Source organism: Arthrospiribacter ruber, assembly GCF_019343195.1.
GTDB classification, from domain to species: Bacteria; Bacteroidota; Bacteroidia; order Cytophagales; family Cyclobacteriaceae; genus Arthrospiribacter; species Arthrospiribacter ruber.
The window spans coordinates 57,672-115,342 of the sequence record NZ_RPHB01000008.1; the positions used below are offsets into that span (position 1 = coordinate 57,672).

Annotated in this window: 47 protein-coding genes and 1 riboswitch (2 of these 48 cut by a window edge); of the genes, 31 read left to right on the forward strand and 16 right to left on the reverse strand. The window is 41.5% G+C overall.

Annotation, left to right across the window (positions count from 1 at the left end; genetic code table 11):
* Nucleotides 1–1,014, forward strand: the 3' portion of a protein-coding gene (locus EGN73_RS16505; RefSeq protein WP_246611630.1) for a DegT/DnrJ/EryC1/StrS family aminotransferase. It extends 78 nt beyond the left edge of the window; 1,014 of the gene's 1,092 nt are visible here — the last part of the coding sequence; the start codon falls outside the window, past its left edge; its stop codon occupies nt 1,012–1,014.
* On the opposite strand, the gene metF is transcribed toward EGN73_RS16505, so the two are convergent.
* The 3 genes from metF to EGN73_RS16520 are packed head-to-tail and all read right to left on the reverse strand — an operon-like array spanning nt 1,011 to nt 5,714.
* Nucleotides 1,011–1,964 (reverse strand): methylenetetrahydrofolate reductase [NAD(P)H], encoded by a 954-nt coding sequence (gene metF, locus EGN73_RS16510; protein WP_219292462.1) that lies wholly within the window; start codon nt 1,962–1,964, stop codon nt 1,011–1,013. The two genes, EGN73_RS16505 and metF, sit on opposite strands and share 4 nt — an antisense overlap.
* Nucleotides 1,965–1,966: 2 nt before the next feature.
* Nucleotides 1,967–4,678, reverse strand: coding sequence for a methionine synthase (gene metH, locus EGN73_RS16515; protein ID WP_219292464.1), 2,712 nt, complete (start codon nt 4,676–4,678; stop codon nt 1,967–1,969).
* On the reverse strand, nt 4,671–5,714 hold the full coding sequence (locus EGN73_RS16520; RefSeq protein WP_219292466.1) for a homocysteine S-methyltransferase family protein: 1,044 nt from the start codon (nt 5,712–5,714) through the stop codon (nt 4,671–4,673). The genes metH and EGN73_RS16520 overlap by 8 nt, the downstream gene beginning before the upstream one ends.
* 56 nt (nt 5,715–5,770) lie before the next feature.
* Nucleotides 5,771–5,870, reverse strand: a riboswitch (SAM riboswitch).
* A gap of 121 nt (nt 5,871–5,991) precedes the next feature.
* Here EGN73_RS16520 and EGN73_RS16525 point away from each other — a divergent pair.
* Nucleotides 5,992–6,546: a RidA family protein gene (locus EGN73_RS16525; RefSeq protein WP_219292468.1), complete on the forward strand. Its 555-nt coding sequence runs from the start codon at nt 5,992–5,994 to the stop codon at nt 6,544–6,546.
* On the opposite strand, the gene EGN73_RS16530 is transcribed toward EGN73_RS16525, so the two are convergent.
* Nucleotides 6,543–7,850, reverse strand: a complete 1,308-nt coding sequence (locus tag EGN73_RS16530) for a hypothetical protein (protein WP_219292470.1) — start codon at nt 7,848–7,850, stop codon at nt 6,543–6,545. The two genes, EGN73_RS16525 and EGN73_RS16530, sit on opposite strands and share 4 nt — an antisense overlap.
* A 66-nt stretch (nt 7,851–7,916) precedes the next feature.
* On the reverse strand, nt 7,917–12,245 hold the full coding sequence (locus EGN73_RS16535; protein WP_219292472.1) for a PAS domain S-box protein: 4,329 nt from the start codon (nt 12,243–12,245) through the stop codon (nt 7,917–7,919).
* Nucleotides 12,246–12,359: 114 nt separating this feature from the next.
* Between EGN73_RS16535 and EGN73_RS16540 the strand changes: the two genes are divergently transcribed.
* Nucleotides 12,360–14,525 carry a S9 family peptidase gene (locus tag EGN73_RS16540; protein WP_219292474.1) on the forward strand — a complete coding sequence of 722 codons (2,166 nt, stop codon included), beginning with the start codon at nt 12,360–12,362 and terminating at the stop codon, nt 14,523–14,525.
* 10 nt (nt 14,526–14,535) lie between these two features.
* Nucleotides 14,536–17,484, forward strand: a complete 2,949-nt coding sequence (locus tag EGN73_RS16545) for an alpha/beta hydrolase family protein (RefSeq protein WP_219292476.1) — start codon at nt 14,536–14,538, stop codon at nt 17,482–17,484.
* Nucleotides 17,485–17,836: 352 nt separating this feature from the next.
* Here EGN73_RS16545 and EGN73_RS16550 read toward each other — a convergent pair whose 3' ends face one another.
* The 4 genes from EGN73_RS16550 to EGN73_RS16565 all read right to left on the reverse strand — a co-directional run bounded on the left by EGN73_RS16550 (nt 17,837) and on the right by EGN73_RS16565 (nt 24,068).
* Complete coding sequence (locus tag EGN73_RS16550; protein WP_219292478.1) at nt 17,837–19,291, reverse strand: TolC family protein; 1,455 nt, start codon at nt 19,289–19,291, stop codon at nt 17,837–17,839.
* A complete protein-coding gene (locus EGN73_RS16555) occupies nt 19,288–22,440 on the reverse strand; it encodes an efflux RND transporter permease subunit (RefSeq protein ID WP_219292480.1) in 3,153 nt (1,050 codons plus the stop codon). The genes EGN73_RS16550 and EGN73_RS16555 overlap by 4 nt, the downstream gene beginning before the upstream one ends.
* Before the next feature lie 12 nt (nt 22,441–22,452).
* On the reverse strand, nt 22,453–23,628 hold the full coding sequence (locus tag EGN73_RS16560; protein ID WP_425515034.1) for an efflux RND transporter periplasmic adaptor subunit: 1,176 nt from the start codon (nt 23,626–23,628) through the stop codon (nt 22,453–22,455).
* A 74-nt stretch (nt 23,629–23,702) separates the two neighbouring features.
* Nucleotides 23,703–24,068: a hypothetical protein gene (locus EGN73_RS16565; protein WP_246611631.1), complete on the reverse strand. Its 366-nt coding sequence runs from the start codon at nt 24,066–24,068 to the stop codon at nt 23,703–23,705.
* 117 nt (nt 24,069–24,185) lie between these two features.
* On the opposite strand from EGN73_RS16565, the gene fmt reads away from it, so the two are divergent.
* From fmt to EGN73_RS16600, 7 genes are all read left to right on the forward strand, one after another.
* A complete protein-coding gene (gene fmt / locus EGN73_RS16570) occupies nt 24,186–25,121 on the forward strand; it encodes a methionyl-tRNA formyltransferase (protein ID WP_219292482.1) in 936 nt (311 codons plus the stop codon).
* A 205-nt stretch (nt 25,122–25,326) separates the two neighbouring features.
* Nucleotides 25,327–26,253: a DUF4412 domain-containing protein gene (locus tag EGN73_RS16575; RefSeq protein WP_219292484.1), complete on the forward strand. Its 927-nt coding sequence runs from the start codon at nt 25,327–25,329 to the stop codon at nt 26,251–26,253.
* A 350-nt stretch (nt 26,254–26,603) separates the two neighbouring features.
* Nucleotides 26,604–27,104, forward strand: coding sequence for a dihydrofolate reductase (locus tag EGN73_RS16580; RefSeq protein ID WP_219292486.1), 501 nt, complete (start codon nt 26,604–26,606; stop codon nt 27,102–27,104).
* The gene (locus EGN73_RS16585) at nt 27,101–27,886 is read left to right on the forward strand and encodes an SDR family oxidoreductase (RefSeq protein WP_219292488.1); all 786 of its coding nucleotides are present in this window, start codon (nt 27,101–27,103) and stop codon (nt 27,884–27,886) included. Before EGN73_RS16580 ends, EGN73_RS16585 begins: the two co-directional genes overlap by 4 nt.
* Before the next feature lie 659 nt (nt 27,887–28,545).
* Complete coding sequence (locus EGN73_RS16590) at nt 28,546–30,717, forward strand: penicillin acylase family protein (RefSeq protein ID WP_219292490.1); 2,172 nt, start codon at nt 28,546–28,548, stop codon at nt 30,715–30,717.
* Nucleotides 30,718–30,854: 137 nt separating this feature from the next.
* Nucleotides 30,855–32,066, forward strand: coding sequence for a hypothetical protein (locus tag EGN73_RS16595; RefSeq protein WP_219292492.1), 1,212 nt, complete (start codon nt 30,855–30,857; stop codon nt 32,064–32,066).
* Entirely contained in the window at nt 32,063–33,712 is a 1,650-nt protein-coding gene (locus EGN73_RS16600; RefSeq protein ID WP_246611632.1) for a hypothetical protein, read from the forward strand. The genes EGN73_RS16595 and EGN73_RS16600 overlap by 4 nt, the downstream gene beginning before the upstream one ends.
* Here the strand turns inward: EGN73_RS16600 and EGN73_RS16605 are convergent.
* Nucleotides 33,655–33,996, reverse strand: coding sequence for an FAD-binding domain-containing protein (locus tag EGN73_RS16605; RefSeq protein WP_219292494.1), 342 nt, complete (start codon nt 33,994–33,996; stop codon nt 33,655–33,657). The genes EGN73_RS16600 and EGN73_RS16605 overlap by 58 nt on opposite strands.
* Before the next feature lie 78 nt (nt 33,997–34,074).
* On the opposite strand from EGN73_RS16605, the gene EGN73_RS16610 reads away from it, so the two are divergent.
* On the forward strand, nt 34,075–34,362 hold the full coding sequence (locus tag EGN73_RS16610; protein ID WP_219292496.1) for a TIGR03643 family protein: 288 nt from the start codon (nt 34,075–34,077) through the stop codon (nt 34,360–34,362).
* A gap of 7 nt (nt 34,363–34,369) precedes the next feature.
* Here EGN73_RS16610 and EGN73_RS16615 read toward each other — a convergent pair whose 3' ends face one another.
* Nucleotides 34,370–34,807, reverse strand: coding sequence for a DUF2147 domain-containing protein (locus EGN73_RS16615; RefSeq protein WP_219292499.1), 438 nt, complete (start codon nt 34,805–34,807; stop codon nt 34,370–34,372).
* A gap of 113 nt (nt 34,808–34,920) precedes the next feature.
* On the opposite strand from EGN73_RS16615, the gene pdeM reads away from it, so the two are divergent.
* The 8 genes from pdeM (at nt 34,921) to EGN73_RS16655 (ending at nt 40,848) form a co-directional block, all read left to right on the forward strand.
* Complete coding sequence (gene pdeM, locus EGN73_RS16620) at nt 34,921–35,598, forward strand: ligase-associated DNA damage response endonuclease PdeM (protein ID WP_219292501.1); 678 nt, start codon at nt 34,921–34,923, stop codon at nt 35,596–35,598.
* A gap of 51 nt (nt 35,599–35,649) precedes the next feature.
* Nucleotides 35,650–36,540 (forward strand): cell division protein FtsX, encoded by an 891-nt coding sequence (locus EGN73_RS16625; protein WP_219292815.1) that lies wholly within the window; start codon nt 35,650–35,652, stop codon nt 36,538–36,540.
* Nucleotides 36,541–36,543: 3 nt separating this feature from the next.
* Nucleotides 36,544–36,753 carry a DUF3098 domain-containing protein gene (locus tag EGN73_RS16630; RefSeq protein WP_219292503.1) on the forward strand — a complete coding sequence of 70 codons (210 nt, stop codon included), beginning with the start codon at nt 36,544–36,546 and terminating at the stop codon, nt 36,751–36,753.
* Between the two features lie 6 nt (nt 36,754–36,759).
* Nucleotides 36,760–37,554: an undecaprenyl-diphosphate phosphatase gene (locus EGN73_RS16635; RefSeq protein ID WP_219292505.1), complete on the forward strand. Its 795-nt coding sequence runs from the start codon at nt 36,760–36,762 to the stop codon at nt 37,552–37,554.
* 1 nt (nt 37,555) lies between these two features.
* Nucleotides 37,556–38,239 carry a tRNA pseudouridine(55) synthase TruB gene (gene truB, locus EGN73_RS16640; protein WP_219292507.1) on the forward strand — a complete coding sequence of 228 codons (684 nt, stop codon included), beginning with the start codon at nt 37,556–37,558 and terminating at the stop codon, nt 38,237–38,239.
* Nucleotides 38,226–39,158: a bifunctional riboflavin kinase/FAD synthetase gene (locus tag EGN73_RS16645; RefSeq protein ID WP_219292509.1), complete on the forward strand. Its 933-nt coding sequence runs from the start codon at nt 38,226–38,228 to the stop codon at nt 39,156–39,158. The genes truB and EGN73_RS16645 overlap by 14 nt, the downstream gene beginning before the upstream one ends.
* Nucleotides 39,159–39,174: 16 nt before the next feature.
* Nucleotides 39,175–39,873 (forward strand): CoA transferase subunit A, encoded by a 699-nt coding sequence (locus EGN73_RS16650; protein WP_219292511.1) that lies wholly within the window; start codon nt 39,175–39,177, stop codon nt 39,871–39,873.
* A 315-nt stretch (nt 39,874–40,188) separates the two neighbouring features.
* Nucleotides 40,189–40,848 (forward strand): 3-oxoacid CoA-transferase subunit B, encoded by a 660-nt coding sequence (locus EGN73_RS16655; protein ID WP_219292513.1) that lies wholly within the window; start codon nt 40,189–40,191, stop codon nt 40,846–40,848.
* Nucleotides 40,849–40,916: 68 nt separating this feature from the next.
* Here the strand turns inward: EGN73_RS16655 and EGN73_RS16660 are convergent, their stop codons facing one another.
* Nucleotides 40,917–41,519, reverse strand: coding sequence for a DJ-1/PfpI family protein (locus EGN73_RS16660; RefSeq protein WP_219292515.1), 603 nt, complete (start codon nt 41,517–41,519; stop codon nt 40,917–40,919).
* Nucleotides 41,520–41,646: 127 nt separating this feature from the next.
* Here EGN73_RS16660 and zupT point away from each other — a divergent pair, with 127 nt between their 5' ends.
* A complete protein-coding gene (gene zupT, locus EGN73_RS16665) occupies nt 41,647–42,474 on the forward strand; it encodes a zinc transporter ZupT (RefSeq protein WP_219292517.1) in 828 nt (275 codons plus the stop codon).
* Here zupT and purL read toward each other — a convergent pair.
* On the reverse strand, nt 42,471–46,160 hold the full coding sequence (purL, locus tag EGN73_RS16670) for a phosphoribosylformylglycinamidine synthase (RefSeq protein WP_219292519.1): 3,690 nt from the start codon (nt 46,158–46,160) through the stop codon (nt 42,471–42,473). The genes zupT and purL overlap by 4 nt on opposite strands.
* A gap of 68 nt (nt 46,161–46,228) precedes the next feature.
* Nucleotides 46,229–47,446 (reverse strand): hypothetical protein, encoded by a 1,218-nt coding sequence (locus EGN73_RS16675; protein WP_219292521.1) that lies wholly within the window; start codon nt 47,444–47,446, stop codon nt 46,229–46,231.
* Nucleotides 47,447–47,661: 215 nt separating this feature from the next.
* On the opposite strand from EGN73_RS16675, the gene EGN73_RS16680 reads away from it, so the two are divergent.
* The 6 genes from EGN73_RS16680 to EGN73_RS16705 all read left to right on the forward strand — a co-directional run bounded on the left by EGN73_RS16680 (nt 47,662) and on the right by EGN73_RS16705 (nt 52,330).
* On the forward strand, nt 47,662–48,510 hold the full coding sequence (locus EGN73_RS16680; protein WP_219292523.1) for a universal stress protein: 849 nt from the start codon (nt 47,662–47,664) through the stop codon (nt 48,508–48,510).
* Between the two features lies 1 nt (nt 48,511).
* A complete protein-coding gene (locus tag EGN73_RS16685) occupies nt 48,512–48,871 on the forward strand; it encodes a translation initiation factor (protein ID WP_219292525.1) in 360 nt (119 codons plus the stop codon).
* 21 nt (nt 48,872–48,892) lie between these two features.
* A complete protein-coding gene (locus tag EGN73_RS16690) occupies nt 48,893–49,681 on the forward strand; it encodes an SGNH/GDSL hydrolase family protein (RefSeq protein ID WP_219292527.1) in 789 nt (262 codons plus the stop codon).
* A 150-nt stretch (nt 49,682–49,831) separates the two neighbouring features.
* Nucleotides 49,832–50,431, forward strand: coding sequence for a hypothetical protein (locus tag EGN73_RS16695; RefSeq protein WP_246611633.1), 600 nt, complete (start codon nt 49,832–49,834; stop codon nt 50,429–50,431).
* Between the two features lie 164 nt (nt 50,432–50,595).
* The gene (locus EGN73_RS16700; protein ID WP_219292529.1) at nt 50,596–50,988 is read left to right on the forward strand and encodes a VOC family protein; all 393 of its coding nucleotides are present in this window, start codon (nt 50,596–50,598) and stop codon (nt 50,986–50,988) included.
* Between the two features lie 142 nt (nt 50,989–51,130).
* Nucleotides 51,131–52,330, forward strand: coding sequence for a DEAD/DEAH box helicase (locus EGN73_RS16705; RefSeq protein ID WP_219292531.1), 1,200 nt, complete (start codon nt 51,131–51,133; stop codon nt 52,328–52,330).
* A gap of 39 nt (nt 52,331–52,369) precedes the next feature.
* Here the strand turns inward: EGN73_RS16705 and EGN73_RS16710 are convergent, their stop codons facing one another.
* Nucleotides 52,370–53,206: an alpha/beta hydrolase gene (locus EGN73_RS16710; protein ID WP_219292533.1), complete on the reverse strand. Its 837-nt coding sequence runs from the start codon at nt 53,204–53,206 to the stop codon at nt 52,370–52,372.
* 149 nt (nt 53,207–53,355) lie between these two features.
* The gene (locus tag EGN73_RS16715; RefSeq protein WP_219292535.1) at nt 53,356–54,195 is read right to left on the reverse strand and encodes a 1,4-dihydroxy-2-naphthoyl-CoA synthase; all 840 of its coding nucleotides are present in this window, start codon (nt 54,193–54,195) and stop codon (nt 53,356–53,358) included.
* Nucleotides 54,196–54,274: 79 nt separating this feature from the next.
* On the opposite strand from EGN73_RS16715, the gene EGN73_RS16720 reads away from it, so the two are divergent.
* The 4 genes from EGN73_RS16720 to EGN73_RS16735 all read left to right on the forward strand — a co-directional run.
* Nucleotides 54,275–55,348 (forward strand): AMP-binding protein, encoded by a 1,074-nt coding sequence (locus tag EGN73_RS16720; RefSeq protein WP_219292537.1) that lies wholly within the window; start codon nt 54,275–54,277, stop codon nt 55,346–55,348.
* Nucleotides 55,345–55,767 carry a DUF2141 domain-containing protein gene (locus EGN73_RS16725; protein ID WP_219292538.1) on the forward strand — a complete coding sequence of 141 codons (423 nt, stop codon included), beginning with the start codon at nt 55,345–55,347 and terminating at the stop codon, nt 55,765–55,767. Before EGN73_RS16720 ends, EGN73_RS16725 begins: the two co-directional genes overlap by 4 nt.
* A 26-nt stretch (nt 55,768–55,793) precedes the next feature.
* Nucleotides 55,794–56,978, forward strand: coding sequence for an ATP-grasp domain-containing protein (locus EGN73_RS16730; protein ID WP_219292540.1), 1,185 nt, complete (start codon nt 55,794–55,796; stop codon nt 56,976–56,978).
* Between the two features lie 108 nt (nt 56,979–57,086).
* Nucleotides 57,087–57,671, forward strand: partial view of a hypothetical protein gene (locus EGN73_RS16735; protein WP_219292542.1) — the 5' portion only. Its footprint extends 177 nt past the window's final position; only the first 585 of its 762 coding nucleotides appear in the window; its start codon is at nt 57,087–57,089; its stop codon lies beyond the right edge, outside the window.

Genomic DNA, 57,671 nt, shown 5'->3' on the forward strand with positions numbered 1-57,671 from the left:
CTCCACTCCGGGGTTTTTTCGGGAGGAAAAGAAGTAGAAAATTTTGAAAAAAAGATGGCCCAAAGGTTAGACTGTCCTGATTTCCTTGCCTGTTCCAATGGAACAGATGCATTGGAAATAGCCTTAAGACTTTTGCAGATCGGGCCTGGTGATAAGGTTGCAGTTCCTGCATTGACCTGGGTCTCTACAGCCGAAGTAGTCAAAATATTAGGCGCTGATATAGTTTTTGTCGATACGGACCCAGATGGTCTAATAGATTTAGAAAAACTTCAAAAGACCACTTCAGACCAATTAAAAGCTGTAATCCCAGTACATCTTTACGGAAAAATGGTAGATATGGAAAAGCTTTGTTCATGGGCCAATAAAAATTCTGTCAAGGTTATTGAAGACAATGCCCAAGGATTCGGTTCTACTCTGTACGGAAAAGCTGCAGGAACTTGGGGAAATGTCGGCTGTTTCAGTTTTTACCCTACCAAAAATCTTGGGGCCTTGGGTGAGGCAGGAGGTTTGGTTCTAAAAGATCAAAACCTGCTAGAGCAGGCAAAGAGAATGATCAATCATGGCCAAAGTTCAAGGGATGTGCATGATATCATTGGTAAAAATGCCAGAATCGACAGTTTACAGGCGGCATTTTTAAATATATTTCTAGACCATTTTGATCATTGGCAATATTTGCGAAAAAACTATGCCCAAATCTATTTGGATAAATTATCAGGTCTTAGCGACTTGGCCTTGCCCAGTAATTGCCATGAAAGAAGCCATAATCTTCACCTCTTCACGATTCAAACTCCGGAAAGAGACAAACTCAAACCTTTCCTAAAACAAAAAGGGATAGGAACCGCAGTTCACTATCCCAAAATTATTCCAGAAATGGATCCTTATAAAGATGATGGAGATTATCCCGTTGCCAAAAGTATCAGTCAGCAAACGCTTTCACTTCCCTTGAATCCATTTTTAGATGAAAAAGAGGTAGTCTTTGTCTCCGATACAATCCGCAGGTTTTTCAATTCTTAGAAAATCTCCTTAGCAATCTTATATGTGGTATCCGCTTTACTCATAGTATAATAATGTAAAACCGGAGCACCGTTTTCTATAAGTTCCTTACTTTGCTTTATGGCCCATTCTATCCCGACCTGCTTGACATCTGCATTGGATTTACACTTTACCAATTCATCCAAAAGATCATCAGGAAGGTCCAGAAAGAAAGTCCTTGGCAACATGGTAATCTGACCTAAAGTAGTGATGGGCTTCAATCCCGGAATAATTGGAACCTCAATTCCGATCGCACGGACTTTGTCCACAAAATCAAAATACTTTTGATTGTCAAAAAACATTTGTGTAACGATGTATTCTGCACCTGCATCCACTTTTTCCTTCAAAAACTTAAGATCAAATTTCATACTAGGTGCCTCAAAATGCTTTTCGGGATAGCCTGCAACACCTACACAGAAATCCGTATGGAAGCTTGTTTCGGTTTCTTCATGCAGGTATTTCCCATTATTCATTCCAACTATCTGATTGACCAATCCAGTGGTATACTCATGACCGTCCGGTTCAGGGACAAACTTTCCTTCATTCTTGGGGGCATCTCCCCTTAGTGCCAATACATTTTGTACACCTATGAAATTCAGGTCGATCAGAGCATTCTCTGTTTCTTCCTTGGTAAAGCCTCCGCAGAGCAAATGAGGAACCGCCTCAACTTTAAACCTGTTCATAATGGCAGCACAAATCCCGACTGTTCCTGGTCTTTTCTTAGTACTCACTTTTTCCAAAAGCCCATTAGGATGCTTTTTGTAAATAAATTCTTCCCTGTGATATGTCACATCCACAAAAGGTGGATTAAATTCCATCAGAGGCTCAATTCCTTGCAAAAGATCATTCAAGCTCTGCCCTTTGAGCGGAGGAAGGATTTCAAATGAAAACAAAGGCTTTTTGGCGTCTTTGATATATTGGGTGATTTTCATGTTCAGTTTTCTTGTACAGTTAGTGATGGATTATAGGCAAGATTAGGAGAAAGCCACCTTTCGGCCTGGGCTTGTGAGATTCCTTTCCTTTGGGCATAGTCCCCTACTTGGTCTTCACCTATTTTTCCAAGTCCAAAATATTTACTCTCAGGATGGGCAAAATAAAAACCACTTACAGAGGAAGTAGGATACATGGCAAAACTATCCGTCAATGATATCCCTGTCAGCTTTTCGACCTGAAGAAGGTCAAATAAGGTCTTTTTCTCTGAGTGCTCCGGACAAGCCGGATATCCCGGTGCAGGTCTGATGCCCTGATAAGCTTCTTTTATGAGCTCATCATTATGAAGGTTTTCGCTGTAAGCATAACCCCACAGATCTTTTCTCACCAGTTCATGTAGGTATTCGGCACCTGCTTCTGCAAGCCTGTCTGCCAAAGCCTTCAACATAATGTCATGGTAATCGTCATGGTTCTTTTTGTATTCTTCCAGCTTGCTTTCTATACCCCAGCCAGCAGTCACCGCAAAGCCACCCATATAATCTGTTTGATGCGGATGCAGGTAGTCTACCAATGATCTATTGGGAACACCTTTACCTTTCTTACCCTGTTGCCTGAGAAAGTGGAAACTAAAGTCCGTCTCCTTAAATTCCAGATCAAGGACATGTACATCGTCAGCATTTCTCTGAACCGGGAAAAGCCCCACTACAGCTTTTGCCTGAAGCCATCCTTCTGAGATCACTGAATCCAGCATTTTGTTGGCGTCATCAAAAAGCTTACGGGCTTCAGTTCCGATTTGGGGATCATCCAAAATTTTAGGGTACTTTCCGCTGAGCATCCAAGTGCTGAAAAACGGAGTCCAGTCTATATAATTGCGCAAAACTTCCAGATCCAGCTCTTGCAGCTCTGTCAAACCCAACACTTTCGGCTTAACAGGATTATAATTCTCCCAGTCAATGTAAACCGGATTATTTTTGGCTTCCTCATAGGAGACCATCTGCTTCACCTGCTGCTTGGCTTCATGCTCCACGCGAAGCTGACGATAAGTTTCTTTGATCTGATAATGATACGCTTCCCTGGTTTCTTCGCTGATTGCTTCTCCCGCTATAGGCACTGATTTGGAAGCATCTGTAACATGAATAACTGTACCCGAATACGCCGGGTCAATTTTTACTGCAGTATGGATCCTTGAGGTAGTGGCTCCACCGATCAGCAGAGGGATTTTCAATCCTTGTCTTTCCATTTCGGAAGCCACATACACCATCTCATCCAAAGAAGGGGTAATCAGACCACTCAGTCCTATGATGTCAACCTTGTTTTTTACTGCTTCATTTATAATTGTCTGGGCATCCACCATCACCCCCAAATCAATGATCTGGTAGCTATTGCAGGCCAATACGACTCCAACGATATTTTTCCCTATGTCATGCACATCTCCTTTGACGGTAGCAAGCAATATCTTTTTGATACTCCCTTGCTCTTCATTGTAGTCCAGGTCACCTGCTTTGGGCATAAAAGGTTCCAGGTAAGCCACAGACTTTTTCATCACCCTGGCGGACTTGACTACTTGAGGCAAAAACATTTTCCCTTCTCCAAAGAGATCACCCACTACATTCATCCCATCCATCAAAGGGCCCTCGATGACTTTCAGAGGGCTTTGGTACTTCAGACGAGCTTCTTCAGTATCTTCTATTACATAATCTATGATCCCTTTTACCAAGGCATGTTCGATTCTTTTCTCTACCTCCTCTTCTCTCCATGCTTCTGAAGCTACTTCTTTTTTCCCTGCCTTTTTTACAGTCTCTGCAAACTCCAAAAGTTCTTCTGTGGCATTTTCATGTCTGTCAAAAAACACATCTTCTACTTTTTGGAGCAGGTCTTTGGGAATGTCATCATATACTTCCAACATGGAAGGGTTGACAATACCCATGTCCATTCCATACCGGATGGCATGGTACAGAAATGCCGCATGCATGGCCTCCCTTACCGTGTCATTTCCCCGGAAGGAAAAACTCACGTTACTGACTCCTCCACTGACTTTGGCGCCTGGAAGATTTTGCTTGATCCATTGTGTAGCATGGAAAAAATCAAGGGCATTTTTCCTATGCTCATCCATCCCAGTAGCTACCGGAAAGATATTGGGATCAAAAATGATATCCTGTGGATTGAACTTGACCTGCTGTACAAGAATATCATAACTCCTTTTACAGATATCCACTCTTCTTTGGTAGGTATCTGCCTGTCCCTGCTCATCAAAGGCCATAACAACAACTGCCGCTCCAAATTTCTTGATGGTTTTGGCCTGTTGAATAAATTCCTCTTCTCCGTTTTTTAAAGAAATGGAGTTGACTATTCCCTTACCCTGTACACATTTCAGCCCAGCTAGAATGATCTCCCATCTCGAGCTGTCAATCATAATGGGGATCCGGCTGATTTCAGGTTCAGAGGCAATCAAGTTAAGGAATTTGGTCATGGCGGCTACGCCGTCCAGCATGCCCTCATCCATACAGACGTCCAATACCTGCGCTCCTCCTCTCACCTGATCCAAAGCCACTTCCAAGGCCTCATCATATTGACCGTTGAGAATCAGGCGGGCAAATTTTTTGGATCCGGTGACATTTGTCCTTTCCCCTACATTTACAAAATTGATCTCAGGCGTGAAAACCAAAGGTTCCAATCCCGAAAGCTTGAGTGTTTTGTGTTTCTGGATTTTACTCATCTCCTATCGATTCGAATTCTACGGCTCTGGGCCTATACTTTGAAGCTGCCTTTGCAATGGCCGCAATGTGTTCGGGGGTGGTACCACAACAGCCCCCGAGAATATTCACAAAACCCTCTTTAAGGAAATCCTCTATCTGTCCTGCCATTTCATCGGCATCCTGATCGTATTGCCCAAACTCATTTGGCAGTCCAGCATTCGGATAGGCTGACACCAGAAACGGTGCATTATCTGACAGCACCTTGAGGTATGGTCTCAGTTCTTTGGCACCCAATGCGCAGTTAAGTCCTATGCTAAACAAAGGGACATGGGAAACGGATATCAAAAAAGCTTCGGTCGTCTGCCCAGAGAGTGTCCTTCCTGATGCATCTGTGATTGTTCCGGAAATCATCACCGGAACACCTCCTTCTTCGGGATTAAGTGGAATACCTCTTTGTTCGAAAACTTCCTGTATGGCAAACAATGCCGCTTTGGCATTGAGGGTATCAAATATGGTCTCTACCAGAAGAATATCTGCTCCTCCATCCAATAATCCCTGTACCTGCTCTTGATATGCCTCTGACAGTTGGTCAAAAGTGATGGCCCTGTATCCGGGATCGTTGACATCAGGAGATATGGAGGCAGTTCTGTTGGTAGGACCGATAGCTCCGGCCACAAACCTTGGTTTTGCAGGATTTTTCTCAGTATAGGCATCTGTTACTTCACGGGCTATTTTAGCGGATTCAAAATTGATCGCATATGCCAAATGTGCCAGCCCATAATCCTCCTGGGCGATGGTCGTACCACTGAATGTATTGGTCTCTACTATATCCGCTCCTGCATCAAGATACGCTGCGTGTATGGCTTTGATAATCTCAGGGCGGGAAAGTGAAAGGAGATCATTGTTCCCTTTTAGGGATTTAGGGTGATCCTTCAAAGCCTCCGTCCGGAAATCTTCCTCACTAAGCTTGTACCTTTGGATCATAGTACCCATCGCTCCATCTAGGATCAGAATTCTTTCTTTGGATGATTGGATTAATAGCTCGCTTCTGTTCATTGTCTAAATATTAAAAAGCTTATGCGAGACCAGCTGTCGAAAAAGAAAAACTCTTTCGCTCATCTTTTTCCGGCATTTCCGGAATGGGAGTTAGCACCTTGATGACAGGTTGCTAAGACGTCAAAGGGCCCTTCCCTCAGTCTTTCTCGATAAGCAGCTTCAAATGTAAGCTTTTGAGGTGAAATATGTCAAGTTTTTCCAAATTTCTTCAGCTTTTATTGCCAATTTTAAAAGAAATCAGCCTTTGAATTAACAATTCAGACATTAATTTAGAAAAATGAAAAAGATTAGTAACATCCTCATTCTCCTGATCTGCTTAAGTTGCCAATCAGGAACCACAGAACAAAACCAAGCAATTTCTTCTGACGACTGGAATGCAGAGGAGCGTTTAAAAGAATTAGGAATCAGCCTTCCAACTCCAAGTGCCCCAGTTGCCAATTATGTCAATGCTGTGAGAACAGGGAATATACTCTTTTTGGCCGGCAAAGGTCCGGGGCTTGTTGATGGTAGCTATGTGACCGGCAAAGTCGGAAAAGATCTGAGCATAGAGGAGGGAAAAGACGCTGCCAGGCTTGTTGGATTGGCGCAACTGGCTGTCCTCAAAGCAGAATTGGGAGACCTCAACAAAGTCAAGCGGATCGTAAAAGTACTTGGCATGGTGAACTGTGAAGGGGATTTCAAAGATCAGCCACAAGTCATCAATGGGTTTTCAGATCTGATGGTAGAAGTTTTTGGTGAAAAAGGAAAGCATGCCCGATCTGCAGTCGGAATGAATGCCTTACCCATGGACATTGCTGTTGAGATAGAATTGATAGTGGAAGTCGAGGATTAAGGCCTGATTCCTACAGAAAACTGGAGATAGGGGTTGGCCATATAGCGAAACATGGGCAAATCAAAAAAGCTGTAGGAGGTCAATGGCAGCTCGTATCCACCGTGAACTCCCAAAACCACATCATAGAAGTTACCTCTATTGGTAGGAATGGCATAAGTGAACATAAGTTCGGGTTTTCCCATAAGTCCTCTGGCGCGAACAAAACCATCAAAATCAGGCTCTTCAAAAAGACTTGGAAAGTCAGGTTTTCTGATAGAATTGAGTGTGTATCTGACATTTCCATAACCCAAACCACCCAGTACCCCAATTTCAAAATTTCTCATATCAAAAAGGATCTTTCCGGCATTGGCATACACCCTTACGCTGTTGAGGGTATGGTCCATATTGGCATTGGCAGGACCAGAAAGGCCAAGATTATAAATGTCGACTCCGTAAAGTAATGCCCTATTGAATCCCTGTACTTTCAATCCCCAGTTATTTGGGCGACCTGAAAAAGGCTCAAGATCATTTTCTACAAGGTTATTATTCAGTGCATCAGGTGTAGTGAAGTGCATACCATAGATCAAATGCGCACCTATAGAAGCATCACGGTAAAAGAAATTATGGTCAGGAAGGGTAATCCCTGCCCCTATTCTGAAGAAAGCACCTGCCTGGGCAGCACCAAAATTAACCCCGTTCAAATCCCAAGATTCTTCGAAAGGACTAAAGGCATAACCAAACCTTGCCAAAATCTCCAAAGACTCATCTCTCCCGGGGATAGGAAAATCATAACTGGTATGAAAACCTATTTCTGTAAGAAATCCTCTCAGATTGAGTGAACTTCTGTGGGTGTTGCCATCCTTGAGGATATACCCTTGCTGCGGTTCCTGCAAAAACCTGTCTATGGAATTGAACTGATGATCCCTCAACATCTGAAAGGTCAATGCACCAGAGCCTATCGCCATATAATGAATCAATTGAAATGGCCCCTCTTCTGTAAAAGCAAAGCCAACATTGAGCATCACTCGGGTAGAACGATAATCAATTTCATATCCATTGAACAGGGAGCTTGGCCCGGAATTTTGCAAAACCTCCATACCCAGAATAAAGTCATTGAAGCGGGTTTGGTAACCAAAGCCAAAATTGGAATAGCTCTTCCTCATAGGACTCAATCCCTTATTATCCAACATCTCATTGAATTCCCTGAGGTTGGCTCCAGTCCTTCCAAAGTTGACATACATAGATGATCGGGTAGCCCTTTCCAATTGCCCATAAGCAAGTTGGGAAAACAATACTAAAAACAGAATCAGTGCCGGTAATCTCATAATTTTCATTGCCGAATCAAAAATAAGGCTAAACCTAGGATTGCATACAGGAAATAAAAAAAATAGTTACATTCTGAGGTATTTGATGATTTTGGAATAAAGGTTATCAGGGTTAAACGGCTTGGGAATAAAGTCATCCATCCCTACTTCTTCCAGCTGATCTTTGACATCAATGAGTGAGGAAGCTGTAAGGGCTATGACCGGAGTGGACTTTTTCTGAGGATTCTCAACATTCCTAATATGCTCGGCCACCTCAAACCCATCTACATGCGGCATCTGAAGGTCCAAAAGTACAAGGTGAAAATCTCCTTCATCAAAAGCTTGAATGGCCTGTAACCCATCTTCTGCGATACAAACGTGACCTACACCCCATCTGTTGAGGAATTTTTTGATCATGATCTGATTGACCAGGTTATCTTCTGCTACCAGTATTTTTGCTTTTGCTAGGTTACGGACTACTTCCCCATTGTTTTGGAGGACAACATTTTTATTTTTTTCTACTTTGTCAAAATCCACTGTAAAGGAGAATATACTTCCGCCACCTACTCTTTTGGAGGCTAGAATTTCGGAATCGAAAAGCTGTACCAAACGCTTTACGATTGCCAAGCCCAGTCCTGTGCCACCAAACTTGCGGGTAGTTTCGGCACTTGCCTGTGTAAAAGCCTCAAATATCGTTTCCAACTTCTCTTCTGGAATACCTATACCGGTATCTTCAAAATCAAATTTTACTTTGACTTTTTCCGGGTATTCTTCCAACAAGCTGAGCTTGATCCTTACAAAACCCCTTTCTGTAAATTTGATAGCATTCGAAACCAGGTTATTTATAACTTGTCCCAATCGAACTGGGTCTCCCAGGATCTTATGGGGAATACGCTCATCAAACTCGAATTTGATATCCAAGGACTTCTCCCTTGCCTGGTAAGAGTAAGAATGAATGATTCTGTTAATGACATTTTTGAGCTCAAACGAAACGTTTTCCAGCTCCACTTTTCCCGAGTCTATTTTTGTGTAATCCAATATATCATTGATCAGTCCAAGTAGATTTTCAGCCGAAAACTGAAGAGTTTTCAGATTTTCCATTTGGTCCGGACGTGGATTATCTTCTAAAAGAAGGTGTGACATTCCTATCACCGCATTCATAGGAGTTCTGATTTCATGGCTCATTATGGACAAAAACTGTGACTTCACCATTGACGCCTGTTCTGCTTTTTCTTTTGCCAGGTACAGTTCCTTTTGGGCTTTTCGCAGTTTGGTAATGTCCCTTGCGATACCATTATAAAACAACTCTCCCCTTTCTGTTTCTATCAACCTACCATTGGTGCTGAATATCCTATTTTCTCCATCTTTTCTTTTCAGTTTGAACTCTAAGTATTGGTTTTCTTTCAAAAATTTAATCCTGTCCTTTTTGAATTCCTCCATGCCCGAATTATCCTCCAGGTTTAAAAAGTGGATCAGGTTCTTATTGATGACTTCCTCAACCTCATATCCTAAAAACTGCTTGACATTGGGCGAAACATAGGTAAACTCCAAGTCCAGATTGATTGAAAATATAATCTCTGTAGACTCTTCTACCAGCTTTCTGTATTTTTCTTCGTTCTTTTTTAAGTTTACTTTTGCTTCATATTCCTCATTAATGTCACGAAGGATACCCAAAGCATATTCTACTTCTCCCCCGTAAAAAATCGGGCGGATAGTCATCTCATACACCCTTTTTCTGTAGGTCATATTCTTCTGGACTATTTCCTTTTTCAAAAGGGCCCTTGTCACAGCAGGTTGGATTTCCTTAAGATTTTTAGTGTGCACTTCAGCCAAGTTCTTCCCTTCAAAATCTTTGGGGGTCATTCCCCACGCCGAAAGTGTAGTTCCTTCTGCCACTATGTACTTGAGGTCTCTATCTATCAGGAAAACAGATGTCAATGGGATATTCGAGGCCAAAACCCTGTACCTGGATTGGCTTCTTAATATTTCCTCTCTGGATTTTTTTCTCTCTGTAATATCCTGGATGAGTCCTTCATGTAGAAGAATATTGCCCTGATCATCCAATATTTCACTGGATTTGTCTTCCACCCATCGATAAGAACCATCCTTTCTTCTCATACGGTATTCTCCCGAATATGCAGGAATACCTTCTTTCTTTTTATTGTAAAAATGCTCTTGCAGTAGCTCTTCTGCATCATCAGGATGTATCAAATCCATGATGCTAACCTGCTTCTGAATAAGGTCATCTGCATCATAGCCAAATTGACGGATGTTTTCTGACACATAGACAAACTTAAAGTTATCATTTGGATCTACTGTAAAGAGTACTGCGGGGCTGTTTTCCACTACCATTTTTGCCCTTTTTGCCAAAACTTCCTGCTTATGCAAAATGGAAAGATTCCGGATGACAAAGGAATAGCCTATCTTGACCTGCTCGTCATTCATAAACGCCTGCACGGAAACTTCATAAGGCTGAACTATACCATCCCTGGATTTCAGGTTGAGCTCTTTCTTATAGACCTTGGTCAGCTTCAGTTTTTGAAGTGATTTTTTGACATTTACATTTTCCGAACTCAAAAACTCAAAGAGGTCAAAAATCTTCCCTGAAAAATACTCCGTTGTTTTGAGCCTACATTCATTTTTGGCTGCCCGGTTCATGTAAAGGATGTTCCAATTGTTGTCAGTTACAAAAATCGGGTCATCCACTTGGGCCAAAATCTGAGACTGTAACTTGAGGTAATTTTCCGCGTCCCTTTTATGTGTGATATCAGAGCAATAACCGTAAACCTCAACTTCTCCGGACTCATCTATATCTCTTACCTGAATACTGTAGGAAATGTACTTTTCTTTACCATCCAAAGCCGTAATACTAAATTCACCTGAAGTCGCTGATTTGGTCGATTTGGCTATTTTGGCATTTTCAAGGACATGCCGAATCTGAGGCTGGGAAAGTCTCTTTAACAATACCTTTGCACTGGCAGCATTGATACTTTCGTCCAAATCAAAAATCTTATTGAATCCTTTGGAAAAATAGATCAGGTTTTTGGAATTGCTGAGTCGCCAGGAACCTGCTTTCGCCAGAATCTCCGTACTTTCCAAAAGCCTTTCATTCCTGTCCAGACTTTTCCGGATGGCTCTGTTGATAAAACTTCCTGCATAAATATCACCTAGCTGCCTCAGTACATATTCATCCTTTTCATGCCAATCTCTCTTTTGGTTGACAGCATCCAAGCCAAAAAAACCGATCAACCTATTTTCTGAAAAAATAGGAATAAGAATGACAGATAGGATCCCCTGCTGTTTGTAGACTTCACGCTCATGGGCAAAGCTCTCATCCATCATATCTACATCCGGGATAATGAGGATTTCCGATTTCCTCAATTCCCTCATCGTCATGGAATCTTCATCTATGGGAATGTGCTTGATGTAACTGATTTGAGGTTCTATTCCATCATTTGTCCATTCATAGGCATACTCCAATAAACCCAAATCGTCGTGCACCAAAAAAATATATGCCCTGTCGGCTTGTTCAAAATCTCCAAGCATTTTCAAAGAAAGGTTGAAAACCGAATCCAGCCTGTTGATATCTGCATTTACAAAACGGGCAGAAATCTGATTGATCAAAATCTCAAGGTCATACCTTTTCTGAAGGGACTTTTTGGCAAGATAATAATCAGTCACCTCCCTGGCACTTATCAAAAAGCCTTCTATATTAGGCTCTTCCCTAAGGTTTTTGGCATAGCTTTCCAGAAAAATCCTGGTTCCGTCAAGTTTGGTCAACCAAAAATCTATCTGAATTTCATCTTTGGCCTGCTTCAGTTGTTCAAAATTTCCCCTGACAAATTCAATGGTACCTTCCTCCACAAATTCTACCAGTGATTTTCCTATAATCCGCTCAGGTTTGGTTCCGAGCTTATCTATTGCCGCTGCACTTATAAACTTAAAAATCCCTTCTTCGTCAATTATGACTAGGATATCATGGCTATTTCTTAAGATGGTTTTGACAAAACCCAACTCCTGCTGAGATTCATGAATGAGTGATTGCTGCATATTAACATCCATAAACGCACTCAGCGGAATATGCGGTTTTCCTTTGGCAAGACAATATCGCACATCCGTATTGGAAGAGAGGTTCACAAAACTCCAGTGAAACTTCCTTAATATGCCATTGTAGTCCTTAAGTGTCCTGAGAAAATCAGTTTTGGGAGACTCACCGCTCATAAAAAAACGGTAAAGTTCATTTTGGCTCGCCCCACTGTTCACAAATTCCTGCCATTTATTAAAGCCAAAAGCAAAATGATCCAGCCAATATTTGTTTACAAACACGATCTGATCCTCGCTAAAAACCATCATGGGGTCCTGTACTTCATCAAAAAAACTGAAAACAGAAATATCTAATTTCTCAAAATACGCCATGCAGTCCTGTAAAACTAAGTGGAGGTTTAAATATTTATGGTTTTATTTAGGGCAATCATTGGCTAGCAATCTAATTATATTCATCGTAAATCCATAACACTAAATAAAATTAAAATGATCAGAAAAAAGATGCACTTTCTGCTGTTGCTGTTGCTCCTGAGTCATATAGCTACAGCCCAAAGTCCTGAAAAGGTCAACATAACAGATCTCACAAAAATCATCAGTACAACTTCCCATGAGATCACTCCAGATGGAAAGCAGGTGATTTACGTGAAAAATTCCGTAAATGAAAAAGGAAGTGATGACTACTCTTATAAGAGTCAATTGTGGATATCAGACTTAAGCGAACCCTTTGAAAGCAGACCGCTTACTTCTTCAGAATATAACATTTCATCTCCAGCCCTTTCACCGGACGGCAGCAAGGTGGCATTTGTTAGGCCCAAAGATGGCAAAGCCCAGATTTGGATCCTACCACTTAGAGGAGGGGAAAGCCAAGTGATTACCTCTGAGAAAAACGGTGCTTCAAACCCTGTCTGGTCTCCAGACGGAAAAAAAATCCTTTTTTCTTCTTCCCATCCAATCTGGCAGATTGAAGGCGAGCCTACTTGGGAAGTACAAAGACCGGGAAGAGCCCATAACGATGAGCCCAACTACAAAGCCATCAATGCAGGTTCCGCAAAAGAAGAAATCAAACCCAATCCAGATGGAACCTTAGAAGAAATGAGGGCCTATCTTGCCAAAAACAATTCAAAAGGAGACCCAAAAGTCATTGACCGACTCAACTTTTTGGGAGAAAGAGACCTTAATCCTGACCTTACTTTTTCCCACCTTAATATCCTCGATCTCAATACCAAAGAGACCAGGAAGATTACAGAAGGATTTCAAAGCTTCTTCGGAGGCACTTGGTCGCCTGACGGAACATACATCTTGGCTTCAAGTCTGGAAAACCAAGAACACCCGGATTTGACCAATACCACTGAAATATGGAAGATCAACTTATCCAGTCAGTCTGCTGAAGTGTTTTATTCGCTTAAAGGACATAGCGTAGGCGCGCCTAATTTTTCCCCTGATGGAAAGTGGATACTTTTCAGAGGGATGAACATGGAGGAACCCTCCTACAACATGTCCATGTTGGGCGCCATCAAGCCTGACGGCAGTGGTATGAAATGGCTGACCGAATCGCTTGACAGAAGTATTGGATCGGGTAAATGGGCATCCAATTCGCAGGATGTTTACTTTTCCGGAGCCAACCAAGGAGGATTCTCTCTCTGGAAAGTTAATGTCAACTCAGCAAAAATAGACCCGGTCATCACCGGGGCACAAGGTGTCACCAGCTTTGACCTGAGAGATCAGAAGCTGGTCTATGCCCTGACCAAAATAGAAAATCCTTCGGAGATATACCTTGCAGACCTTTCCAATAAAAACGCCAAGCAAATCAGCAAAAACAATGAATCCTGGCTTGAAGGAAAACAGATTTCAAAACCTACTGCTCACCAGCTTAAAACCTCGGATGGCTTTACAGTTGACTATTGGGTGATGGAACCAATAGGCAAATCCTCCGGAACCAAATACCCTACTGTAGTCAATATGCATGGAGGCCCTTCAGCGATGTGGGGGCCTGGCGAAGCATCCATGTGGCATGAATTTCAGGTAATGGCAGCTCGTGGATACGGCGTGGTATATGCCAACCCAAGAGGAAGCGGTGGATACGGAAAAGCATTCCAAAAAGGCAATTTCCAAGATTGGGGAGACGGGCCTGCAGCAGACGTTCTTGGCTCTCTGGATGAAGCCATGAAGCAATATGATTGGATAGATGGAGACAATCTTGTACTCACAGGTGGTTCATATGCTGGTTATCTGACCGCATGGATTGTGGGACATGACCATAGGTTCAAAGCAGCCTTTGCCCAGAGAGGGGTTTATGAGCTTACTTTTTTCCTTGGAGAAGGCAATGCCTGGAGATTGGTTCCCAACCATTTTGGCTATCCATGGGAAGAAGGTGTCAAAGAAATACTCGACTACAATAGCCCTCAGACCTATGTACAGAATATCCAAACACCTTTGCTGATCAAGCACGGTGACCAAGATCTCAGGACTGGTGTCCGTCAGTCCGAACTCCTTTACAAAAGCCTCAAAATTCTCGGCAAACCTGTGGAATATGTCAGGTATCCGGAAGAAGGACACGAACTGTCCAGGTCTGGAGCGGTACATAGAAGAATTGACCGTATGGCCAGAATTATTGAGTTTTTTGAGCGTTATGTTACACATCCCGAAAATTAAAAATTAAAAAATGAGTAAAATCACAGCCCTGAAGGGCTTCTTGACAGTATTTCTGGTATCCCTATGGCTGGTCCATCTGGCCGAAGCCCAAGATACCAAACCGATTTCGTGGAAAGACATTCCTTCCTGGAAATCCATTTCCCAAGCTTCAGTACAATTTTCCAAAGAAGGAAAATGGATGGCATATGGTATGGTTCCTGTAGAAGGAGATGGAGAAATCATCATACAAAAGGTCAGCGATCCGGAAAGCAAAAAAACTTTTCCGATCGGATCTTCTGCCAATCCAACCATTTCATTTTCAGACAATGGTCGTTGGGTGGCTTACAAAGAGTATCCTAAGGAAAAAGACAGGAAGTCTGCCTCAAAAAACGGAGGGAAAAATCTAAAGGAAAAACTGATCCTTGTGGATCTGGAAAATGATTTTAAGAAAACCGAATACGACAATATCTCCTCTTTTTCTTTTAATGGAAAAGCATCTACCCATCTTGCTATCAACTTGAGCAAGGAGGGTAGCAATGGCGATGCCAAAGGCTCAGACCTCTTGATTGTAAATCTTTCAAACCTCAAGTCACACAACATCGGAAACGTATTTGAATATGCCTTCAATAAGGGAGGAGAACATCTTGCATACACCATTGATGCTGCCAATAAAAATGGCAATGGCCTTCACCTCTACCATGTAAACTCTGGCAATATTTCCATTCTGGAAACAGAAAAAGCTACCTACAGGTCCATCAACTGGACTGAAAAGGGTGATGCTTTTGCTTTGCTCAAAATGGTGGAAGACAAAGCATTCAAGCAGGATCAAGGCAAATTGATCGGAGTGAAAAACCTCAACAAGCCTGAGATCATTGTCTATGACCCAAAGAAGGACAGCACAAATTTCCCGAAAAATTTCACCATCAGTCCAAACCGCAAACCCATGTGGTCTGAAGATCTCAGCAAGCTTTTCTACGGCATCCACCCTTTGGTGGCAGAAAAAAAAGAGGATAAAAAAGAAGAAAAATCGGAGGAAAAGTCTGAAGTATCCGAGTCAGACAAACTTGGTAAAATCATGGCTGACACCACCATCAAGTCCATTTCTGATCTTCAATCTGCCATAGCCAAACTTGACAGCGGGAAAACCAAAACCTCCTCTGGAAAAAATGAGGCCAACAAACCGGATATGACCATCTGGCATTGGAAAGATAGCCGCCTTCAGTCCCGTCAGCAAGTGTTGGAAAATCAGGACAAAAATTACAGTTTCTGGGCAGTGTATCAGGTTGCCAACAAAAAACATCTGGCCCTACAGGACAGTAGTATGAAGGAGCTGCAGCTCCTGCCGAAACAAAAATTCGCCCTAGGTTCTGACATTCAGACTTATGAACTGGACATCAATCTGGACGGTCAAAGCTACTATGACTATTATATAGTAGATCTGAATACCGGGGAGAAAAAAGAACTTTTCAAAAAGTTTTATCAGCCTAATTACAACTCCCGTCCAAGAGCTTCTGAAGATGGCACAAAAATCCTTTATGCTGAAGATGGACATTTCTTTGTCTATGAAATAGTTAGCGGTAAAAAGATAAACCTTACAAATAAGTTACCTACTACATTTGTCAATGTAGAAGATGACAGAAATGTAGAAAAACCCATGAATGCCCCTTTGGGCTGGAGTGCAGACAGTAAGTATGTTCTCCTCAGAGACAATTGGGACATCTGGCAAATTCCGATAAGCAATCCTGAAAATGCCATAAACCTGACCAAAAACGGAAAAACCGACAAAATCAGGTATCAGAGCAGATTTGCATTGGATCCGGATGAAAAAGGCATTGACCTGAGCAAGAACCTTTACGTGAGAATGTATGGAGAAAACACCAAAAAGAGCGGAATAGGTATTATCAATGCCGGAAAAAGTGCCCTAAACCCAGGTATAACCAAGCTGGTATGGGAAGACGCCAATATCAACAGACTCAGCAAAGCTGAACAAGCTGATGTATTTTTCTTTACCAAAGAAAAATTCAGCACGCCAACAGAGTATTTCACCACGAATGCCAAACTGGAAAATCCTAAGCAAATCACTTCCAATGCTCCTGATGCCTCTAAATATGCTTGGTCTCCGGGAGTAAAACTGGTCGACTATATTTCTGATAAAGGGGACAGCTTGCAGGCAGCTTTGTTTTTACCGGCAGGTTACGAAGAAGGTAAAAGCTACCCTACGATAGTTTACTATTACGAGAAACTTTCACAGACACTTCATAATTATTCTACACCGGGTTTTTCAGGCACCGGATGGAATCCTGGAGTCTACACCAGCAATGGGTATGCAGTATTGATTCCAGATATTGTATACACCTTGGATGACCCAGGAATGTCAGCGGTTTGGTGTGTACTCCCTGCGGTAAAAGAAGCCCTCAAAACGGGAGTAATCGATGAAGGCAATATGGGTCTACATGGACATTCATGGGGAGGATATCAAACTTCCTTCCTGATTACCCAGACAGATATGTTCAAGGCTGCTGCTGCAGGTGCCCCACTTACCAATATGGTATCAATGTATGACCTTATCTATTGGAACACCGGTGGAGGAAACATGGCCATTTTTGAAGCATCTCAAGGGAGATTTAAAGGCGGGCCTTGGGAAAACTGGGATTCTTATCTCAGAAACTCTCCGGTATATCATGTAAAAAATGTACAGACACCGCTCTTGATGTTGCACAATGACAAAGATGGCGCAGTGGATTTCACGCAGGGTATTGAATATTACAATGCTCTGAGAAGGCTGAAAAAGCCTGTGATCATGATGCAATACAAAGGAGAGAACCATGGACTTTCCAAGCTGGAAAACAGGAAGGATTACAGTGTGCGTATGATGGAGTTTTTCGATCACCACCTCAAAGGGAATGATGCACCAAAGTGGATTTCCGAAGGGATAGATAGGCTCCAACTTGAAACCCATTTGGAAAAAAGAGCTTTTTAGTGTGAAGCGGATTTTATAATTTATTTAATTATTAAAAGTTTAAATTGTTTTATTTTAATATTTTGAACAAAAAAATACCCAATATTGGGTATTTTTTTGCCAAAATAAAACCTGTATACTTGAAAGATATTTTAGAGTTTTTCTCTGAAGTGTTTAAGTTCAAAAAGGGTTATCCCCAAAAAACAAAAGCCTTTGTATGTTACAAAGGCTTTTTTTATTCATTTAGAAAACTGATAAACACAGCCTGTTTCCCCTACCTCATTAAAGTTTGCTTTTTTTTAAAAAAAGCCTCTGTCAAAAACAGAGGTCTTTTTACAATTACAGAAAACCAAAACACAAACTTTATTTGAGCTTACATCCACCCTCCACCTAATGCGAGATAAATTTTAACATTTGTTTGAAGCTGAGACTTTTTGAGCTCTATCAATTCAATTTCTGACTGCAAAGCCCTGCTTTGAGCGTTAAGTACTTCCAGATAATCCGCATAACCTACACGAAACATAATATTGGAATTATCCACAGATCTTTTCTGTACCTCTACCTCATAAGATTTGAGCTGCAATTGCTCATCATATGTTCTAAATTCATTGATCAAATTCAGAATTTCGAGATAGCTTTTGAAAACAGTTTGTTCGTATTCCAAAAAGGCGATTTTTTGGGAAGCTTTTGCAGTTTCCATTTCCATTCTTATCCTGTTCCTATTAAAAACCGGCGCCGTCAATCCTGCCCCTAATTGATAAACCATGGATGCAGGGCTGAAAAACAATTTTCCGAAATCAAAAGCATTAAAGCCTGCCATTCCACCTAAATTTATGCTGGGGAAAAAAGCCGCCCTGGCAGCGTTCAAATCTGCCTTGGATGCAATAAGTTCTCTTTCGGCCATTCGGATATCAGGCCTCATCCGGAGAAGGTCAGCAGGTAGCCCAAAAGCTACCAACTCAGAATTTTCAAAAGCAGTATCCAGTACAGTCCTTTCATGCTCCATCGCATATCCGCCCATCAAGCGTGTGAGCTGAAGTTCCGTGGTCCTCAATTCCCTTTGTCTTTCAATCAATAAGGCTTTGGAGTTGAGCATCAATGCCTCAAATTGATCTACAGCCAATTGGTTCTCTTTACCTGACTCCTTCAGGTCTTTAGATAAATTCACCGCTTTTTCCTGCAGCTCTATATTTGAGGTTAAAATCCTCAGTTCCTCATCCAAAGCCACAAGCTGGTAATAATGCATGACCACCTCTCCTATTAACCAAGTTTTGACATGATTGGCCATTTCTTCAGAGGCCAGATACCTTTCAAATGCAGCTCTTTTTCTGTTTTTTAATTTTCCCCAAACATCAATTTCCCAATTGAATTGGGCACCGAGAATAAAATCTCTGTAAGGATCAGGTATCAACTTGTCTTCCGGAACCGTAGGGGATAGATTGGAATCAGTATTCCCTACTCCATCCATGGTATACTCTCCAAATCTCCTCGACATAGCACCTGCAATCCCATTGATTTCAGGTAGTAATCCACCTCTCGCTATCCCTAGATTTGCCCGTGCAATTCTGATTCTTTCCAGAGTTTTCAGGTTATCCTGGTTATTTTCTAAAGCTACCCTGATCAAAGATTTTAAGTTTGGATCTTCAAAATAGATCTCCCAATTGATCATGGCTACATTGAGACTTGACTCTGCTTCAAGGGATTCATTTAGGTAATTTCCCGGAAGGACTTCCAATTGCGGTGTGTACACTTCAGCTACCTTGCAGGATGCAAGCAAATGAACCAACAGCAATGCAATACTTAATTTTGATTGAAATAATCTTTTCATGATGCTGTAACTGGTTTTGATTTCTCGACTGATTTTTCTTTAATCCTGGATGCAATGGTTTCAAAAACCACAAATAATCCAGGGATCAAAAACACCCCTATTAAAGTCCCTAACAACATTCCCCCAGCGGCGGCTGTACCTATGGTCCTATTTCCTATTGCTCCTGCACCACTAGCGATTGTCAAAGGAATCAAGCCAGAAATAAACGCAAAAGAAGTCATCAAAATAGGTCTAAGCCTTTCCACTCCTCCATTGACGGCTGACTTCAAAATTGAGTAACCCCTTTTCCTATTTTGTAAAGCAATCTCAATGATCAGGATGGCATTTTTCCCCAATAATCCAATAAGCATGACCAAGGACACCTGAGCATAGATATTATTTTCCAACCCGGTGATTTTGAGAAAAAGAAAAGACCCGAAAATCCCTGCCGGTAAAGAAAGGATTACAGGTAAAGGCAGAAAGTAGCTTTCGTACTGCGCAGCCAAAAGCAGATAAACGAAAACCAAACATATCAGGAAAATGTAAACTGCCTGATTTCCTGATGCAATCTGCTCTCTGGTTATTCCTGACCAGTCTATATCATAGCCTCTTGGGAGAGTTTTCAAGGCCACATCCTCCACGGCTTTGATGGCATCACCTGAGGAATAGCCTTCAGCAGCATCTCCGTTGACCATGGCAGAAGTAAACATGTTGTATCTGGTGATTTGCTCAGGACCATATACCCTTTCCATGCTTAGAAAGTTGGAATAAGGCACCATTTGTCCCCTGGAGTTTTTGGTGTACATATTCAGAATGGATTCTGGCGATGTCCTGAATTCGGGAGATGCCTGTATCATGATTTTGTACATCTGACCGTATCTGATAAAATTACTGGAATAGAAACTTCCTACGTAGCTCTGTAGCGTTTCCATCGCATCCACTACTGACACCCCTAGTTTTGCTGCCTTGTCATGATCTACGACCAATTGATATTGAGGGAAATTGGCCTCAAAACTGGTAAATACCTCTTTTAGCTCCGGTCTGTTATTTAGCTCTCCCACAAAAGACTGGGATATTTCAGCAGTTTTATCCAAGGAACCACCTGTTTTGTCCTGAAGTCTCAGTTCAAACCCTGAAGCATTTCCAAAGCCTGGAACCGGAGGGGGAGCAAAAAACTGAATCTCGGCACCTTTGATGTGTGCCACCCTTTGTTGGTAATCTCCGATCAGCTGATTTACGCTTCTATCCCTATTCTCCCAATCTACCAAATTGACCATCCCCATTCCATAGGAAGCTCCGGCAGTTTCTGATAGCAAACTATAACCTGCAAGTGTGGAAATTGTCTCCACCTCCTCCAAAGGAAGAAGACTTGCCTGAACCTGATCCATGATTTCTGAAGTCCTTTCCACAGTGGCTCCGGGAGGGGTGGTAACGTTTACATATATCATCCCTTGATCTTCATTTGGGATAAACCCTGTGGGCACTACGGCCATCCCCCCATAGGTCAAAGCCAAAAACAAAACCAAAACGCCAAGAGTGACAGCTCTTCTGTGGGCAATCAGATTCAAAATACCTGAATACTTGAGTGAAAGGGCATCATATTTTTGATTGAATTGATAAAAGAACTTCTGAAGCAAGCCTTTCTTGGGATTATGTTCTACATCTGATGGCTTTAGTAACATGGCACAAAGTGCAGGTGATAAGGTCAATGCATTGATTCCTGAGATCACGATAGCGATGGCCAATGTCAATGAAAACTGCCTGTAAAAGATCCCTACAGGACCGGACAAAAAGCTCACAGGTACAAATACAGCTGACATCACCAAAGTAATTGCTACTATGGCCCCTCCTATTTCTTTCATTGCGGCAATGGTCGCATCCATGGCGTTCATCTTAAGCTCATGCATTTTGACATGGACTGCTTCTACTACCACTATGGCATTATCCACCACAATCCCAATGGCCAATACCAAAGCAAACAAGGTCAGTAGGTTGATAGAAAATCCAAACAATTGCATAAAGAAAAAAGTCCCAATTAAGGATACCGGTACTGCAATTGCTGGAATAAGAGTTGATCTGAAGTCCTGCAAGAAAATAAACACTACAAGAGAAACTAATAAGAAGGCTTCAATTAAAGTTTTGATTACCTCAAAAATCGACGCATCCAAAAACCTGGAAACATCATAGGAAACATTGTACTCCAAACCAGGAGGAAATGAACTCTCCTGAAGCTCTTCCATTTTGTCCTTAATATTCTGGATTACCTCTTTTGCATTTGAACCAGGCCTTTGTTTGATCATAATAGACGCTGAAGGTCTTCCATCAGTCATGGAAACCATATTATAATCCTGAGAATCAAACTGAACTTCGGCAACATCCTTAAGTTTGAGCAGTGAACCATCAGGAAGTGACTTCAGCGTGATATTTTCTATGTCTTCTTCTTGGTTGAACTTACCCGTGTACTTGAGCACATACTGAAGGGCCTGTGGATCCCTGTCAGAGGAAATACCGGACTTCCCGGGTGCTGCTTCCACATTCTGATTTCGAATGGCCTCTGTGACATCCTGTGGAGTCAATCCATAAGCCACCAACCTATCCGGGTTGAGCCAAACTCTCATTGCATAATCCCGGGATCCCATGATTTGGGCGAAACCCACCCCATCAATCCTTTTCAGCTCAGGAAGTATATTGATATCAGCAAAATTGAAAACAAATTTTTCGTCTTGAGTACTGTCTGAAGTCATCAGGTTGAGGTACAAAAGCATTGAGTTAACCTCCTTTTCTGTCTGAACCCCAGCACGGATTACTTCCTCCGGCAATTCATCCAAAACAGTAGCCACGCGGTTCTGCACATTCACCGCTGCCTGATCAGGGTCTGTTCCCACTTCAAAAACAATATTGATCAGGGAGATCCCATCATTTGTATTTACCGATGTCATGTAACTCATTCCAGGCACTCCATTGATTGCCCTTTCCAGAGGTGTGGCAACAGCCTTGGCCAAAACCTCCGCATTCGCACCGGTATATTTGGCAGTTACGGTAACGGCCGGCGGTACAATTTCAGGGAATTGGGTAATTGGCAGTGAAGTCAAAGACAAAAGCCCCAATAAGGTGATGAAAACCGAAATAACTGTGGAAAGTATCGGCCTTTTGATAAATAGTTCTAGCATCTTACGGGAAGTTTAAGCTTTGAACAAAGTATCGTACACCTCATTTTCAGGAGTCAGTTCAGGTGAGATTTCCATCCCGTCTTTGACTTGCTGAATCCCTTCATAGATGATCCTGTCTCCTTCCTCAAAACCTTCCGAAATGTAGAATAGACCAAATCGCTGCAAAGGCTTGAAACTTCTGACCCTTACTTTATTTTCCTTATCTACCAAGTACACATAGCTGTAATCCTGGATTTCAAAAGTTGCTTTTTGTGGAATGAGAAATATACCTTCCAACTTATCCTCCATCTGCACTTTTCCACTTGCACCATGCTTGATCAATTGATCAGGGTTTGGAAACCTAACCCTCAAAGCAATTGAACCGGTTCCTCTTTCAAAATCTGCTTCCATGGTCTCAAAAACACCTTTGTGAGGGTAAACTTCTCCATCCGACAGGATCAAAGAGATTTCTTCACTGATAGAATCAGTACCAACCTTATCTCTCATGTATTGCAGGTACTCATTTTCATTGATCTTGTAATAAGCAAACACTTCTGAGATATCGGTAATGTTGGTTAATAAATCACCAGCAGTAACCAAACTTCCGGTCTTAAACGGAATCCTATCCACAATCCCGTCAAATGGTGCCTTAATAGTAGTATAGGAAAGGCCGGTTCTGGCATTTTTCAGCATGGATTCAGCTTCGGCTATAGCTGCCTCAGCCACTGCTTTTCGGGATTTTGCCAATTCCAATTCAGAGCTTGAGATGATGTTTTTTTCCACCAATACCCTAAGTCTGTCAACCTCCAGTTGTGCTCCCTTGGCTTCTGCTTTTGCCTGCAGCAATTTGGCATTTGCTGAGTTGACTATCTCATTAAATTCATTTGAGCTGAGTTGGAAAAGGTTTTGTCCTTTTCGGACAAATTGGCCCTCATCCACATAAATTCTATCGACAAAGCCTTCTACTTTGGCCCTGACTTCTACAAATTGGACTGCCTGAATATCACATACATAAGTTTTGGGGACATTGACTTCCATTGGTTTAAGCTCCAAGATGGGAACTAATACAGGTTGAGTGTTTTGGTTTTTGCCGGTTCCGCTACTGCAAGAAAAAAGAGTAGACAATAAGACATATAATAATATGTTCATCGTAAAAGCCAAGACAGGGTAAAGCCTATCAAAGCTCACTTTGAAATAATAATTGTTCATAAATAAGAGATTTAGATACCTTTTGAAGAAAGGCTACTTTGGGTTTTAAAGAGTCTTATGATTAAAAAGAGCACTCAGGGTGCGTTCATACTGATAGACTTCCCTACCAGAATCTCTAAACTGGAAAATAATTCTACGGGTATGTATGAAAGAATTTGAGATGGTTTGATCTCAAGTCTCGTGATACTTAGAAAAAAATCATAAATCCTGAATAATTCAATCCGTTGAAATTTAGAAGCAGCTGTGGTGGATGGTCTGGAGATAGATGTGGGAAAATCCACATAATCAAAATCAGCCTCATCAAAAAAATGACCTTGGTACTCTATTTTATCTTCAACCTCAAAACCGTCAAAAACAGCTAAAACCACGAAAAACAAAGACAGCAAACAGGCTAAAAACCTGAATTGTCTGGAAAATGCATATCGTAGTTTTTGAATCATCGCACAAAATTAACTTTTTTCTCGATATTCAACATGCAGCTCAAAAAGATTGCCAATTATGTAAGATTACCTTGTCAGCAATTCTTTCAACTGAATAAGATTTCAGACATTTGTATCATGAATAAAAAAGAATTACGCATTGTTTACATGGGTACCCCGGAATTTGCGGTGCCTTCTTTGGAGATTTTGGTAGAAAATGGCTGGAATGTGGTAGCTGTGATCACAGCTCCTGACAGACCAAAGGGAAGAGGTCAAAAAATGATCCCTTCACCTGTCAAAGAAGCTGCATTGAAGCATCAAATTCCGGTGTTGCAGCCAAACAACCTTAAATCTCCGGAATTTTTAGAAGAACTGAAATCTTACCGCGCGGACATTCAAGTGGTAGTTGCGTTCAGAATGCTCCCGGAAGCAGTCTGGAACATGCCTCCACAAGGGACCTTCAACCTGCACGCTTCCCTCCTTCCAGATTACAGAGGAGCAGCTCCGATCAATTGGGCTATTATCAACGGAGAAAAAGAAACAGGAGTAACCACCTTTTTCCTCAAGCATGAAATAGATACGGGAAGTATAATCTTTCAGGAAAAAGAACCCATTCATCCGGAGGATAACGTAGGATCACTTTACGAAAGGCTAATGCTAAAAGGGTCAGGATTGGTTCTGAAAACTATAGAAGCGGTAGCTGAAGATAATATAAGCCCTAAACCTCAGGATGAAAGCAAGTTTCACCACCATGCCCCAAAGATATTCAAAGAAACCTGTGAAATCGACTGGAATCAATCAGCTGCTGACATTCACAATCTGGTAAGAGGCCTGTCACCATACCCTGCAGCATGGACTACTTTGGACGGTAAAAACTGCAAAATTTTTAAGACGGAAGTTTTAGAAACCCAATCCTCCGATATTCAAGTAGGCACTTTCAAAACTGATGGCAAAAAATATTTGAAATTCCAGACCTCCTCAGGTCAGCTGGGTATTTTGGAGTTGCAGTTGGAAGGAAAAAAAAGAATGCCGATCGAAGATTTTCTAAGAGGGTATCAACCTCAAGGGAGGTAAACCCGGTCACAAATAGTTGAGCATCCTGGATATATTATTTTTTCAGGATGCCTTTGATTCCCATTTATACTATCTCTCATTCAAGTTGTACTTTTACTCATCAAAAACATTGACTTAATCACTGCTGAAAAAGCTTAACAAATTAGAATTGGCCAATACATCTTATTTTTCATAACTTGTTAAGAAAAATAAAATTCAGGAACTTATGAGAAATTTAAGCACACTATTATTGGCTATTTTTCTGGCAACTCCGTTTTTTGCCGAAGCCCAAATAATGAACCGCCTGAGGAATGCTGCCGAGCGCGGGGTCTCCAGAGCAGTGGAAAAAACCGTGGAAAATGAAGCTGAGAAGTTGGCTCAAAGACAACTTCAAAAAGCTTTTGCCGGGCTCTATGGCGAAGATGGAATGCCTGGAGTTGATTGGGATAAGTTGCTAAGTGGTATTTCCTCTGACGTAGAAGTGGCTGACCAATATGTATTCACAGGATATACTCTTCTGGAGATCACAGGAAAAGACGGCAAAGGCAAAGAAATAGAACCTATGAACATGACCGCATTCTTATCCGAGGACGTACAGGTGATGGGAATGGAAGTCGATATGGATCAGGGAAAGAAGAAAAAGGAAGAAGGCAAAGCCATCATGATTTATGATTTTTCCCGTAATGCTTCCATCATTCTGATGGAAAGTGAAGGAGAAAAGCAAAGGATGGCTTATGGTATTGATTTAGTCAAAATGGCTGAAGCCGTGGAAGTGGAAGATGTTGAGGAAGAGGATTTTCAGCTTAAGAAAACAGGAAATACCAAAACAATCAGCGGATACAGTTGTGAGGAATATGTGTATGATTCTGAAGAAGGTACTGGCAGCTATTGGATTACCAAGCAAGCTATTCAAGGCAAAAACACCTTTTGGGGGTCTGAAAACCCTCTTTTGACCTCAAAAATGAAAAATAGTAATTCGGCGCACTTCAAAGATCTGCCCCAAGGAAATCTCCTGGAAATGAACTATGTCAGCAAGCTGGATAAAAGTGTAATGGACATGAAAGTGATAGAAATCAACGATAACAAAAAGCAGGTTTTCAATATGAATGATTACCCGAGCATATTTGCAGGAATGCAGGCTGAGGGAAAATGATATTTGTCAATTGAAAAAAGTCAAATCATGGAGCCAGACATTTAAAAGTCTTTTTTATTTACATGATTATACGCCTCTTTACCAGTAAACTCAAATTCTGATATAAATGTGGGTTTCAAAACAATATCTGCAAGTATCTAATATCAATTAAAATAGATTTGAGCTGAAATTCCAAGCTTATTTTAATCAATTGCGAAGTTCCGTATATTCATATTTATTTATAAATTCTTCACATGATACTAAGATCCCAAAGTGAAAAAATCTCGCTTTGGGATCTTTTTTTGATTAAAATTGATTTGATTGCTTTATTTAAAAAAGAAAGTATATAAACACCTTAAACCTGAATCCCCTTGAAAATCTCAATCATAGTCGCCAAAGCCAAAAACAATGTCATTGGCAAAGACAACCAACTTATATGGAAGCTTTCTTCAGATCTGAAGTTTTTCAAGCAAATCACCTCCGGTCACCATATTATCATGGGCAGAAAAACCTATGAATCTGTAGGCAAACCGCTGCCCAACAGAACCTCATTGGTCATCACAAGAAATCAGGACTTCACCTTACCAGAAGGACACCATGTATTTCATTCTCTTCAGGATGCTATCAAATACTGTATTGGAAAGCACTTGGATCAGGTTTTTATCATTGGAGGGGCTGAAATTTACAATCAGGCCATGGATATGGCAGACGAACTTTTGGTGACTGAAGTGGATGCTGCCCCTGATGGAGATGTATATTTTCCTGAAATCAAAAAAGAAGACTGGAAAAAAACATCCTCAGAGAAGCATAAGCGGGATGAAAAAAATGAATACAATTTTGAGTTTGTAACCTACAAGAAAATCAGGCCATGACAAAGAAAATAGTCTGGATCACAGGAGCTTCCTCAGGAATAGGAGAAGCCTTAGCGAAAGAATACCTGTTGCATGGCCATATGGTGATTTTGTCTGCGAGAAATCTGGAAAAATTGGAAAGTATTAAAACCAACTCTAAATGCCCTGAAAATATTTTTGTTTTGCCTCTTGACCTTATTGATATAGACAGTTTTTCCGGCAAAGTCCAAAAAGCCATAAGTGCTTTTGGCAAAATAGATGTCCTGATCAATAATGGAGGCATAAGTCAAAGGTCTCTGGCAGCTGAAACAGATTTATCTGTAGACCGCAAAATAATGGACGTTAACTTTTTTGGCACCATAGCCTTAAGCAAAGAGTTGCTGCCACATTTTATTGGTAACAAATCGGGGCATTTTGGAGTGGTAAGTAGTTTGGTGGGAAAATTCGGTTCACCGTACCGTTCAGCTTATGCTGCCAGCAAGCATGCCCTGCATGGTTTTTTTGATTCACTTAGGGCGGAGCATTTTAAAGACAATATAGGGGTAACCATGATCTGTCCAGGTTTTATTAAAACCAACGTATCCATTAATGCTTTAACAGGCAATGGCAGTCCGCTCAAAGAAATGGATGACGCCCAAGCCAAAGGAATGCCTGCTGAGGCTTGTGCAAGGCAGATCTACAAAGCCATTGAATCAAGAAAAGAAGAAATTCTCATTGGAGGAAAAGAAAAGTTTGCTGTTTACCTGAAGAGACTGTTCCCTGCTGTATTTTCAAGGATACTTCGAAAAGCGAAAGTGAGGTAGATGGTCTTTAAATTGGATTTACGATTTACGAAGGACGATTTACGAGGCTCTTTCTGATTTCAAACTACTTCAAGTCACTTGTTTCAAATTTATTTTCTCGCCTTCGAGGTTTTTTAAATCCTCCGAGGTAAATGTCTCCTTAAGCTGTCTTTTATTGTTTCTCGCCTCGCGATCCTTGTTTCTCGTATCTCGATTCTAGCATCTAATCTCTCGCTTCTTCTACCTACCCACTCCTACAAGCCTAAAAGGCAACAGAAGCAAATTTTTGACAAAGGAAAATGAAATATCAATGGCAAAGCCCAAAAGCCTGAACGGTAACAACAGCAACCAAACAATTGGATAAAGTATTAGGGCAAGAACTGCCAATGGCCAGCAAAGAACCGCCAATATCAACCAGAGTAAGAGTGTCAGCATATTGGATTTTTATTCAGTCAATACAATTTTGAGACCAGCCATGCCAAATCTGCCCTCAATAAAGGAGAAAGGGATTTTACAAAAAAACTCCTTTGTCCCTTGTCCAAATGCGAAACAGAATATGTTCGAAACTGAACAATAAAAAGCTTCCTCTTTATACTTTGAAATATTCCCCTTCAGATAAATATTGATTGATAGTCTTGCCTATATTCCTATTTTAGCAATTCAATCAAGACACCCAATATATGCTTAGAAATTGCTTTCAACTGCTGGTATTTTTCTTGTTCTTAGTTCCGGCCATAGCACAGGAAAACCTGGACAGGTGGAAATCCCATGCCCAAAACACCGAAATCATCAGAGATGAATATGGTGTCCCCCACATTTATGGCAAAACCGATGCTGATGCAGTGTTTGGTATGATTTACGCCCAGTGCGAGGATGACTTCAACCGTGTGGAATCCAATTACATATTTGCCTTGGGTAGAAAAGCGGAAGTAGAAGGTATTCAAGAACTCTATGCTGACCTCAGGATGAAGCTATATATTGATGAGGAAGTACTTAAGCAAGAATACAAGGAATCTCCAGATTGGCTTAAATCCTTGATGGACGCTTGGGCTGACGGGATCAATTATTTTCTACATTCCCATCCGGAAATCAAACCTAAGTTACTGACCAAATTCGATCCTTGGATGGCGCTGGCCTTCTCTGAGGGCAGCATAGGCGGAGATATTGAAACAATTTCGGTCAATGAGCTCAAAAGTTTCTATGATAAAGACTTCCATGCTGGCTTGGTGTATCAGGAGCGGGATTGGGATGAGGAACCCAGAGGATCAAATGGCTTTGCCATAGCTCCAAAACTTTCTCAAACTGGCAATGCCCTTTTATTTATAAATCCTCATACATCCTTCTATTTCAGGCCGGAAGTTCATATGATTTCCGAAGAAGGATTAAATGCTTATGGAGCGGTTACTTGGGGACAGTTTTTTATCTATCAAGGATTCAACGAATACAACGGATGGATGCATACTTCCAGCAGGGCCGATGCCATTGATCATTTTGCGCTGACTGTTGAAAAAAGAAACGGGAAATACCATTACAAATTTGGAGAGGAATGGAGACCACTTACCGAAAAGAAAATCCTTACCAAATACAAAGAAGGTGATCAGTTAATCGAAAGAGAATTTACGGCGTTTTATAGCCATCACGGCCCGGTCATTCGCGAAGAAGGTGGCAAGTGGGTCGCCATCGCCTTGATGGTAGAGAGGCAAAAGGCTCTTACCCAATCCTATACTAGAACAAAAACAAAAACACACGAGGAATTCAAGGCCACCATGGACCTAAAGACCAACTCCTCGAACAACACGGTGTATGCCGATAAAGATGGTAACATTGTGTATTACCATGGGAACTTCATTCCGAAAAGAAACCCGGATTTTGATTGGAGAAATGTGGTGGATGGCTCCAATCCGGAGACTGACTGGCAGGGACTTCATGAAGTGGATGAGATGATCTATATTGAAAATCCTGAGAACGGTTGGATACAAAATTGTAATTCTACTCCCTTTACCGCGGCAGGTCCATACAGTCCAAAGCGAGAAGATTATCCGGCCTATATGGCTTGGGACCTCGAAAATGCCCGCGGGATCAATGCTGTAAGGATCATGAAAAACAAGGAAAATTACACCATGGAATCCCTAACCAAAGAGCTTGGCTACGAACCTACCCTGATGGCTTTTGATCCACTGATTCCTGCCCTTGTAAAAGCTTATGAAGCTTTACCGGCCAATCACTCCCAAAAGAATTCCCTTTCGGAACCGGTCAAAGTTTTAAAAGACTGGGATTTGAAAACAGGTGTTTCTTCTGTGGGTACCTCCATCGCTGTTTTTTGGGGAAATCAACTGATGGCAGAAGTTAGAAATATGGACAGGCCTTGGGATGCATATATTTTTGATTATATCGCTGAAAACATGGAAGGTCCGGCCATGCTTGATGCCTTAGAAAGAGCAGTAGACAAACTTAAGGAGGATTTTGGTACCTGGAACACGCCTTGGGGAGAAATCAACAGGTTCCAAAGGGTCACCAATGAAATACAGGGGAAATTTTACGATGAGCTGCCAAGCTTACCTATTGGATATAACTCTTCCCTGTGGGGTTCTTTGGCAGCTTACGGAAGCAGATCGTATCCAAACACCAAAAAGTGGTATGGGAATGTAGGCAACAGTTTTGTGGCCGTAGTGGAGTTCGGTGATAAAGTTAAGGCAAAGAGTCTGCTTGCCGGAGGGCAAAGCGGAAACCCATTTTCACATCATTTCGTCGATCAGGCAGAGATTTATGCTGCCGGAGAATTTAAGGATGTACACTACTATAGGGCAGATGTAGAAACCAATGCCAGAAAGAAATATAGACCTGGTCAGTAAATAATTTTATCAAACACAAATCAATGGCAGCCAAACGGTTGCCATTTTTGATTTTCCCTGATGATCAAGGGTTTTTCATTTATGATATTTCGCTATTGCATACATTTTTATATAAATTGAAAAAAAATCCAATCCAAATGAAAGTCACATTTAGCACTTTGACCCTTCAAGAGGAAGCGGTCAAAACCCAGAGCAACAGCGCCACTTCAATCAGACAGATTCCTACCTATGTGTATGCTTCTGTCTTTTCCTCCCTTTGTATCGTTATTGGATTGATCTGGGACATTTCCTGGCACATGAGTGTGGGGCGTGACACCTTGTTTTCTCCACCGCATATTGCGATTTATGTGGGAGCAGTAATTGCCGGTGTCTTCTCAGGAATCAAAGTCCTCAAAACGAGTTTTTGGGGAACAGCTGCTGAAAAATCAAAAGCAATCAAGTTTTGGGGGATATTTCATGGTTCTTTAGGTGCTATGTTTTGTATCTGGGGAGCCTTTGCCATGCTGACCTCAGCACCTTTTGATGATTGGTGGCACAATACTTATGGACTCGATGTACAGATCCTCTCTCCTCCCCATGTACTTTTGGGATTGGGAATGATCATGATCCAATTTGGTGCGATGATATCCGTCACGGCGCTTCAAAACAGACTGCAAAACAATATCACAGAAAATACCCATGCCCAATTGCAGTGGATGTATGCCCTGACTGCGGGGATTCTTCTGGCCATGGTGTATGTGTTGGTTTCCCAGTATTTCTGGCCGTTTTTGATGCATGGAGCATTGATGTACCAGATTGCGGCCTTGACTTTTCCTATGTTTATGATTTCAGTGACATTTGCAGCACCATACAAATGGGCATGTACAAAAATGGCATTGGCTTACACCTTGATTATGGCTGCAATGGTTTGGATTCTGCCCCTTTTTCCTGCAGAACCAAGGTTAAGCCCTGTTTACAACCACATAACCACCTTACAGGCTTATCATTTCCCGATTCTTTTGATTGTGCCTGCCGTAGCAATTGACCTTATTATGGCCAGATTCAAGAACATAAATAAATGGTTTCTTTCAGGAATATTGGCTGTGGCGTTTTTGGCAACTTTTGTTCCGGCCCAATGGTACTTTGCTGAGTTCTTACATACAGAAGCAGCCCGCGGTTGGTTTTTTGGCAGGTCCTCATGGTCTTATATGAGTTCTCCTGATTATGCCTACAGGTATGCTTTTGTTCCCAGCAGTGTAGATACTGGATGGGCATTGGTCAAGGGCTTATTGATAGCCTTACCCATAGCTTGGATTACATCAAGGATCGGGCTTTCATGGGGGAATTGGATGAAACAGGTGAAAAGATGATAAAGCATAAAAATTTGGTTTTCCTCGCGTTGCTGGGAATTTGGTACCTGAGCATGGGGCATGTGGGTAGTCCCGGGGTGATTTTTGAAGGTATGATGGGTGATTACAGGGTCTTGGCCAATGTAGACCCACCTGATGTAATTCCGGGAACTGCCATGGTATCGGTCATACTTCCTGAAAATCCGGATGGAGTAATTTTAGAAGCAAGGCCAGTGTATTGGTCCGCCGGATTGATGGGAACGCCCACAGCAGATGCTTTGATATCGGTGCCCGGTGAACCGGGGAAATTCGAAGGAGAGATGTGGTTTATGCAAAGTGGTACTTCTAGCGTGCAGATTTTGCTTACCAAAGATGGGGAGACTTACGAAGCTGTGGTGCCCATCATGGCCATGCCAACAGCCCAAAATGAAATGCCCAAGGAACTCGGTATTGCCTTATCTGTTTTGGGGGTTTTCCTTGTTATCCTTTTGGTGACCATTTTTTCTTCAGCTATGGGTGACAGCATCCGCAATCCCGGTGAAGAAAGAAGCCCCAAAGGTCAAAGGAAAAGAATCATCGGTACAGCAATTGGGGCTGTTGTAGTTGGTTTAGTTCTTTGGGGTGGTAAATCCTGGTGGGACGCAGAGGCAAGGCAATACAATGAAACATTGTACCAGCCTTTTTCTGCTGAAAGCCAATTTATTGAAAGGGATGGGGGTAATTACCTGCGCTTAAAAGTGGACTCCACGGAACTGAAGTATGGTCAAATTACCCGCAAACTGAGCTATATGGTCCCAGATCACGGCAAACTCATGCATTTATTTTTGATCAAAAAAAATGAGCTTGATGTATTTGCCCATTTGCATCCTAAGAGATTGGATACTTTGAATTATGAAGTTCAACTTCCACCTTTGCCTGCTGGTGATTATCACGTTTTCGCAGATATAACAAGATATACCGGATTCTCTGAAACCATAGTTTCCGAACTTTCAGTACCGGAATCGGCTAATTTTCAACTGGCTTCTAATAGGGAATTCAGATTGGGAAGAGATGATACTTTTACATTTTCCAATCCCATAGGAAATAAACCACTGGTTTTGGATGGTGACATCATGGTATGTGGTAAGCCAGGCCTGATGACTGATCTTCCTGGAGGATATTCTGCCATGTGGGAGACAGAGACAGGTAAGTTTGAAGCAGGAAGGCTATACAGTCTGGATTTTGCTTTGTTCGATGCTGAGGGAGAACCTGCCCAGCTGGAATCCTATCTGGGCATGATGGGACATGCAGTTGTGTTGAAGCATGATGGATCGGTTTACATCCACTTGCATCCCACCGGTACGTATTCCATGGGTTCTCAGCAAATGCTTCTGGAAAGGTTTGAATCAGGATATGTGGGATTTAATAACCTTCCCAAAAATTTGAGTTTTATGGACAGTGTAGATCAGGTGCTCTCATTTTTGGATGAATTGCCGGATAAGGAAAGAGACAGCCTGCTCATGGGAGATATGGTACACCTGCCCTATCTTGAGGATCCCGAACACGAGGACCATAGTATGGTTAGATTCCCATATGCATTTCCACAACCAGGTGATTACAGGGTGTGGATTCAGGTGAAAATTGATGGAGAAATCGTCAATGGAGCTTTTGATGTAGAAGTAATCTGAAGCTGTGGAAAGTGAATTCCCGGCTCAAAATCCAAAAATTGCCTGGCTAAGTGAGCTGAGCCTACCTTCCACTCCTGGAATAGGTGATGGGTAAGAAAGGAAACCAACATGGCACGCATCCTAAAATTCAAATATCCCGTCTCTACCAAGCAACGCATACAGGCATCTATTAATGGAATGCCGGTTTTTCCTTTCTTCCAAGCTTCTAATTTGGCCTCATCCAGTGGCTTTTCTATAGTTTCGAACCCCTTGTTGAGGTGCCGAAATTCCATTTCAGGTTCCATTTCAAATTTTTGTTTAAAATGACATTGATTTTTTCCATCCACTTGTAAACAATGCCATTTCCTCAAAGTTTTTACACCATGGACAAATCAAAAAATCTTTCAGCAGAAGAAGTTGACAGGATAATCGAAATGGCATGGGAAGACCGTACAACTTTCGATGTTATAGAGCAGCAATTTGGACTAAGTGAAAAAGAAGTCATTCAATTGATGCGAAGGGAGATGAAGGAAAGCTCCTTTAGAATGTGGAGGAAAAGGGTTCAGGGCAGAAGCACCAAACACGCCGCTAAGTCACCTGATGATATGCTCATCTTCAAATCACGCATGCAAAAAGGAATAGCTCTGAATAAAATCAGTAAGAGGAAGTGATCAGAAGCTACTTGGCTTTTGTCCATTCAACTGTGCGCCCAATGAGAGATACCCCTACGTAGCCTCTAACTTCCAAAGTTTGGTCGTTTTTCTTCCTCAAGGTACAGGAGTAGTTTTTTCCGTTTCTAGGGTCATAGATGGTGCCATCCTCCCATTTACCATCATTGAATTTGAAGTCTTCCAGCAGTTTCATTCCCAAAATCGGCCTATTTCTTTTACTTTTATCCGAATTGTTTTCATCAAGTACTGGCTTCCCGTCAATCTCCGGTTCATCCATCCATATGATTCTACCATGGTACTTATTCTGATCTTTGAAAATCTCAATTTTGGCGTCCTTTTCTGTAGTGTACCACTCTCCCAAAATATCATCGGGATTTTGCCCGTAAGCGAATGAACTGAAGGTCATTAAAAGCAGCACGACCAATAATTTTGGATAATTTTTCATGATAAAATTCACTTTTGGATTATTTGAAAACTTATAAGTAATACTTTTACAAGCCAAACTGACTAAAAATTGTTTCATTTTGTGAATACTGTTAAGATAAATTAACAATAGGAATGAGTACCGTAGAATCAAAGGGTGAAATGTCAATCAAATGGAAGGAAGAGGAGTTATTGTTGTTGCCGGAAAAATGCATCTTCTCCAAAACCACTGAATCCCTTTTGATCGCTGATCCGCATTTTGGGAAAGCTGCCCATTTCAGGAAGTCCGGGGTACCCATCCCTGAAAATGTACACGTACATGACTTCCTTAAATTACAGCAGCTTATCAACCAATACAATCCAAAGCATGTGTATTTTCTTGGGGATTTGTTTCACAGTGATTTCAACTCATCTTGGGATGACCTGGAGACTTTCTTGGATTACTTTCAGGATATCACTTTTCACTTGATCAAAGGAAACCATGACATACTACCGGATGTGATTTACCGTTCGGGTAAATGGCAGGTTTATGATTCTTCCCTAAAGGTTGGTGGCTTACTGCTGAGTCATGAGCCCTTATCAAGTGTTCCCGAAGGTGTATTGAACCTTTGCGGGCACATCCACCCTGGAATACGGCTAAAGGGAATGGGAAGACAAAGCCTGACATTGGCATGTTTTTTTCTCAGCAAGAATCAAATGATCCTGCCTGCATTCGGAAGGTTTACAGGCTTGGCTACCATGAAGGCCAAATCAGGTGACCTTGCCTATGTAGTAACAGGCAAAAAAGTAATTGCTGTGGATTTCATGGAATAAGATTGGTTTACTAAACCAAGCTGTTTAATTTTGGCACAATTCATCAGGAATATGAGGGTAAATCCAAGAAAGAAAACCAGATTAGGAAGGTTTAAATTTGTCTCCGTACTTTTCAGCACCACGCTTTCACTCTTTATAGTAGGGCTTTTTGGGGTAATTGTCATTCAGGCAAAGACCTTGACCACCATAATCCGTGAAAATATAGAAGTGCAGGTTTTTCTCAATAAGGGTTTGAGCGAACAGGATATCAACAGAATTGGGACTTCTCTAAAGAACAAACCTTACGTATTGCAAAAGGACGAAGAACCCTCCATCACATTTATCTCCCAAGATGAAGCAGCAGCCTCTTTTTTGGAAGATACAGGAGAAGATTTTACAAAATTCCTAGATGACAACCCATTGAGAGACAGCTACACCATTGCCATAGCAGAGGAATATCAAACTGCCGAACAGATTGAAGAGCTGGTGGAGGAAATCCAGCTGATAGATGGAGTGTTTGAAGTTACTTACATGGCCGATCTGGTAGAATCCATCAACCAAAACCTAACGAAGGTAGCATTGGTGATGGGAGGATTCATACTCATCCTGATCTTTACCGTAGTGATGCTGATCAACAATACGATCAAACTGGCTTTATTTTCACAAAGGTTTCTGATCAGAAGTATGCAGCTGGTAGGGGCTACACGAGGATTCATCCGAAAACCTTTTCTGGGCAGGGCATTGGCATTTGGGATACTTGCAGGTATCATCGCCTCCGGATTGTTGATGGGAATAATTGAATACACCAAGGCCAACATAGATGGCTTTGCCATGCTTCAGGATTATACTTTACTATATTATCTCTTTGGAGCATTGGTAATCATTGGAGCCCTATTGTCTGTATTGAGTACCCTACAGGCCGTTAATAAATATTTAAACATGTCTTTGGACGAATTATACTAAACCATGACAAATCCACATTTTGCATTTACCAAAAAGAACTACATACTGATGCTCATAGGTTTGGGTATCATAATCCTCGGCTTTACCATCATAGGTCTTGACAAAGAGCCTCATGGATTTGGGTTCTTAGGCACTGTTTTGGGGCCGATTATCACATTGGCCGGATTCATTTTTCAGTTTTATGCCATTTTCCACAAGTCAGAAAAAAAATAACAATTCATGGAAATAATTGATGCGATCATCCTTGGCATTATCCAAGGTTTGACCGAATTTTTGCCTGTGTCATCAAGTGGACACCTAGAGCTTGCTTCTGCATTATTGGGTGACGAAAAAATCCCGGAAGAGAGTATGATGTTTACTGTGGTGCTGCATTTTGCTACGGCATTGGCTACTTTGCTGGTTTTCAGAAAAGACATTGCAGAGCTGATCGAAGGGATTCTTAAATTCAAGTGGAATGAAGAGACCCAATTTGCTGCGAAAATCGTCCTTTCGATGATTCCAGCTGTCATAGTAGGTTTGTTTTTCGAAGAACAATTGGAGCAGTTTTTTGGAGGCCAAGTGGTATTTGTAGGATTTATGCTCTTGGTAACGGCACTTTTGCTTTTTCTTGCGGACAAAGCCAAAAACACAGAAAAGCCTGTCAGCTTTCCTAATGCCGTTTTGGTAGGTTTGGCCCAGGCAGTAGCGATGCTACCCGGAATATCCCGGTCTGGAGCTACCATTTCTGCCTCTGTGCTTTTGGGTATAGACAAGACAAAGGCTGCGAGATTTTCATTCTTGATGGTAGTCCCTTTGATTTTTGGTAAAATTGCGAAAGACATACTTGATGGCGCCTTGACGTACAGCAGTGAAAGTTTTGGCTACTTGACTTTCGGCTTTTTGGCAGCATTTGTATCAGGGTATTTTGCCTGTACGTGGATGATTGCTTTGGTAAGGAGAAGCAAGCTTACCTACTTTGCCATATATTGCAGCATAGTGGGCTTGATTGCCATTTTCGCTGGATTATATTTGTAGTATGCAGGAAGAACCCTACGGAGAAGTTTTTTTGATCAATAAGCCCTTGGAATGGACTTCTTTTGATGTAGTCAAAAAGGTGAGAAATGTCTTGAAAATCAAAAAGGTCGGACATGCAGGCACGCTGGACCCATTGGCTACAGGACTATTAATTGTATGCGCAGGCAAAAAAACCAAATCCATAGAGACCTTTATGGGTCAGGAAAAGGAGTATACAGGAACTTTTGAGCTTGGGAAAACCACCGAAAGTTTTGATCTGGAAAAGCCTGTAGAAGAAATAGCAGATCCTTCTCACTTGAGTTTGGATCAAGTGAAGGCTGCCGTCGCACAGCTTACCGGTGATATTTTACAAATACCGCCCATGCACTCGGCTATAAAAGTGGATGGAAAGCGGGTCTATGAGTCTGCCAGAAAAGGTAAGGAAGTTAAAATGGAACCTAGACCAGTCACTGTTTCCGTTTTTGAAGTCACTAAATTTGAAAACCCTACAGTACATTTTAGAATTGTATGTTCTAAGGGTACCTATATCAGGAGTTTGGCTAGAGATCTCGGTGAAATATTGCAAGTAGGTGCATACATGTCTTCCTTATGCAGGACAAGAATCGGCTCCTATGCCCTTGACCAAGCTGAAGACTTAGGCCAATTAATAGAAAAAATCAAAGCAAGAAAGGATGAAAATATATGAAGGTGTAGACCATTTTGAAAAAGTATCCAACGCGGTGGTGACAAGCGGAACTTTTGACGGTGTACATCTTGGTCATCAAAAGATCCTACAAAGACTTTCAAACATTGCGAAGGAAATCGGAGGAGAGACCGTTTTGATTACTTTTTGGCCACATCCCAGAATGGTCCTTTACCCCAATGAGCACAAGCTCAAATTACTCTCTACCTTTGAAGAAAAATCCAGGTTGCTAAAGAATTTTGGAATAGATCATTTATTGACCATTCCCTTTACGAAAGAATTTTCGAACCTCAGTTCAGGTGAATTCATCCAAAAAATCATCATTGATACCATTCAAACCCGTAAATTGGTCATAGGATATGATCATAGGTTTGGTAAAAACAGAGAAGGCAGCTTTGCGTATCTCAAAGAAAACAAACACAAGTTTAATTTTGACTTGGAGGAGATTTCCAGAGAAGATGTTGATGATGTAGGGGTTTCTAGTACCAAAATCCGAAAGGCCCTGGAAGAGGGGAATGTACAGATCGCAAATGAATACCTGGGCAGGGATTATGAAATCAACGGAATTATTATCAAAGGCCAGCAACTTGGCAGGTCCATAGGTTTCCCTACAGCCAACATTCATGTACCCCATGACTATAAACTAATACCTTGTAACGGAGCATATGCCGTCACGGTGTATGTAGAGGGCAGCAGGTATAATGGTATGCTGAACATTGGAATGCGGCCTACCGTGAATGGAGAAAGCCAAACCATTGAAGTGAATTTGTTTGACTTTGACGGAGATCTATATGATAAGAGAGTCTGTGTACATTTCAAATCCTACCTCCGACCTGAAAAAAAATTCGCTGGATTGGAGGCCTTAAAATACCAACTGGCAAAAGACAAAGAAGATGCACAGCGCATCTTAACCCAAAAATAACTTAAAGCTCAAAAAAATGATCAATAAAACAGTAGCAAATGCCCGAGAAGCAGTACAAGACGTCAGCTCAGATATGGTATTGATGTTCGGAGGATTCGGTCTTAGCGGTATTCCGGAAAATTGCATCAAAGCACTTTTAGAGAAAGATCTCAATGGACTGACCTGCATTTCCAACAATGCCGGTGTGGATGATTTCGGAATTGGACTGATGCTTCAAAAGAAAATGGTCAAGAAAATGATTTCTTCCTATGTGGGAGAAAATGCGGAGTTTGAAAGACAGTTGCTGAGTGGTGAATTGGAAGTGGAGCTTATTCCACAGGGAACATTAGCCGAAAGAGTCCGGGCAGGAGGCGCAGGAATTCCGGCATTTTTCACACCAGCAGGTGTAGGCACGGAAGTAGCCGATGGAAAAGAAATCAGGGAATTTGACGGTAAATTGTATTTGCTGGAAAGATGGTTGAAAGCAGACTTCGCATTTGTGAAAGCCTGGAAAGGAGATACCGCAGGTAATTTGGTTTTCAAAGGAACTGCCCGAAACTTCAACCCTATGATGGCGGCAGCCGGAAAAATCACCATCGCTGAGGTAGAAGAATTGGTCCCCGCCGGTGAATTGGACCCCAATTCCATCCACACACCGGGAATATATGTCCAAAGGATTTTTCAGGGCGTAGATTATGAGAAAAGGATAGAACAAAGGACGGTTTCTAAGAAATGACATATACTTAGTGATATATAGTAGAAATATACTTCGTGAAATAAATAGAAATATGCCTTTGGTGATATAGATTTCTAGGTCAGGCCGGATTTGGAGGAATAAGCCTTGATTTCATCTCCATATTTCAAATATATTTCTACTGTATTTCAATTGTGTTTCAACCTTATTTCTACTTTATCCCGAATCGCTTCGCTCTCGGGACTTCCGCTAAAGCTCCAGTTTCAATCGTATTTCTACTGTATTTCAATTGTATTTCAACCTTATTTCTACTGTATTTCAAGCATAGTTATATAAACCCCAAAACAACTTAAAGACATGTTAAATAAAGATCAAATAGCCCAAAGAATAGCCAAAGAGGTCCAGAATGGACAGTATATAAATTTAGGGATCGGTATTCCCACATTAGTGGCCAACTACATTCCTGATGATCTGGAAGTGGTCCTCCAATCCGAAAACGGATTATTGGGTATTGGTCCATTTCCTACGGAAGATAAAATCGATCCGGATCTGATAAATGCAGGGAAGCAGACCATTACCATGGTTAAAGGTTCAGCATTGTTCAGTTCCGCGGAATCCTTCTCCATGATAAGAGGAGGACATGTTCACCTGACGATCTTAGGGGCCATGGAAGTTTCTGAAACAGGTGACATCGCCAATTGGAAGATTCCTGGCAAAATGGTAAAAGGTATGGGAGGAGCTATGGATTTGGTAGCCTCGGCAGAAAACATCATTGTGGCCATGCAGCATTGCAGTAAAGATGGTCAGCCCAAATTACTGAAAAACTGTAGCCTTCCTATCACTGGAATCCGTTGTGTCAAAAAGATTGTCACTGACCTTGCAGTACTGGAAGTCTTACCTGAAGGAGGATTCAAATTGCTTGAGCGCGCCCCAGGAGTGAGTGTAGAAGAAATCAAGCAAAAAACAGAAGGTCGTTTGGTCGTGGAAGGAGAAATTCCCGAAATGGTTTTTGATTAATTGGGTTTGAAAGTTTGGGCCTTCCATTTACTAAATATATTCGCGGTAACATCATCATAAAGGCATTATCATTTAATAATAGAATTTATCTCATATTCCATATACCCGGCAGTATTTTTCATACACTCTTGCCCAAAAAGTCCTTGGATAACATATAGTGACAAATCTATACCCGCAGCAACTCCGGCTGCGGTTTTTATTTTACCCAAGTCTACAAACCTTTCATCCCTTTTGGGAGTGGAATTTTTTGCCAAGTCCATCACATCCTCAAAAACGGATTGATGGGTGGTAAAGGCTTTGTCATCAAGATACCCCAATTTGGCCAAAATCCGCGCACCACTACAGACTGACATGGTTACTTGGGTGTTGGGAATGAGTTTATTTATGCAACTCATCATCCAACTGTCATTTATCACGTTTTTGCTACCGTCTCCTCCTGGAATAACAAGGATATCGACAGATTGGATTTGCCCTAAATCAATATCGGGAATTACCTTCAAACCGTTTTTGGCATGGATTACCTCACCATTTTTACTTACTGTTGTGATGTTCATCAGTTGATAGCCGGACAACTCGTTTGCAACTGAAAACACCTCAAATGGTCCTGCAAAATCCAGAACCTCTACCTCATCAAACAGTAGTATCAGGACTTCAATCTTCTTTTCTGCCATAATTTTTGATATCAGGATATTGCCTTTTCATTCTTTCCAGTCCCTAAATTAAATGAATAATTGACTTTAAGAATAAATTAGGCTGTCATAAAATTATATACTATTTTGAAAGGATTTTTGAAAATTGATGGAACTGGACGATAATCTATTATACGCTTTTTTGTTGACTACCATGGCGGGCCTTTCTACCGGTATTGGAGGTTTGGCTGCCTTTAGCAAGCATGCAAGAAAAAGCAAATACCTGGCTTTTGGACTTGGTCTGGCCGCTGGGGCGATGATATACATTTCATTTGTTGAGCTGATTTTTGGAGCATTGGAAACCTTCAAGGACAATTATGAGGAGGAATCAGAAGCTTACTTAAGAGTGACGCTCTATTTTATCGGAGGTTTGGTCATCATAGGTCTTTTGGGGGTTCTCATTTCTTGGATTGCTGACCGGTTCAATATTTCCAAGGAAAACCTTGCCGAAATCGGAGCCAAAGAACTGGATGACAAAAAAGCAAAAAGTCTTTATAAAACAGGAATTATAACAGCCATCGCTCTGGCCGTACATAATTTACCGGAAGGCTTGGTGACTTTTTTGACCACCATTCAGGATGTCAATCTGGGGATTGGAATTGCCATAGCTATCGCCATTCACAATATTCCCGAAGGACTGGCAGTTGCCCTGCCCATCTATCATGCCACCAAGAGCAAGAAAAAAGCACTTTTGGTTACATTAGCAGCAGGACTCTCTGAACCTATTGGCGCAGGTATCGCGTATTTCTTATTTTTCGAAAATGCTGATCCTGATGTTTTTGACGTAGTCAATGTTTTTGTAGCCAGTATAATGGTGTATGTGGCATTCTTTGAGCTACTGCCCCAAGCATACAAAACCGGCCATGAAACACACAGTAAATGGGGACTCATAGCCGGTTTCGGAATTATGGGAATAAGTATTGCTTTGTTGGCTTAACTCCCTTGCTTATCTGCAACCCACCTATAAGCATTTACAAAAGCTTCCATCCATGGGCTGATTTCTTCATTGGCCCTTTCTGCTGGATAATAAGGCCAGTTCCATGGCTTCAATGACCTTTCAATGTGGGGCATGATGGCTAAATGTCTGCCATCTGATGATGCAATTCCAGCTACTGAATAATCCGATCCATTTGGATTACCCGGATAGCCTTGATAGGAATAAGTCATCCCAATATGATATGTACTTTTCTCTTTAGGCAAGGAAAACTTTCCTTCTCCATGTGCCACCCAAACGCCAAGTCTTTGGCCGGATAAGCTACCGAACATCACCGTATCGTTTTCAGGTATATCTACATTGACAAATGCAGACTCAAACTTGTGACTTTCATTGTGCAGCATCTTGGGCTTTTGGTCATGATCTGTTGTAACCAAACCTAACTCCACCATCAGTTGACAACCGTTGCAAACACCTAAACTCAAAGTGTCTTTACGGGCATAAAAATTATCCAAAGCCTGTTTGGCCTTTTCATTGTAAAGAAAAGCACCAGCCCACCCTTTGGCAGACCCCAAAACATCTGAATTGGAAAAACCTCCAACAAAAACGATCATCTGAATATCTTCCAGATTTTCCCTGCCGGAAATCAGGTCAGTCATGTGGACATCCTTGACATCAAATCCTGCCAACCAAAGTGAATAGGCCATTTCTCTATCCCCATTGACACCTTTTTCACGGATGATAGCTGCCTTTTTACCGGATGGCTCTTTTCTAAAGGGATTCAAACCAAAGGAATCAAAAGTTCCTTTCCAGTCCTCCCCGAATTTGTAAATGAGTTTTTGGTTTTTGTAATTGGAGAACCTTTCCAAAGCCAGTTTATCTCCCGATTGCTTTTTGTCCAACAAATACGAAGATTTAAACCAAGTATCTCTCATTTCCAACACATCCAGTTCCAAGGATATCTGATCCATATTAACCTTTCCATCCAAGGTCACATCTGCAATGGAAACATAAGAAATGCCATAATTGGCCAATACTGCTCTAGTCCTTTCAGGATTGCTCACCTGGATCAAAACCCCCGGGTTTTCTGCAAAAAGTGACTTGACATAATCCCCTTCAGCCAATCTGTCCAATTTGACTTTTAAACCTACACTTTCGGATGGAAAACACATTTCTAAAAGAGAAGTGATCAAGCCCCCTGAACCAATGTCGTGTCCGGCCAATAGTTCACCTTTTTCGATCAGTTTTTGAACAACCATAAATGCTTGGGAAAAATAGTAAGCATCCTTTACATCCGGTACCTCCTGCCCTACTTTGTTGAGCATTTGGGCAAAACTTGAACCTCCCAGTTTGGGTGAGTCCTTTGAAAAATCTATGAAGTAAACCTTAGAGCCTTCTACAGGCTTTAGATCAGGAGATATCGTAGCTTTTGGGTCAGAACACTCCCCAACCGAAGAGATGATTACTGTCCCCGGAGAATAAACGGTCTTTCCACCTGGATATTTCTGTGTCATGGACAGGGAGTCTTTACCGGTAGGAATATTCAGACCAAGTTCAATAGCAAATTCAGAAACCGCTTCTACAGCCCTGTATAACCTGTCATTTTCACCTTCATTTTTGGCTGGCCACATCCAGTTGGCACTCAAGGACACCCCTGACAAACCATCCGTAATAGGCGCCCAAACAAGATTGGTCAAGGCTTCCGCAATCGCCAAACGGGATCCTGCTTCGGGATTAGCCAAAGCAGCTACCGGGGCATGTCCTATAGAAGTTGCAATGCCTTTGTCCGCATTGAAATCCAAGGCCATCACAGCCACATTATTAAGAGGCAATTGGATCTCACCCGTAGTCTGCTGTGTCGCTACCCTTCCCGTTACCGACCTGTCTACCTTATTGGTCAACCAGTCCTTACAGGCCACAGCTTCCAGCTGCAGCACATCAGAAATGTAACCCTTCAGTTGTTCGGCTGAATACTCCGGTTCTGAATAGTTAGATTGGGAGGTTTTGTCCTCCAAAACTGTCTTAGGACTACTTCCAAACATATTGGCCAGGTTCCAATCTACAGGTTTGGCACCAGTCGGGCCATGCTCGAATTTAAAGTGCATGTCACCGGTAGTTTCTCCAACTACATAAAAAGGAGCCCTTTCCCTATCGGATATTTTCTTTAGTATTTCTACGTCTTTTTCATGGACTACCAATCCCATTCTTTCCTGAGATTCGTTTCCGATGATCTCCTTATGGGACAAGGTAGGATCTCCTACAGGAAGCTTGTCAATATGGATCGTACCTCCGGTTGTTTCCACCAGTTCAGAAAGACAATTGAGGTGTCCTCCAGCACCATGGTCATGAATCGAAATGATCGGGTTATCCTTGCTTTCAGCCATGGCACGGATCACATTGGCCACACGCTTCTGCATCTCCGGATTGGACCTTTGAATGGCATTCAACTCAATAGCATTGCTGAATTCACCCGTATTGACGGAAGAAACTGCTCCTCCTCCCATACCAATGCGGTAATTGTCACCACCCATGACGATAATTTTATCGCCCTTGCCCGGCTCATTCTTTTTGGCATATTCCTTTCTTGTAAATCCTATCCCTCCAGCCAGCATAATGACCTTGTCAAATCCATGGGATTTTTCATTCTCCTCATGCTCAAAAGTAAGTACCGACCCACAGATCAGGGGCTGACCGAATTTATTTCCAAAATCAGAAGCTCCGTTGGAAGCTTTGATCAGAATATCCATCGGGGTCTGGTAAAGCCATTTTCGCTCTTCGAGGTTTTTTTCCCAGCTCCTGTTTTTTTCCGAACGGGGATAAGAAGTCATGTATACTGCCGTACCGGCAAGAGGAATGGACGCAGTACCACCTGCCAATCTATCTCTGATTTCTCCACCTGACCCTGTTGCTGCACCGTTGAACGGTTCCACGGTTGTTGGAAAATTGTGGGTTTCGGCCTTGAGAGAAAGGACCGTGTCAATGGTTTCTGTCTCAAAAAAGTCAGCTTTGTCCTGTGTCTTGGGGGCAAATTGTTGCGCTTTTGGACCATCCACAAACGCCACATTATCTTTGTAAGCAGAAACGATCTTGTTGGGGTTTCGCTTGGAAGTTTCTTTGATCAGTTGAAAAAGGGTCTTTTCCTTTTCAACCCCGTCTATGATAAAAGTCCCATTGAATATCTTGTGGCGGCAATGTTCGGAATTGACCTGACTGAATCCAAAAACTTCAGAATCTGTCAAAGGTCTTTCCAACTGCTTGCTGACACCTTCTAAGTAAGTGATTTCTTCATCACTGAGTGCAAGCCCTTCTTTTTCACTGTAGGACTTGATATCTTTTACTTCAATGATATCCTCAGGCTCTAGGTGAATGTCAAATATTTCCTGATTGAGTCCATGGTATTCCTTTTGGAGCATGGGGTCAATATTATCCCCTTCCTTTAGCGGGAAATATTCCTCTATCCTTATAATACCTTCAATGCCCATGTTGACGGTGATTTCAACCGCATTGGTGGACCATGGAGTAATCATTTCTTTTCTGGGTCCGGCAAACTTACCTTCCACTTCTTTACTCTGAAGCTGAGTAGCCTCACCAAAGAGCCAGGTCAGTTTATCGATATCTTGGGAATTTAATGGGTGTTTTGCCTGAACTGCATAAATCAGGTCTTTGGGGGATTGGAAAAAGAGGATCATGTGCTGTTTTTTGAAGCCTTTTTTGAGAAGGAGCAAAGGTAAGTATTTGAGGCAAAAGATTAAAGTAATTATTCATTCAGCCTTCTGTACACATATGGAAAATCGCTTAAAATCCGGATAACATGGTGGGCCAGCAAGGCAGGACTTGTCTTTTGGTCCAACTTTCTTCCCAAAAATTGCTGCATCCTGTTCTTGTAAGGCAGGACGGTATCTTCTATCCAATGAGCTGTTTTGTACCTCGGGTTGATGTTGACATAGCCAGCGGCCAATGCACTGGGTACCAAAAGGTGGGAACCATGAATTCCCAATATCAAATGCGTCTTCCCATATATACTATTTCTTTCTATCTCGGATTCGCTATGGATGTCATCCACCCTAAGGTCTTCGATTTCGGGAATAAACTTTCCTGTATTGCCAAGCCCGGAAACATACATTTCCACATCTGGAATTTCCTTAGAAATTATTTTATAAAATCTTTCAACAAGAAGTTTTTGCCTCCACAAAAAAACGAACCTGAATCTTCCAAGTACTTTGAATTTTCTACATGCCAAATAGGCTTTTTCAAGCATGTCCGAATCCAGCCAAAACCTGTCTTCTCTCAGCACAAAACCAATTCTTGGACTTCTATTTGAAAACTCCTTCAAATCAAATCTTGGAATTTTCACCAATTTTTGAAGGGGAACTTTCAAATGATCCAAATGCACATATGCAGGATGCAAAACCACCTCCTCAAAATCAGAAATGGCCTTTTTTATCTCTTCATGTAATCCCGGCATCACTGGCTGAATGGATGAAACCGGAATATCAACAGTCCAAACTTCCGCCACTAAACCGGGAACTAGCCAACGACATTGTTTGGGAATCAGTACAATTATGGCATATCCATCATATTCGATACAGGCATTCCAAAGTTTGGTGAATACATGCCCAAAACAATTATCCAGACAATTGATGATTACTGCTTTTTTGACATCATGTATTTTACTTCTCTCAAATGTAAGTTTCTCCACATTTCCGGACTTCAGACTTTCTTCCAATTGAGTTTCCAACCAATTGTAGTCAGCTGAAGGTTTTATCACTTCGTAAGTAGAGGAATCGACTTGTAAATCAAAATCAATGGTGTGGCCAATAGGCATAGTTTCCATCCATTTCCCATTACAAGCCCCACAGGAAAATGTGTGCATCACATGGATTCCGGAAAACAAAAACCCTTCGGACTGCAAGTCATTTTCCCCACAATGGGGACAATCTCTAAATACAGGCTGGTATGGATGTAGTGAAATCAAAATAAAAGAATGAAAGTATCGGACGAATATCCGTTTTTTTCATTGAATCAAAAAAACAAAGATATAAACCTGAAGACTCTTATTTCCAGTAAAAAACATGACAGCGATCATATTAAAAGGCAGAAAGGCTAAGCTCCACAAATAAAAAAAGTGGGTGAAATAAGCATATTGGTGGATTTTTTGTATTTTCCAATCATTAACTAAAACCTGAAAAAATGAAAACTATTTTAGTCCCTTACGATTTTTCACAGGAAGCCGAACATGCTTTCAACTTTGCCAAAGAACTTGCCAACAATACAAAAAAGAGGTTGAGGTTATTCCATGTAGTGGAATTGCCGGGGCCTCAAAGTTTCAACAGTATGGGTGACGCCACTGCCCATTCCAATGATGCACAGCAGATCTTTATGGTGGAACTTGTGGAAAAACGCAAGCAACAAATGGCCGAACTGGAAGCCAAATACAAAGATGCTCCTTTCAAGTTTGATACAAAGATTGTTTTTGGAAATCCTTTCGCTGGAATTTCCAGAGAAATCACTGAAGCAAATGCAGACCTTGTTGTTATGGGAAGTAAAGGTTCTTCCGGCCTTGAAGAAGTCCTGATCGGAAGCAATACAGAAAAAGTGGTCCGAAATGCTACATGCCCTGTCATTACCATCAAAAATGAAGTCCATCCGGATCAGATCAAGAAAGTGGTTTTTGCCAGTGACTTTGACGAAGTTCCGGAAAAAGTGGTTGAAAAACTGCAAACTGCTTCTTTGGTGATCAATGCCGAACTCCATTTGGTGAAAATCAACACACCAAGTATGTTTGAAAACTCACGGACATCCAAGAAAAAAATCCAGGACTTTGTGGCCAAATACGGCCTTAAAGTGGCCTCAATGGATGTTTATAACAGCTCCTCAGAGGAAGAAGGAATAATAGAATACGCAGATGACATCAATGCAGATATGATTGCCATGGCCACTCATGGAAGAACAGGGTTCTTGCATTTGCTAAGTGGAAGTATAGCAGAAGATGTTGTAAATGCCGCCAGAAGACCGGTATGGACCATGAAATCTAAGTGATATGGGAAGAAAGAGTAAAAGCAACGACTGGAAAAAAAGAGATGGAGTAGTCTATTCAACCAGTAGTGACTTTGAGTTTGATGCAGGCAATGAGGATGATATAGAAACTCCTCCGCCCCAACAACAAAAGCTAAAGGTCATGTTGGACAAAAAATCAAGAGGGGGAAAACAGGTCACTCTAGTTGATGGTTTTGTGGGCACTGAAGATGACTTAAAAGATCTGGGAAAAACGCTCAAAAACAAATGTGGCGTAGGAGGGTCTGCCAAGGATGGAGAAATTCTGATCCAGGGGGATCACCGGGACAAAGTGCTGGAAGTCCTTATCCAACTCGGCTATAAAGCAAAAAAATCAGGAGGTTAATCTATTTTAAGCACCAAGCTAATGTGGCTTGGTGTTTTTTGTCTTATGGTCAAAGTCAAATTATCGTATTTAATTGAGCTTATTTTATTGATTCCATTTTTTCCTTTCCTGTATCTGGAGGGGAAAAAAATCAGGAAAAAAGTCGTCCGGCTCCAGCCCGTATCCGAGTACATTAATTTGAAAGGTGTCCGAAAAGACAAATCTATTTTAGTCATAGGAGAATCCACTGCTGCCGGTGTAGGAGCTTCCCACCCGGGTTCTTCCTTGGGGGCAAATCTTTTTAATTCTTTAGATCAGGAATTCACTCTTATGAATCTGGGGAAAAATGGACTCAAAGCCGAAAAACTGAAATCCTTGCTGCAACATGGCCTTGACAACAAAACCCGGAAATTTGATATAATGGTGATTATGATAGGTGCTAACGATTGTTTTAAATTCACTCCTCCCCATAAGTTTTTAAAACAATTGGAAGATTTTATTGAGTTGGGACAAAGTCAATTGGGAACCGTTCATTTCGTCATTCCTTTCATTCCACCTGTCCATCAATTTCCTGCTATACCCGGTTTATTGCGATTCTTTTTGGGTTGGCACCGAAAATTGCTCGCGGGGACATCAAAAGCTATATCTTCAAAAAACAGCACGGTAAGTTTTTTAGAGTTGGAGCATTCATTTGACCCTATGTTTTACGCTGAAGATGGCATTCACCCCTCTGACCAAGGGTATCAGGAGATTGCCCAATTGATTTCAGAACAAATCCGGAAATCCTTTCAAAAAGAAAGTGGCCCCGAAACGGAGCCACCTAAAGTCTAAAAAGTGAACCACAAACTAAACTTTATTCTAAACTTTCTTTGGTAATTAAATAATGTTGGTTTTGGTTAGATATACGAGCAGATGAAGTCCAGTGGATTTAGATTAGTTTTAAAAAAACAAAAAACTACGGTTTTCACCTTCTAAAAGCATATGAACATCTATCTACGAGTGGATAAATTGGCCTTAGCAAAAGGTATTTCTATTCTAGGACACCCTCTTGTCTTGGGTAATATCTATGTCATTGCCATGAGTTTCCATAAAATGGATACAGAAGCCGCCACTTGGGTCAGCGCTCTGACTTTTTTCTTGATCACCCTACCAATTATAGCACACAACTTGTATAAAATGAAGGTAGGAAAATATGAAAACTTTGATGTATCCGATCAACAGCAGCGAAAATCCTTCTACCCATTTGCCTTAGGTTTGTTCACAGTTTTATTGATTCTGTTCCTTTTTCTTCCAGTTCCTTCAGACGTTTTGGTACAGACCTCGGTTTTCTTTTCCATGCTTGTGTCTATGGCTGTCATCAACCTAAAAGTCAAAGCTTCACTACATGCTGCCATTTCTTTTTATATAGCCCTATCCGTGTTTCAGGTGCACCTGTTACTTGGTGCAGTCTTAGCCATTATAGCACTTTCCATTTCCTGGTCTAGGCTGATATCGCAAAGACACAGCATCCAAGAGTTGATTATTGGGTGTATTTCAGGAATATCTTTCGGTATTATAAGCCTTCTCGTACTCGATTGGTAACAATTCGGATTCACTGACCACTCAAAACAGAATTTTGGCAGGTCATCACTTCATTGACCTGTCCCTAGGGAGGCTCCTAGGATTTTTATTTTCTTAATCCTAAATTATAACATACGCTTCTGAATTTGTAGTTCCATTTTGGTTTGACCAAAACAATTTTGAAAATGAAATATACCCAGATTAAAGAAACCTGTCTGTATATCTCAGACCTAGACTTAGCAGAGAACTTTTATCACGATATTCTCAATATGCCTGTGATCTCTAAGGTAGAAGGAAGACATATTTTTTTTAGGTGCGGCAGCTCGGTTTTACTGTGCTTTCTTCCGGAAGCCACGATGAACGAACAAAATCTTCCCCCGCATTTTGCACACGGAAAGCAACATATCGCCTTGGAAGTAAGCAAAAGAGAGTACCTTAAAGCCAAGTCCGAACTACTTGAAAAAGGGATCAAAATTACCCACGAGCAAGAATGGTCTAAAGGACAAAAAAGTTGCTATTTTGATGACCCATTCGGACATGTATTGGAAATTGTTCCGCAGGGCATTTGGGAGTCTTGAAAAAATAAAGACAATGATTATTTTAAAATAAGCTACCTTTAGGGAGTTTTTGCACTAAGCACCGGCAAGTTGTAGGCCGGATATTTCATTTTATAGCTTCCAAAGTCCATACAACGGCTTGAAGCCAAACTATACTGCCCCGATGGCATTTACTAATTTACCTCTGATTGAACCTATCCTCAAAGCCGTAGCGCATGAAGGATACACTACCCCTACACCTATTCAGCAACAGTCTATACCTCTGGTACTAGATGGTCATGACCTTCTGGGCTGTGCCCAGACAGGAACAGGAAAGACAGCTGCATTTTCCATACCTATCATACAGTTGCTAGCATCAAAGAAACAGTTCCGACCAGGAATAAAGGCTTTGATTCTGACTCCCACCAGAGAACTTGCCATTCAGATCGATGAAAGCCTGGCTGCTTACGGCCGCTTTACCAAAATCCGACACACTGTCATATTTGGAGGTGTTTCCCAACTCCATCAGACCAACGCCTTGAAAAGGGGTGTAGATATCCTCGTGGCTACTCCTGGAAGGCTTCTGGACCTTATCAATCAAAAATTTGTAGACCTCAGAAATCTTGAAATTTTTGTGCTGGATGAAGCTGACAGAATGCTGGATATGGGCTTTATTCATGATGTCAAAAAACTGATCAAAATAATCCCCCAGAAAAGACAGACATTGTTTTTCTCGGCCACTATGCCACCGGAAATTCAAAAATTGGCCGATTCACTTTTACATCAGCCTAAGTATGTAGAAGTGACACCTCCGTCAAGCACTGTGGACAGAATCAGCCAGAAGCTTTACTATACCAACAAAAATGAAAAGGCCAAATTGCTTACTCACCTTCTTGAAAAAGAAAATATAGGTTCAGCATTGGTTTTTGGTAGGACAAAGCATGGCTCGGACAAAATCGTAAAGCTTTTGATACGAGAGGGAATCAAGGCTGCTGCCATTCATGGCAACAAAAGTCAAAATGCCCGCCAAAAGGCTTTGAACGATTTTAAGGAAGGAAAAATCAGGGTCTTGGTGGCTACCGATATTGCGGCAAGAGGAATAGACATTGATGAACTGGCCAATGTGTTCAACTATGACTTACCCAATATTCCGGAGACTTATGTCCATAGAATAGGTCGGACGGGAAGGGCCGGAAATTCCGGATTGGCGATTTCTTTTTGTGATTCAGAAACCCTCAAAGAACTGAAGGATATAGAAAAGCTGATAGGAAAAAGAATTACAGTGGTCCACGAGCACCCGTATCCAATGACTGCTTCACCTTCGAATAATACCGAAGAAAAGCCTAAAAAGAAAAAGCCCTTTTTCAAAAGAAGGCGGGATTAACAAAAAAGGAGAAGTCCAGTTTTGATTTTATCATTAGAATCAAATCCTGGCTTCAATCCATTCAAGGATATCCTCAATGATGGAATCCTTCTCAGGTTCATTGACCAATTCATGGTACAAATCAGGATACCTGTGAAAGGTCTTGTCTTCTGAGGGTATCCTCCTGAAAAACTCCTCCGTTCCTTTTGGATTGGTCAAACTGTCTCCTGTCCCATGAAGTAGCAAAACCGGCCAGGAGAAAGATTTTGACTTAAATTCAATTAACCTCATTATCCTCAACAATTGAAACCCTGTACGCGCAGGGATGGCTTCTGAATATACCAAGGGATCTTCGATGTATTTGCTTACCTCTTTAGGATCTCTGGATATTTTATGAGGGTCCAGCTTAAGTACTTTTAGCTTTGGCGCGACGACACTCACAAAGCCGGACATTTTAATCAAGACCTTTGATACATTTTCATCTTGCTTAAGAGCGGGAGCACTTAAGATTACACCTGCAGTTTTTGGCTGGTATTCCAACATATAAGCGGCGACCAATCCCCCGCCCATACTGTGTCCAAAGATAAATGCGGGAATGGAAGGAAAGTAATTATTGACCTTCTCAAAAAGGGCATGAATGTCTTGAAGGTAGTCAGAATAATCATGGATATAAGCTGTGGGTTTTGGCGCTGAACTTTTGCCATGACCTCTGCCATCAAAGGTAAAAACTGCGATGTTTTTCTGAACCATTGCGGTTGCCAAATGAGCATACCTGCTGCTGTGTTCACCCAGTCCATGTACGATTAAAACTGAGGCTTTAGCCTGCTCCGGCATCCAAGCTTGAAGAAACAATTTCAATCCATCATGGGTGGCATATTCTGTTTGAAGATGTGACATTTCGATGTGGTTTTGGAAAAATAATCCTATTAAAAATCCTTTGAAATTTAAACTAAAAATCTGAATAGCTTATGATGTATTCCGATAAATAAGAAAAATAAAAGGTGGAAGAGAGGCTTCTTCCACCTTGATCTATAAGTTCACTTAACTCAAGGTATCCATTTGATATTCTTAAAATTAGGCTTCCTCTTCTCAAGGAAAGCATTTCTACCTTCTTTGGCCTCTTCAGTCATATAAGCAAGCCTGGTCGCTTCGCCAGCAAAGACCTGCTGACCTACCATACCATCATCAGTAAGGTTCATGGCAAACTTTAGCATTTTGATGGAAGTCGGGGATTTTTCCAGAATTTCCTGAGCCCATTGGTAGGCCGTATCTTCCAGCTCATCGTGGGGAATTACGGCATTGACCATGCCCATATCCGCTGCATCCTGTGCCGAATAATTCCGCCCCAAAAAGAAAATCTCACGTGCCTTTTTTTGTCCTACCATTTTGGCCAAATATGCCGATCCATAGCCACCGTCAAAACTTGTCACATCCGCATCTGTCTGCTTAAAAATAGCGTGCTCTTTACTTGCCAAGGTAAGATCACAGACCACGTGAAGACTGTGTCCTCCCCCTACTGCCCAACCGGGAACTACTGCTATCACTACCTTGGGCATAAATCTGATCAGACGCTGCACTTCCAGAATATTTAGCCTGTGCATCCCATCTTCCCCTACATAGCCTTGGTGTCCTCTGGCCTTTTGATCACCTCCGGAACAAAACGAATAAATCCCGTCTTTTGGAGAGGGACCCTCAGCAGATAAAAGTATTACTCCAATGGAAGTGTCTTCCTGGGCATCATAAAATGCATCGTATAGTTCGCTGGTAGTTTTTGGTCTAAATGCATTCCTTACTTCAGGCCTGTTAAATGCAATCCTTGCTACTCCATCACATTTTTTATAGGTGATGTCCTCATATTCTTTGGCGGTCTTCCAGTTTATCGTCATTTGAATGTTCTATTTTTTCCTGCAAGATAACAGCCTTCCATTAAATTTGTTGAATTTTGGAAGTCAGAGTAAAACAGACATGGGTAAAATTTATTTTGAAAACAGTATTTACACCTTTGAACATATCCGTCAAGGTCTATGGAAAGAAAGAGACTTGTACTTTCATCAAGCTCTGACCTTTGCACAACAGTGGCTCTTGGGACAAGAAAGCTTCGAAATCGGTACTTCCGGATCTACCGGTAAACCCAAAAACATCCAGATCCAAAGAGCACATATGAAAGCCTCTGCACTGGCTACGAAGGAATATTTCAGAATTGAATATAGTTCAAAGATACTATGCTGCCTCAATACCTGGATGATCGCTGGCAAAATGATGATTGTAAGGGGATTGGAATGGGATGCTGAAATTTACCTGATCAAACCGGTTGCCAATCCACTTCAGGAAGCTTGGTTACCGCTGGATTTGGCTTTTGCCGCTATGGTGCCTATGCAGGTTCAGGCTTGCCTGGATCAAGAAAACAGCCTCAATAAACTCAAACAAATCGAAAATCTGATCATAGGTGGTGCTCCGAGCAGTGGAGCTTTGATCGAAGAATTAAAAGCAAACCAAATCAATGCCTTTCAGACTTTCGGTATGACTGAAACTGTCTCGCACATTGCATTGGCAAATATCTCAGAAGAGGCTTTGTTGTATAAAACCCTTCCTGGGGTAGAAATAGGGACTGATGAGCAAAGTAGACTTTGGCTAAAAGGTCCCATGACAGGTTTCAGAACCATACAAAGCAACGATATTGTTGATATTTTGAACCCAGGTCAATTTCATTGGCTTGGCCGGGCGGACTTTGTGATCAATTCAGGTGGGGTAAAAGTTTATCCTGAAATTGTGGAAGATAAAATACAAGGCATTGTTTTTGAACATTTTGGATCTACAAACTATTTCATTTCTGCTTTACCTGATGCCAAATTGGGGCAAAAAGTAATTTTGATTGTAGAAGGTGAATCGCCAAATGTAAGCTTTGAAGGATTGACAGAAAGTATGAAAAGAGTGGTAAACAGGTACCATTTACCCAAAGAGGTCATCTTTCTCCCCAAGTTTGTTTACACAGCATCGGGTAAAATAAAAAGAACTGAAACCATAAAATTATTGAAATGAAATTTTTAGCCATTATCCTGACCATGATCTTCTTGGGTAACCCCACCTACAGGTCAACTGATTTTACATTGACTGTGACCAATGTAAAAAATGAACAGGGTGTAGTCCGCGTATTGCTCTTCAAATCCGAAGACGGATTTCCTAGTGATGTAAACAAGGCTTTTCAAAATGCTTCTGTGCCGATCAAAGGCGATAAAGCGACAATAGTATTCAAAGACATCCCTGAAGGTACCTATGCCTTCTCCGTCTTTCATGATAGTCAGAATACCGGAAAACTGAGGACCAATGCGCTGGGCATTCCGCGTGACGGGTATGGATTTTCTAACAATGCTTCTGGTACATTTGGTCCACCCAAATATCAGGATGCAGCCTTTAAAATAACCACTAATAAAAATGAATTAACCATCAAATTAAAGTAATCCTATTTTTGGGTCAAAAAAGCCATATGATCTTACTGGATTACCCCTACACCTCAGATTTTCTAAAAGAGACCATTGTCCAATTTCAGCTTCCTGTGGTGGCTACAGTGCCTGCTAAAGAAATAATGGGAGATTTGAAGGTAAATTGGATAAGTGAAAGAGACGCCGTAATCAGCTTACGTGATAAGCCTGATTCCAAAGTTTATACAAATTCTGAAAATTCGATTGAATGGATTGAACAAAACACTCAGGGTACCGGTATTCCTGAAAAAATCAGGATATTCAAAAATAAATATGCTTTCCGGGAACTCATCAAAGAAGCATATCCCGATTATTTTTTCAGCAAGCTTGACTTAGGGGATTTAGATAATCTGGTTCTATCTTCGGTCCGTTTTCCGTTTATCATCAAACCAATTGTGGGATTTTTCAGCCTGGGAGTCCACCTTGTCTCAAAAGCAGAAGATTGGCCTTCTATTAAGTCTAAAATCCGGTCTGAAATGGAGGCTACGAAAGCCCTTTACCCCAAAGAGGTTGTGGATAATACGGCGTTTGTGCTCGAGGAATACATAGAAGGTGAAGAGTATGCATTGGATTGTTATTTTGATGAAAATGGCGATCCTGTTATTTTGAATGTACTTCACCACGTTTTCAAATCAATGGATGATGTTTCGGACAGGTTATACTCAAGTTCCGAAAAAACAATCCGTTCACTGGAAAAACCAATATTGGAATTTTTAGCAGTGATTTCTTCCAAGATTGGGCTAAGGAACTTTCCTCTACACATTGAATTTAGGATGAAATCCGGGAAATTGATACCCATTGAAGTCAACCCTATGAGGTTTGGCGGATGGTGCACTACAGCAGACTTGACCTGGTATTCCTATGGCATCAACTCGTACCTCTCCTTCTTCGAATCGCAAAGACCTGATTGGAATAAGATTTTTGAAATTAGGCAAGAAAAGACCTATAGCCTGATACTGTTGGATAACAATTCAGGAATTCCATTTGAAGAAATCGCCTATTTTGATTTCGGGCTTTTGGCAAAAGACTTTGAGCGTCCTCTTCATATCCGAAAAGTACACATGGAAAAATATGGTGTATTTGGCTTTATCTTTACTGAAACGGGTAAAGGAAATGAACAAGAACTCCAAAGGATATTGCATTCAGACCTAAGATCTTACATCAAGCTATTGCCTTCAACCTTGGCCTAAAGTAGGGGAAATTAGAGATGGTTCGGGAAATACCTTTATTTTTGTCCATTCTTTATGATCAAAGAGTTTTGAACTGAAAACTACCTGGGAACAGGCACAAAATTAAAAATGCACCTTAAGACCGAAGATTTAGCCCGATTGGAAATTGAATTTGATTCAGGAGTGATCCCTCCCCCTTATAGCCATGTTTTCAAACTGAAAATTGGTTTTGGGAAAAACTTTTTGGATACTCAACTGGACATGGAATATACCGATCGGGAGGATCTAAGTGAGGAAGAAATCCTTAATGAAGGATTTTCTTTAGAGGACGACTACCATTTCCAGGGAGAAGTGCCCAAAGTCTGGGAAAAACCATTGAAAGAACTGTATGCCAAATCCAAGTGGTCAAACAATCGACTCGATCAAGAGGAAGGTGGCATATATATCCTTGCCAAGGATGTACACGGCAAGGTCAGCAGAACTACCCCTCTCAACCAACAAGAATGGCAATTTTTTACACAGGATTATATACAAGCCATCTATGAACTCAGCAAAAGGGAGGCTCCTTTACAGGTCAATTATTTGATCGTGGACCAGGCCGGTTCCAAAGAAATCAGTCTTACAGTTCGCTTTTCTATTCGAAAAGTGGAAGTCTTGGTCAATGGCAAAATGAAAGAAATCCATTGGGAAAAGGCCAAGGAACTGTTAGGGTAT

Coding starts and splice junctions, on each gene's coding strand:
- pdeM (WP_219292501.1), top strand. CDS start 34,921: ATGAGTACCGTAGAATCAAAGGGTGAAATGTCAATCAAATGGAAGGAA.
- EGN73_RS16625 (WP_219292815.1), top strand. CDS start 35,650: ATGAGGGTAAATCCAAGAAAGAAAACCAGATTAGGAAGGTTTAAATTT.
- EGN73_RS16615 (WP_219292499.1), bottom strand. CDS start 34,807: ATGAAAAATTATCCAAAATTATTGGTCGTGCTGCTTTTAATGACCTTC.
- EGN73_RS16655 (WP_219292513.1), top strand. CDS start 40,189: ATGTTAAATAAAGATCAAATAGCCCAAAGAATAGCCAAAGAGGTCCAG.
- EGN73_RS16725 (WP_219292538.1), top strand. CDS start 55,345: ATGAAATTTTTAGCCATTATCCTGACCATGATCTTCTTGGGTAACCCC.
- EGN73_RS16690 (WP_219292527.1), top strand. CDS start 48,893: ATGTGGCTTGGTGTTTTTTGTCTTATGGTCAAAGTCAAATTATCGTAT.
- EGN73_RS16575 (WP_219292484.1), top strand. CDS start 25,327: ATGAGAAATTTAAGCACACTATTATTGGCTATTTTTCTGGCAACTCCG.
- EGN73_RS16645 (WP_219292509.1), top strand. CDS start 38,226: ATGAAAATATATGAAGGTGTAGACCATTTTGAAAAAGTATCCAACGCG.
- EGN73_RS16565 (WP_246611631.1), bottom strand. CDS start 24,068: ATGATTCAAAAACTACGATATGCATTTTCCAGACAATTCAGGTTTTTA.
- EGN73_RS16520 (WP_219292466.1), bottom strand. CDS start 5,714: ATGAACAGAAGCGAGCTATTAATCCAATCATCCAAAGAAAGAATTCTG.
- EGN73_RS16605 (WP_219292494.1), bottom strand. CDS start 33,996: ATGGAACCTGAAATGGAATTTCGGCACCTCAACAAGGGGTTCGAAACT.
- EGN73_RS16610 (WP_219292496.1), top strand. CDS start 34,075: ATGGACAAATCAAAAAATCTTTCAGCAGAAGAAGTTGACAGGATAATC.
- EGN73_RS16550 (WP_219292478.1), bottom strand. CDS start 19,291: ATGAAAAGATTATTTCAATCAAAATTAAGTATTGCATTGCTGTTGGTT.
- EGN73_RS16545 (WP_219292476.1), top strand. CDS start 14,536: ATGAGTAAAATCACAGCCCTGAAGGGCTTCTTGACAGTATTTCTGGTA.
- EGN73_RS16630 (WP_219292503.1), top strand. CDS start 36,544: ATGACAAATCCACATTTTGCATTTACCAAAAAGAACTACATACTGATG.
- EGN73_RS16660 (WP_219292515.1), bottom strand. CDS start 41,519: ATGGCAGAAAAGAAGATTGAAGTCCTGATACTACTGTTTGATGAGGTA.
- EGN73_RS16680 (WP_219292523.1), top strand. CDS start 47,662: ATGAAAACTATTTTAGTCCCTTACGATTTTTCACAGGAAGCCGAACAT.
- EGN73_RS16585 (WP_219292488.1), top strand. CDS start 27,101: ATGACAAAGAAAATAGTCTGGATCACAGGAGCTTCCTCAGGAATAGGA.
- EGN73_RS16530 (WP_219292470.1), bottom strand. CDS start 7,850: ATGAGATTACCGGCACTGATTCTGTTTTTAGTATTGTTTTCCCAACTT.
- EGN73_RS16540 (WP_219292474.1), top strand. CDS start 12,360: ATGATCAGAAAAAAGATGCACTTTCTGCTGTTGCTGTTGCTCCTGAGT.
- EGN73_RS16715 (WP_219292535.1), bottom strand. CDS start 54,195: ATGACGATAAACTGGAAGACCGCCAAAGAATATGAGGACATCACCTAT.
- EGN73_RS16685 (WP_219292525.1), top strand. CDS start 48,512: ATGGGAAGAAAGAGTAAAAGCAACGACTGGAAAAAAAGAGATGGAGTA.
- EGN73_RS16650 (WP_219292511.1), top strand. CDS start 39,175: ATGATCAATAAAACAGTAGCAAATGCCCGAGAAGCAGTACAAGACGTC.
- EGN73_RS16695 (WP_246611633.1), top strand. CDS start 49,832: ATGAACATCTATCTACGAGTGGATAAATTGGCCTTAGCAAAAGGTATT.
- EGN73_RS16525 (WP_219292468.1), top strand. CDS start 5,992: ATGAAAAAGATTAGTAACATCCTCATTCTCCTGATCTGCTTAAGTTGC.
- EGN73_RS16710 (WP_219292533.1), bottom strand. CDS start 53,206: ATGTCACATCTTCAAACAGAATATGCCACCCATGATGGATTGAAATTG.
- EGN73_RS16535 (WP_219292472.1), bottom strand. CDS start 12,245: ATGGCGTATTTTGAGAAATTAGATATTTCTGTTTTCAGTTTTTTTGAT.
- purL (WP_219292519.1), bottom strand. CDS start 46,160: ATGATCCTCTTTTTCCAATCCCCCAAAGACCTGATTTATGCAGTTCAG.
- truB (WP_219292507.1), top strand. CDS start 37,556: ATGCAGGAAGAACCCTACGGAGAAGTTTTTTTGATCAATAAGCCCTTG.
- EGN73_RS16730 (WP_219292540.1), top strand. CDS start 55,794: ATGATCTTACTGGATTACCCCTACACCTCAGATTTTCTAAAAGAGACC.
- EGN73_RS16555 (WP_219292480.1), bottom strand. CDS start 22,440: ATGCTAGAACTATTTATCAAAAGGCCGATACTTTCCACAGTTATTTCG.
- EGN73_RS16705 (WP_219292531.1), top strand. CDS start 51,131: ATGGCATTTACTAATTTACCTCTGATTGAACCTATCCTCAAAGCCGTA.
- fmt (WP_219292482.1), top strand. CDS start 24,186: ATGAATAAAAAAGAATTACGCATTGTTTACATGGGTACCCCGGAATTT.
- EGN73_RS16590 (WP_219292490.1), top strand. CDS start 28,546: ATGCTTAGAAATTGCTTTCAACTGCTGGTATTTTTCTTGTTCTTAGTT.
- EGN73_RS16700 (WP_219292529.1), top strand. CDS start 50,596: ATGAAATATACCCAGATTAAAGAAACCTGTCTGTATATCTCAGACCTA.
- EGN73_RS16595 (WP_219292492.1), top strand. CDS start 30,855: ATGAAAGTCACATTTAGCACTTTGACCCTTCAAGAGGAAGCGGTCAAA.
- EGN73_RS16560 (WP_425515034.1), bottom strand. CDS start 23,628: ATGAACAATTATTATTTCAAAGTGAGCTTTGATAGGCTTTACCCTGTC.
- metF (WP_219292462.1), bottom strand. CDS start 1,964: ATGAAAATCACCCAATATATCAAAGACGCCAAAAAGCCTTTGTTTTCA.
- EGN73_RS16720 (WP_219292537.1), top strand. CDS start 54,275: ATGGGTAAAATTTATTTTGAAAACAGTATTTACACCTTTGAACATATC.
- metH (WP_219292464.1), bottom strand. CDS start 4,678: ATGAGTAAAATCCAGAAACACAAAACACTCAAGCTTTCGGGATTGGAA.
- EGN73_RS16635 (WP_219292505.1), top strand. CDS start 36,760: ATGGAAATAATTGATGCGATCATCCTTGGCATTATCCAAGGTTTGACC.
- zupT (WP_219292517.1), top strand. CDS start 41,647: ATGGAACTGGACGATAATCTATTATACGCTTTTTTGTTGACTACCATG.
- EGN73_RS16600 (WP_246611632.1), top strand. CDS start 32,063: ATGATAAAGCATAAAAATTTGGTTTTCCTCGCGTTGCTGGGAATTTGG.